At 39.8% G+C, this 57,671-nt stretch carries 48 protein-coding genes (2 of these 48 cut by a window edge); 6 read left to right on the forward strand and 42 right to left on the reverse strand.

Annotated elements, in window-relative coordinates:
- The 5 genes from IV512_RS15785 to IV512_RS15805 all read right to left on the reverse strand — a co-directional run.
- Positions 1-626, reverse strand: the beginning of a protein-coding gene (locus IV512_RS15785; RefSeq protein WP_209405077.1) for a gliding motility-associated C-terminal domain-containing protein. Its footprint begins 3,049 nt before the window's first position; only the first 626 of its 3,675 coding nucleotides appear in the window; the start codon lies at positions 624-626; its stop codon lies off the left edge, out of view.
- Between the two features lie 163 nt (positions 627-789).
- Entirely contained in the window at positions 790-1,677 is an 888-nt protein-coding gene (gene fabD, locus IV512_RS15790; RefSeq protein ID WP_209405079.1) for an ACP S-malonyltransferase, read from the reverse strand.
- 115 nt (positions 1,678-1,792) lie between these two features.
- Positions 1,793-2,299 (reverse strand): gamma carbonic anhydrase family protein, encoded by a 507-nt coding sequence (locus tag IV512_RS15795; RefSeq protein ID WP_245224875.1) that lies wholly within the window; start codon positions 2,297-2,299, stop codon positions 1,793-1,795.
- Positions 2,300-2,329: 30 nt separating this feature from the next.
- Complete coding sequence (locus tag IV512_RS15800) at positions 2,330-3,058, reverse strand: LytTR family DNA-binding domain-containing protein (protein ID WP_209405081.1); 729 nt, start codon at positions 3,056-3,058, stop codon at positions 2,330-2,332.
- Positions 3,059-3,079: 21 nt separating this feature from the next.
- Positions 3,080-4,924, reverse strand: a complete 1,845-nt coding sequence (locus IV512_RS15805) for a histidine kinase (protein ID WP_245224877.1) — start codon at positions 4,922-4,924, stop codon at positions 3,080-3,082.
- A 354-nt stretch (positions 4,925-5,278) separates the two neighbouring features.
- On the opposite strand from IV512_RS15805, the gene IV512_RS15810 reads away from it, so the two are divergent.
- Positions 5,279-6,463 carry a VWA domain-containing protein gene (locus IV512_RS15810; protein WP_209405085.1) on the forward strand — a complete coding sequence of 395 codons (1,185 nt, stop codon included), beginning with the start codon at positions 5,279-5,281 and terminating at the stop codon, positions 6,461-6,463.
- Between the two features lie 55 nt (positions 6,464-6,518).
- Here IV512_RS15810 and IV512_RS15815 read toward each other — a convergent pair whose 3' ends face one another.
- The gene (locus IV512_RS15815; RefSeq protein ID WP_209405087.1) at positions 6,519-7,532 is read right to left on the reverse strand and encodes a type IX secretion system membrane protein PorP/SprF; all 1,014 of its coding nucleotides are present in this window, start codon (positions 7,530-7,532) and stop codon (positions 6,519-6,521) included.
- Between the two features lie 214 nt (positions 7,533-7,746).
- On the opposite strand from IV512_RS15815, the gene IV512_RS15820 reads away from it, so the two are divergent.
- The 4 genes from IV512_RS15820 (at position 7,747) to IV512_RS15835 (ending at position 11,987) form a co-directional block, all read left to right on the forward strand.
- Entirely contained in the window at positions 7,747-8,652 is a 906-nt protein-coding gene (locus IV512_RS15820; protein ID WP_209405089.1) for a NifU family protein, read from the forward strand.
- 79 nt (positions 8,653-8,731) lie between these two features.
- Positions 8,732-8,932, forward strand: coding sequence for a dodecin family protein (locus tag IV512_RS15825; protein ID WP_100869633.1), 201 nt, complete (start codon positions 8,732-8,734; stop codon positions 8,930-8,932).
- 96 nt (positions 8,933-9,028) lie between these two features.
- Complete coding sequence (locus tag IV512_RS15830) at positions 9,029-11,065, forward strand: thioredoxin domain-containing protein (protein WP_209405091.1); 2,037 nt, start codon at positions 9,029-9,031, stop codon at positions 11,063-11,065.
- 82 nt (positions 11,066-11,147) lie between these two features.
- Entirely contained in the window at positions 11,148-11,987 is an 840-nt protein-coding gene (locus IV512_RS15835; protein ID WP_209405093.1) for a mechanosensitive ion channel family protein, read from the forward strand.
- 75 nt (positions 11,988-12,062) lie between these two features.
- Here the strand turns inward: IV512_RS15835 and tsaB are convergent, their stop codons facing one another.
- From tsaB to ruvB, 28 genes are all read right to left on the reverse strand, one after another.
- A complete protein-coding gene (tsaB, locus tag IV512_RS15840) occupies positions 12,063-12,740 on the reverse strand; it encodes a tRNA (adenosine(37)-N6)-threonylcarbamoyltransferase complex dimerization subunit type 1 TsaB (RefSeq protein ID WP_209405096.1) in 678 nt (225 codons plus the stop codon).
- Between the two features lie 85 nt (positions 12,741-12,825).
- The gene (locus IV512_RS15845) at positions 12,826-14,178 is read right to left on the reverse strand and encodes a TolC family protein (RefSeq protein WP_209405098.1); all 1,353 of its coding nucleotides are present in this window, start codon (positions 14,176-14,178) and stop codon (positions 12,826-12,828) included.
- Positions 14,179-14,209: 31 nt separating this feature from the next.
- Complete coding sequence (locus tag IV512_RS15850) at positions 14,210-15,349, reverse strand: efflux RND transporter periplasmic adaptor subunit (RefSeq protein WP_209405100.1); 1,140 nt, start codon at positions 15,347-15,349, stop codon at positions 14,210-14,212.
- A gap of 58 nt (positions 15,350-15,407) precedes the next feature.
- Positions 15,408-16,670: an ABC transporter permease gene (locus IV512_RS15855; protein ID WP_209405102.1), complete on the reverse strand. Its 1,263-nt coding sequence runs from the start codon at positions 16,668-16,670 to the stop codon at positions 15,408-15,410.
- A 1-nt stretch (position 16,671) separates the two neighbouring features.
- A complete protein-coding gene (locus IV512_RS15860) occupies positions 16,672-17,901 on the reverse strand; it encodes an ABC transporter permease (protein ID WP_209405104.1) in 1,230 nt (409 codons plus the stop codon).
- The gene (locus IV512_RS15865; protein WP_100869641.1) at positions 17,891-18,595 is read right to left on the reverse strand and encodes an ABC transporter ATP-binding protein; all 705 of its coding nucleotides are present in this window, start codon (positions 18,593-18,595) and stop codon (positions 17,891-17,893) included. The genes IV512_RS15860 and IV512_RS15865 overlap by 11 nt, the downstream gene beginning before the upstream one ends.
- Before the next feature lie 104 nt (positions 18,596-18,699).
- Entirely contained in the window at positions 18,700-19,815 is a 1,116-nt protein-coding gene (locus tag IV512_RS15870) for an efflux RND transporter periplasmic adaptor subunit (protein WP_209405106.1), read from the reverse strand.
- A 66-nt stretch (positions 19,816-19,881) separates the two neighbouring features.
- Positions 19,882-21,141, reverse strand: coding sequence for an ABC transporter permease (locus IV512_RS15875; RefSeq protein WP_209405108.1), 1,260 nt, complete (start codon positions 21,139-21,141; stop codon positions 19,882-19,884).
- A gap of 33 nt (positions 21,142-21,174) precedes the next feature.
- The gene (locus IV512_RS15880; protein ID WP_209405111.1) at positions 21,175-22,419 is read right to left on the reverse strand and encodes an ABC transporter permease; all 1,245 of its coding nucleotides are present in this window, start codon (positions 22,417-22,419) and stop codon (positions 21,175-21,177) included.
- A 100-nt stretch (positions 22,420-22,519) separates the two neighbouring features.
- Positions 22,520-22,753: a hypothetical protein gene (locus IV512_RS15885; RefSeq protein WP_209405113.1), complete on the reverse strand. Its 234-nt coding sequence runs from the start codon at positions 22,751-22,753 to the stop codon at positions 22,520-22,522.
- 19 nt (positions 22,754-22,772) lie between these two features.
- Positions 22,773-23,312, reverse strand: coding sequence for a DUF420 domain-containing protein (locus IV512_RS15890; protein WP_209405115.1), 540 nt, complete (start codon positions 23,310-23,312; stop codon positions 22,773-22,775).
- Positions 23,312-24,040: an SCO family protein gene (locus IV512_RS15895; RefSeq protein ID WP_209405117.1), complete on the reverse strand. Its 729-nt coding sequence runs from the start codon at positions 24,038-24,040 to the stop codon at positions 23,312-23,314. The genes IV512_RS15890 and IV512_RS15895 overlap by 1 nt, the downstream gene beginning before the upstream one ends.
- Before the next feature lie 39 nt (positions 24,041-24,079).
- Entirely contained in the window at positions 24,080-24,706 is a 627-nt protein-coding gene (locus IV512_RS15900; protein WP_209405119.1) for a hypothetical protein, read from the reverse strand.
- Positions 24,707-24,804: 98 nt separating this feature from the next.
- On the reverse strand, positions 24,805-25,188 hold the full coding sequence (locus tag IV512_RS15905; RefSeq protein ID WP_209405121.1) for a cytochrome C oxidase subunit IV family protein: 384 nt from the start codon (positions 25,186-25,188) through the stop codon (positions 24,805-24,807).
- A 38-nt stretch (positions 25,189-25,226) separates the two neighbouring features.
- Positions 25,227-26,216 carry a cytochrome c oxidase subunit 3 gene (locus IV512_RS15910; RefSeq protein WP_209405123.1) on the reverse strand — a complete coding sequence of 330 codons (990 nt, stop codon included), beginning with the start codon at positions 26,214-26,216 and terminating at the stop codon, positions 25,227-25,229.
- Between the two features lie 96 nt (positions 26,217-26,312).
- Positions 26,313-26,894, reverse strand: a complete 582-nt coding sequence (locus IV512_RS15915; RefSeq protein WP_209405125.1) for a heme-copper oxidase subunit III — start codon at positions 26,892-26,894, stop codon at positions 26,313-26,315.
- Positions 26,895-26,898: 4 nt separating this feature from the next.
- A complete protein-coding gene (cyoE, locus tag IV512_RS15920) occupies positions 26,899-27,798 on the reverse strand; it encodes a heme o synthase (RefSeq protein WP_209405127.1) in 900 nt (299 codons plus the stop codon).
- A 177-nt stretch (positions 27,799-27,975) separates the two neighbouring features.
- The gene (locus IV512_RS15925; RefSeq protein ID WP_209405129.1) at positions 27,976-28,680 is read right to left on the reverse strand and encodes an energy transducer TonB; all 705 of its coding nucleotides are present in this window, start codon (positions 28,678-28,680) and stop codon (positions 27,976-27,978) included.
- A gap of 53 nt (positions 28,681-28,733) precedes the next feature.
- Complete coding sequence (locus IV512_RS15930) at positions 28,734-29,156, reverse strand: VanZ family protein (RefSeq protein ID WP_245224879.1); 423 nt, start codon at positions 29,154-29,156, stop codon at positions 28,734-28,736.
- The gene (gene gcvH / locus IV512_RS15935; RefSeq protein WP_209405131.1) at positions 29,128-29,508 is read right to left on the reverse strand and encodes a glycine cleavage system protein GcvH; all 381 of its coding nucleotides are present in this window, start codon (positions 29,506-29,508) and stop codon (positions 29,128-29,130) included. The genes IV512_RS15930 and gcvH overlap by 29 nt, the downstream gene beginning before the upstream one ends.
- A gap of 87 nt (positions 29,509-29,595) precedes the next feature.
- On the reverse strand, positions 29,596-36,783 hold the full coding sequence (sprA, locus tag IV512_RS15940) for a cell surface protein SprA (RefSeq protein ID WP_209405133.1): 7,188 nt from the start codon (positions 36,781-36,783) through the stop codon (positions 29,596-29,598).
- Positions 36,784-36,788: 5 nt separating this feature from the next.
- Positions 36,789-37,370 carry a Holliday junction branch migration protein RuvA gene (gene ruvA, locus IV512_RS15945; protein ID WP_209405135.1) on the reverse strand — a complete coding sequence of 194 codons (582 nt, stop codon included), beginning with the start codon at positions 37,368-37,370 and terminating at the stop codon, positions 36,789-36,791.
- Positions 37,371-37,397: 27 nt separating this feature from the next.
- Positions 37,398-39,692, reverse strand: a complete 2,295-nt coding sequence (locus IV512_RS15950; RefSeq protein WP_209405137.1) for an NADP-dependent malic enzyme — start codon at positions 39,690-39,692, stop codon at positions 37,398-37,400.
- Positions 39,693-39,885: 193 nt separating this feature from the next.
- Entirely contained in the window at positions 39,886-41,337 is a 1,452-nt protein-coding gene (locus IV512_RS15955) for an MFS transporter (protein ID WP_209405139.1), read from the reverse strand.
- Positions 41,338-41,445: 108 nt separating this feature from the next.
- A complete protein-coding gene (gtfA, locus tag IV512_RS15960; protein WP_209405141.1) occupies positions 41,446-42,906 on the reverse strand; it encodes a sucrose phosphorylase in 1,461 nt (486 codons plus the stop codon).
- 262 nt (positions 42,907-43,168) lie between these two features.
- On the reverse strand, positions 43,169-44,089 hold the full coding sequence (gene queG, locus IV512_RS15965) for a tRNA epoxyqueuosine(34) reductase QueG (RefSeq protein WP_209405142.1): 921 nt from the start codon (positions 44,087-44,089) through the stop codon (positions 43,169-43,171).
- 21 nt (positions 44,090-44,110) lie between these two features.
- Positions 44,111-45,445: a cytochrome P450 gene (locus IV512_RS15970; protein ID WP_209405144.1), complete on the reverse strand. Its 1,335-nt coding sequence runs from the start codon at positions 45,443-45,445 to the stop codon at positions 44,111-44,113.
- Positions 45,446-45,477: 32 nt separating this feature from the next.
- Positions 45,478-46,500 carry a Holliday junction branch migration DNA helicase RuvB gene (gene ruvB / locus IV512_RS15975; RefSeq protein ID WP_209405146.1) on the reverse strand — a complete coding sequence of 341 codons (1,023 nt, stop codon included), beginning with the start codon at positions 46,498-46,500 and terminating at the stop codon, positions 45,478-45,480.
- 130 nt (positions 46,501-46,630) lie between these two features.
- On the opposite strand from ruvB, the gene IV512_RS15980 reads away from it, so the two are divergent.
- Positions 46,631-48,895 carry an acyl-CoA dehydrogenase gene (locus tag IV512_RS15980; protein WP_209405148.1) on the forward strand — a complete coding sequence of 755 codons (2,265 nt, stop codon included), beginning with the start codon at positions 46,631-46,633 and terminating at the stop codon, positions 48,893-48,895.
- A gap of 10 nt (positions 48,896-48,905) precedes the next feature.
- On the opposite strand, the gene IV512_RS15985 is transcribed toward IV512_RS15980, so the two are convergent.
- From IV512_RS15985 to IV512_RS16020, 8 genes are all read right to left on the reverse strand, one after another.
- Positions 48,906-49,727: a GIN domain-containing protein gene (locus IV512_RS15985; RefSeq protein WP_209405150.1), complete on the reverse strand. Its 822-nt coding sequence runs from the start codon at positions 49,725-49,727 to the stop codon at positions 48,906-48,908.
- Between the two features lie 144 nt (positions 49,728-49,871).
- A complete protein-coding gene (locus tag IV512_RS15990) occupies positions 49,872-51,704 on the reverse strand; it encodes a cbb3-type cytochrome c oxidase subunit I (RefSeq protein ID WP_209405152.1) in 1,833 nt (610 codons plus the stop codon).
- Between the two features lie 69 nt (positions 51,705-51,773).
- Positions 51,774-52,862 carry a cytochrome c oxidase subunit II gene (locus IV512_RS15995; protein WP_209405154.1) on the reverse strand — a complete coding sequence of 363 codons (1,089 nt, stop codon included), beginning with the start codon at positions 52,860-52,862 and terminating at the stop codon, positions 51,774-51,776.
- Between the two features lie 31 nt (positions 52,863-52,893).
- Positions 52,894-54,228, reverse strand: a complete 1,335-nt coding sequence (locus IV512_RS16000) for a quinol:cytochrome C oxidoreductase (RefSeq protein WP_209405156.1) — start codon at positions 54,226-54,228, stop codon at positions 52,894-52,896.
- 16 nt (positions 54,229-54,244) lie between these two features.
- Complete coding sequence (locus IV512_RS16005; RefSeq protein ID WP_209405158.1) at positions 54,245-54,808, reverse strand: cytochrome c; 564 nt, start codon at positions 54,806-54,808, stop codon at positions 54,245-54,247.
- Position 54,809: 1 nt separating this feature from the next.
- Positions 54,810-55,340 (reverse strand): DUF3341 domain-containing protein, encoded by a 531-nt coding sequence (locus tag IV512_RS16010; RefSeq protein ID WP_209405160.1) that lies wholly within the window; start codon positions 55,338-55,340, stop codon positions 54,810-54,812.
- Positions 55,341-55,342: 2 nt separating this feature from the next.
- The gene (gene nrfD, locus IV512_RS16015) at positions 55,343-57,091 is read right to left on the reverse strand and encodes an NrfD/PsrC family molybdoenzyme membrane anchor subunit (protein WP_209405162.1); all 1,749 of its coding nucleotides are present in this window, start codon (positions 57,089-57,091) and stop codon (positions 55,343-55,345) included.
- Between the two features lie 34 nt (positions 57,092-57,125).
- Positions 57,126-57,671: the final stretch of a TAT-variant-translocated molybdopterin oxidoreductase gene (locus tag IV512_RS16020; protein ID WP_209405164.1), read on the reverse strand. The gene runs 2,622 nt beyond the window's last position; the window shows 546 of its 3,168 coding nt (coding positions 2,623-3,168); its start codon lies beyond the right edge, outside the window — the gene reads right to left on this strand; it ends in the stop codon at positions 57,126-57,128.

The raw sequence follows: 57,671 nt of genomic DNA on the forward strand, positions 1-57,671 counted from the left end.
TTGAGATTATTGACCGCTCTAACCGTATAGTCTTGGTTTCTGGTTGCGGTACTTGTGTTCATAAAAGAATAAGGTACCGTAATGGGCGCTCCTGTACCGTTCGCCTTATCTAGTTTAAGTACAAATTGCCCAGAAACTTGATTTTCTTCGGCCGCATCGCCATTAACCATTTCTAAAGTAAATACGCCTTCATCATCATCAGCGATATTAAGGGTAACTGAATTTTGGGGCCCTATTATTGCTCCTCCCCCATTTGTTAGTGTTATTATTATGGTTTCGGCACCCTCAACCAATTGGTCTTGCGCAATATTGACATCAACAGTTTCTGATGCATTAACAAAACTAAGATTTACGCTTCCAGTAAGCTCTTGAAAGTCATCACCCGAAGTCGCTGTACCCGTAACGCTATAAGTAACTATGTTTGTAGAAAAATTATTTGGCGACCTAGAAATTGTAAAGCTAGCACCATTAGTGTTACCGTTAGTTTCTGCGGCATTGAGATCAGATGAAGTTATAGAAACCGTCTGGGCCATCAAAGAGGGGCCACAAAATAGCAGCGCTAAAAATAAAAATGCTTTTCCGATGGTTCTCAGGTCATCGTTAAAGCGAGGTTTTTTCTTTTTCATATTCATAAACTGTCCTTTGAATTCATTGAAATTCAATACACAGCAAAACAAGTAGGTTCTCGCAAAATGGGCCTCAATATTACTAAAAAAATAAACTACGACCGTAAATCTGGGGTTAAATCAAGGTTTGTATAGATTAAATACAATTTATACGTATAAAACCCTACTTTGGGATATCTGCTGAACGACTTTCTACGCCTTTTACAATTTTTCTTACCAAACCCTGCAAGACTTTACCTGGCCCGACTTCAATAAATTCTTTTGCGCCATCTTTAACCATATTCTCTACACTTTGTGTCCACTTAACGGGAGCGGTCAACTGAGAAATCAAATTTTTCTTTATTTCCGAGGAATCATTTACCGCGGTAGTCGTCACGTTTTGATACACGGCACATTGGGGTGTGCTAAATGTAGTATTCTCTATAGCGGCAGCCAGTTCTTCTCGTGCAGGCTCCATTAAAGGCGAATGAAACGCGCCCCCCACGGGAAGCACCAAAGCCCTTCTTGCGCCAGCTTCTTTCATTTTTTCACAGGCTGCTTCTATTGCCGGTACTTCACCTGAAATAACCAACTGACCAGGGCAATTGTAGTTGGCGGCAACTACGATACCCGCAGTTTCTTCACATATTTTTTCAACAACCTCATCAGCCAAACCTAAAACAGCGGCCATCGTACTGGGCTGGATCTCACATGCTTTCTGCATCGCCAGAGCCCGCTGCGAAACCAATTTTAGACCATCTTCAAAATTCAGGGTACCATTGGCCACCAGTGCAGAAAACTCACCAAGCGAATGACCCGCTACCATATCAGGCTTGAAATCGGCCCCCAATACCTTACTAAGAATCACAGAATGTAAAAAAATAGCCGGTTGGGTCACCTTAGTCTGCTTCAAGTCTTCCGCAGTACCCTCGAACATGATATCGGTAATCGAAAAGCCGAGAATGCCGTTCGCTTGTTCAAACAACTCTTTTGCAACAGGGTACTCGTTGTAAAGGTCTAGCCCCATACCAACGAATTGAGCACCTTGACCCGGAAATATATATGCGTTCATCTTCTTATTTTTTTAAAACGCGACAAAAATACAAAATAGTTTGCTGGTCGATGATGGTATTAAAACCAATACCGCATCGGCAGTTAACTATTCAGTACTTCCAAAGTACTAATTACTACTTGAACCAGCCGGAATAGAGAACATAGTTATCAGCGATACGGTCAATTTCACCTGAGCTCAATTCAGCACTTATGTCCTTAATTTTCTTGGCGGGCATACCGGCAAAAACACTTCCCGAAGTCACGTGCGTGCCTTTGGTAACTACCGCGCCCGCTGCGATAATACTGTTGCTCTCAACGATGCAATCATCCATAACAATGCTTCCCATACCAATGAGCACGTTATCTTTAATAGTACAGCCATGCACTATGGCATTGTGACCTATAGATACGTTATTACCGATATTGGTAGGTGATTTTTGATAGGTACAGTGTATAACCGCCCCATCTTGAACGTTCACCTTATCACCCATTTTAATGTAATGCACATCTCCTCTTAATACTGCATTGAACCATACACTACATTGGTCGCCCATTTCTACCTCACCAACTATGGTAGCATTTTCAGCTATAAAGCAATCTTCTCCTATTATAGGGCTTTTGCCATTTACAGATTTAATCATAATCTCAACTCTAATTTTATATGACCCTATTTAAAAGTAGGCCAAAAGTTCTTTCTTCTTTGACGCCGATACCAAAAGCTCTTTGCCATTACTCACCACAACGCTACCCCCTTTGCCCCTTCTATACTTTACCACTTCATTCACATTTACCAGATACGATTTATGAATTCGTGCAAACGTATAGGTAGAAAGGGCTTCTTCAAAATATTTCAAAGTTTTGCTGACTAAAATTTTCTTGTTCTCTAAATAAATCTCGGTATAATTATCATCTGCCTTACAATAAAGAATATCGGCTACATTCAATACTTGAAAGCCATCTTGCTGCGGTATCGTTATCTTACCGTTTACAGATTTGAACTTGGGCCGCAGCACGGTATCTTCAAGGTCATTTTCTTTCTCTTTAACCTCAACAACATATTCTACTGCCTTAATCAATTCATCGATATTGATGGGCTTCGTCAAATAATAAGCTGCGTGGTGATTGAGCGCATCTTTGGCATAGTGGTCATATGCGGTCACAAAGACCGTCTCAAAAGTGCGGTCAGGAACTTTATCCAAAAGGTCGAATGCATTGCCAAAAGGCATTTCAACATCTAAAAACACCAAATCTAGCTGGTGCTTCTCAATCAGTTCAAGGCCTTTTTGAATAGAATCGGCCTCACCCAACAACTCTACATTTGGACAATATTTAGTCAGATAATTACGTAAGATTTCCCGACTGTTGACCTCATCTTCTACTAGTATCGCTTTCAGTTTCATTGCTCTATTTTTAGCATTGACCTAGTCTTTTTTCAATGTAAAGACCACCTTGGTACCCGACCCATCAGTTTCTAAATCAGAAATCAGTACATCAAGCTTGTCTTTATACATATCATTCAATATGGCAATCCGTTTTTTAATGTTACCCATGCCTTTTGATTTTTGTTTTCGTTGATTTTGAGTTTTCAGCTCAGCCGATTTCTTACGCCCGATTCCGTTATCGGAAATAGTAATAACTACGGAGCTCGCATTTCTTTGTTCTATATCGATATGTAAAAATCCCTTTTCCTTTTTGTATCGAAGTCCGTGCCAAATGGCATTTTCAATATAGGGCTGTAATAACATAGGTGGAATTTGAAACGCCTCAACATTTGTTGCTTCGCTAATATTCACTTCAAAATCAAATTTTTCAGGAAACCTTGAATGCTCCAATTTTAGATACAAACGGAGTAGTTCAATTTCCTTTGTGAGCGGTATAAAGTCTTCCTCAGAATTTTCCAGCACCGACCTCATCAGCGTAGAAAACTCGCTAAGATATCTATTGGCGCTACGCTCATCACTCTTTGCTATATAATTATTGACCGAGTTCAGGGCGTTAAATATAAAGTGGGGATTCATTTGAGAACGTAGTGATTTTAGGGCCAACAAGTTATTGGCTAGCTTTTGCTGTTGATTGCTACGATAGAAAAAGAAAGTGGCCAAACCCAAGAATATCATTACCAAAATAAGGGAGTAGATGACCCACTTCTGTCTTTTATTGGTTTCTTGAACCAGTTCTTGCTCGGTACGTGCTAGGTCGTATTTGCTCTGCGAGAGTTCTCGTTCTTGCTCTAAACCTGATATACGGCTTTGCTTGGCCGATATTTCTCGATTGAACCGGGCAGCCCGTGCTATTTCTTGCTCTTTACGAATGTACAACGTATCGACAAGCGCCACGTAATCGCGGTAGGTTTCAAAAGCCTTTGTATACTCTCCTTTAAACTCGAACACCTCTGAAAGTTTACGGGTCGCATCTTTTTGAACCACCACATCATCATCGGAGCCGGCCTGTTCTATACTTTCTTTAAGATAGGGTATGGCCTCGTCGTATTTGTCTTGGGCGATATAGGCATTCGCGATTTTATAATTGATTCTTTGGGCCGTAATCGAATCGGACTTCGAAATATTTTGCTGACGGACAGCCCTTTTCTTCGGTAAACTGTTGAGCTCGCCCAAACTCTCTTTACGCAATTCTATTTCGGCCCCGTATTCACTTTTTTGATTGTAATAATCCGCTACTTTTTCTTTTTCTTGAAGTGCTCTTTCCGGCGGTAGACTTTTAGATAGTTGTAGCGAACTGTTGTAATAAGCATCGGCTTCAACAAGTTTATCACCTTCGGCATAGGCATCTGCAATTTTAGAGTTTAAATCTGCCAATTTGGGCGTAATTTGGTTCATTCGCGCCAACTTAGCCCCTTCTTCATAAAAGGCAACCGCCCTTTCATACTGCGTTAAACCTTTATAAGCATCGCCTAATGTCTCATAGAGGGTCACTTTCTGATACGGAATCAAGTTTTTTATTTTTAATAAGGGCGAGAGTACGGTCTCCGCTTCTGAAAACTGTTCGTTCTGAATATAAGTTTGCCCAAGCAACAATGTTGTTTTCGAGGTTTTGTTCGCCTCTAGCGCATCTTCGTAATTGGTAATCGCCAGATCGTACTGTTGGTGATATTGATATACTTCCCCAAGAACTGTAAGCGATTCAGCTAATCTTTCTTTATCGCCGGCTTTACCCAGCTCTGCAATAGATTGGGCAACAAAATCTATACTTCGTTCAATATTTTCCTTTTTATAATAATGAGCAGAATCTAGGTGAGACTGATGCATAGACGCTTGCTTGCTACGTGATTGTGCAAAGCCGACCGTGCCAGTGACCAAAAATAAAATCAATATGTAGCGGTGTACGAACATATGAACGATTGTAATGTAAACTTAGATGAATTATATGATCCAAAAAAATGCCTGTTTGACTACAGACCCCATAAAGACTACCATTCTTAGGCTTTCACTAAACCATATTGCCAGTTACCTTACTTAAAATACCGTTTTACTCATTCTCTATTTTTTCTTAGGGAAGTCGAAACTAGTTTTACCCCAGAATATTCATTAATAGAATTATTAATCGCTTCTTGAAGGATTCATTTCATCTTATATCCAACGGGAAAACTCAAAACAAAACATATGAAAACCAAAAGACTGATTTTTTCAGGATTGTTATTGGCCTTTACCGTATCGATCTACAGTTGTGAATTTAAAAAGGAAAGAAATAGCACTAAATCTTTATTGGCCGAGGTTTTACCCGAAAATGATAAAGAAATTGAACCTAAGAAAAATACGGTACAGATTGCTTTGTTGTTAGATACCAGTAATAGTATGGATGGTTTAATCAACCAAGCGAAGGCCCAACTCTGGGATGTAGTGAACAAGTTCACGCATGCCAAATGTGGTGACGATTCTCGGCCCGATTTACAAATTGCACTTTACCAATATGGTAACGACAACCTATCTTACCGTGAGGGATATGTTCAGCAAGTACTCGATTTTACCGGAGACCTTGATGAAATTTCAGAAAAACTTTTCTCTTTGACCACCAACGGAGGTGAAGAGTTTTGCGGTACCGTCATTCACAAATCATTACGACAATTGAATTGGGCCAAAAATCCTGATAATCTCAAGATGATTTTCATAGCCGGAAACGAACCTTTTACACAAGGGGAAACCCATTATAAAGATGCCGCGTCTAATGCAAAAGAGAAAGATGTTATCGTAAATACCATTTTTTGCGGCAACTACGAACAAGGTATTCATGGTAAATGGAAAGAAGGAGCGCTTCTCGCAGGCGGAGACTACATGGCCATAGACCATAATCGTGAAATCGTTCATATAAACACACCCTATGACGACGCCATTATCGATTATAATACCAAGCTTAACGACACTTACATTTCTTACGGAAGTCTAGGAAGCTTAAAAAAAGAAAAGCAGGCCGCTCAAGATGATAACGCTGCGGAACTTCAAGAAGCCGTAGTGGTAAAAAGAGCCGTAAGCAAAAGCTCACGTTTGTACAACAACAAAGATTGGGATTTGGTAGACGCCTCTAACGAGGAAGATTTCAGTGTTGGTTCGGTCGATAAAGAAGATTTACCCAAAGAGCTTAGAAATAAATCTCCCGAGGAAATTGAAACCTACATCTCAGAAAAAAAACAGGAACGTGCCAAAATTCAGGAGAAAATACAAGAACTCAATAAAAAAAGAGAAAAGTACATTGTCGAAAATCAAGATGAAAATAAATCTGGCGAACTGGAAAATGCTATGATCAACGCCATTAAAAAACAAGCAGAAGAAAAAAATTATCGCTGGGATTAATCGTATTTAAAGGCATAAACCACACGCTTTGGGCAGACTTTTGCCTAAAGCGTTTTTATTGTGCAGAAGGGCAATAGCAATCGTATTTTCGTTCTGTTTGGCCGAAGTCGTAACCAATCGTAATCTGATGAAAGCCACCGCTGTCAAAACGAATATCACCTGATTGGTACGAATAGTTATAGGAGACCATAAAATTCTTGATATTGGCACCTACGATGGGCGTGAACAGCTGTAAGCGCTGCTCGCCAAAACTATCATCGGTCACAAAAAGAGCCCCGTCAAGGCTTCTTCGATACGAAAGGCCTCCCCAAATTCTTCCGAAATCGACATCTTTATAAACTTTGGCGTTGAAATCAATTGTTTTTTCTGCAGTAAAATCGGTCATTTGAAAAAGTACGGAAGGTTCGTATTGCCATTCTTGTTTTCCAAATACGTATCCTGCGGAAATCAGATATCTTCTTAGGTTGTCGATAACCGGTATATTGTCGTTACCCTTTCCATAACGGTATAAATTACGATCACTTGCCAAAAGGTTATTGATGGCAAAATGTGCATAGAACTCCATAAGGTTATAAGAAAGTCCCAAATCCATATTAAAATAGCCTTCGCTCAATTTGGTTCCAGCTATCGCGTCATCGGGTTGCACTGAACGAAATTCCGATTCATCTAAACTGCTTTGTAAATAGGTCGGGCTCAAACCAAAAGAGACTTGATTCAAATATCGAGCATCGCCACCTAACTTTAAATGGTGGGCATAGGTTAGTTTCAACCCTGTTTGCGCGTGGTAACCGTTGGCATCATTAAAGAATATAGCACCAACTCCACTATTGCTCTCCCCTATTCTAAAATTCGCGTTTAACGTTTGTAGGTTAGGCGCATCTTCAACACTAAACCATTGCATTCTTGCGGTGGCCCTTATTTTACCACCTTCGCTGATACCGGCCATTGAGGGGTAGACCAAATAATAGTTATCCGCCAAGTAATCAAAATATACCGGTATACCCTCTTGTGCATTGGTTTGAAATCCGAACAGAAGGGAAACGAGCAACAATAATAAACGATGTTTCATTTACGTAAGGTATGGCTGGGTATAGAGAATCGACTAAATTTATGGTATAACGGATGAAATACCACAATATTATGTATCAGCGACATAGCCCTACGAGTTATCACAGTGAGACAAACGATGCCAAGCTAAAAAATTACAACAATAACGAATCAATACCCGCTATGAAATTGAACCTGATCTTTTAATATCGTATTTTTGTCACAAATAAATCGCAATGAAAGAATACAACATAACCGTAGTAAATACGAACAACCCTAAGATACTTAAATTTGAGACGAATCATCTCTTGACCAAGGGTAAGAACTACGAATTCAAAAATATTGACGATGCCAAAATATCACCCTTGGCCCAACAGTTATTCTACCTTCCTTTCATAAAGACGGTTTATATCTCAGGTAATTTCGTCGGACTAGAACGTTTTGATATTGTTGAATGGGATGATGTCAAAGGCGAGGTGGCCCAGCAGTTGGTAGAATACCTGAATGCCGGTGAACCTATCGTAAATGAAGAAGAGACCAAACAAAAAGAGGCTATAACTGTATATGCAGAGGTTACCCCTAACCCGGCGGTTATGAAATTTGTAGCCAATAAACGTATCGTACCAGGTACTTTTGAATTTAAAAATATTGACGAAGCCAAAGATTCTCCATTGGCCAAAGAACTTTTTCAATTTCCGTTTGTGAAAGAAATATTCTTTGACTTGAACTATGTTTCGGTAACTAAATATGATGTGGCCGAATGGGACGATATTACCATGAGCTTACGTGAACTGGTTCGTGATTATCTGGCCGACGGTAAAGAAGTAGTTTCAGAAAGCGCCACGGCACAGAGCCCTAACAGCAATGAAGCTGTATCGGCTACACCCAACCCTGATTTAGACGACACTTCTCAACAGATCGTTGATATTCTTGAAGAATATGTAAAACCTGCCGTTGCTAGTGATGGCGGAAATATTTTGTTTCAATCTTACGAAGAAGAAAGTAAGACTGTTAATGTTATCTTACAAGGCGCATGCAGTGGTTGTCCTTCATCCACATTTACACTGAAAAATGGAATAGAGACAATGCTTAAGAATATGATGGGTGACAAGGTGAACGAAGTTGTTGCCCTAAATGGCTAATGGATTCACATTTTAAGGGTTTCTGTTAATTTTCCGTTTCATATTGCGTATCTTGAGATAAATCTAAAAATAAGCAATTATGGCAGTTTTAAAAGTAATAGAGATATTGGCGAATTCTGATAAAAGTTGGGAAGATGCCGCAAATAATGCAGTAGCTGAAGCTTCAAAATCGGTTAAGAATATTAAGTCGGTTTATGTTAATGAACAGAGTGCTACCGTCAAAGATGGAAAAATGGACAACTTTCGAGTCAATGTAAAAATCACATTTGAAGTTAGATAATCTCATTTCTTCAACAACTTTACAAATGGCGTCCTTTTTTGAAAAAGAGGACGCCATTTTATTTCAATCCTTTTTTCTTCTCAAAGTATAATTCAAATGAAGAACGATTTCACCAACGACTTGATACACGAAACAAGCCCTTATCTCTTACAACATGCCCACAATCCCGTAAAATGGCAAGCATGGAGCGATAAAGCGTTACAAAAAGCTCAAGACGAAAACAAACTGCTTTTAATAAGCATTGGTTATGCTGCATGCCACTGGTGCCATGTGATGGAGCATGAATGCTTCGAAGATATTGAGGTGGCAAAGGTCATGAACAATAACTTTGTAAACATCAAAGTTGACCGAGAAGAACGCCCAGATATAGACCACATTTATATGGATGCCCTGCAAATGATGACCGGTAGCGGAGGTTGGCCCTTAAATATTGTTGCATTGCCCGACGGGCGGCCTTTCTGGGGCGCCACCTATGTACAAAAAGAAAACTGGAAAAAGGTTTTGTTACAACTGTCAACCTTACATCAAGAAGAACCTGAAAAAATTCTGGAATACGCTCAAAAAATGGAGGAGGGCATTAAGGCTATCAATCTCGTTGAAAACAATGATACCGACACTGTTTTAGATCTTACTGACATCGGCAATATTGTTCAAACGCTATCGCAATATTTCGATACCGATATGGGAGGCTATAATCGTGCTCCAAAATTCATGATGCCGGTAAACCTCAACTTTTTACTGCACTACGGTACCGCAAATGACAAGCTCTCGATTCTTGAATATGTCAACACCACACTGACCAAAATGGCCTGGGGAGGTATATTCGACCATGTAGGTGGCGGCTTTTCAAGATACTCGGTTGACAGCAAATGGCACGTACCTCATTTTGAAAAAATGCTTTACGATAATGGGCAATTAATGAGTCTCTATGCGAATGCCTATGCCGTGACCAAAAACCCACTATATAGAAGAGTGATAGAGCGAACGGCCGATTTTATTGAGAAGGAATTAATGAACGATAAATTCGGATTTTATTCTTCCCTCGATGCCGATAGCCTCAACACAGACGGAAAATTAGAAGAAGGTGCTTTTTATGTTTGGAAAGAAAATGAATTAAAAAGTCTTTTAGGAGAAAATTACGATATCTTCAAAGACTATTTTAACATAAATGAATATGGTTATTGGGAATATGAGAACTATGTATTGATCAGAAAAGCATCCGAAGAACAAATTGCGGCAATGCATTCCATCAGCATCGAAGATTTGAATGCAACAATTAAAGATTCTTTAGAAAAATTAAAAAACAACCGAGAGTCACGAAACAAACCGCGTTTAGACGATAAAATTCTCACCTCTTGGAACGGGCTGATGTTGAAAGGTTTTGCAGATGCATATCGTTATCTCAAAGAAAAGCGCTATTTAAACCTTGCCCTTAAAAATGCGGACTTTATAACCAATAATTTAATGCAAGATGATGGCGGACTCTTTCACAACCATAAAAATGGAAAGAGTAACCTGAACGGCTATTTAGAAGATTACGCATCGGTCATTGAGGCATTTATAGCACTTTATGAAGTAACCTTCGACGAGAAGTGGTTATTGTATTCGAAAGCCCTTTCAGAATACTGTCTGGCTAATTTTTACGATAAAAAAAGCGGCATGTTCTTTTTCACATCGACCAAAGACAGTTTTGTGATTCGAAGAACGGTTGAAACGGCCGATAATGTAGTACCGGCTTCCAATTCTATAATGGCTAAAAACCTGTTTAAATTATCAAGATATTTTTCAGTTGGCGAATATGAAGAAATTGCCAAGCAACAATTGAAAAATCTTCAAGACCAGATTATGAGAAATGGACAAAGTTTTGCCAATTGGATGCAGTTGGCGCTATACTTCAACGCACCTTTTTATGAAGTAGCCATAACCGGAAAAGACTTTAAAGAAAAAGCTAATGAAATTATGCCTCACTATCTGCCCAATACCATACTGGCCGGTTCTCAAAAAAATTCAGAATTACCTATTCTCCAAAATCGGTTTATTGAAGAAGAAACCTTGATACACCTGTGCGAAAAAGGCAGCTGTAAGCTCCCCATGACCCAAACGAATGAAGTTTTGACCCAATTGAACAACTAATGCATGCATTAACAATAGTTTAATTCACTTTCTTTGATGGCGCCTCGTATTTTTAATAAGTTGCGGCCTTAAAATAATTGAAATGACAGAGTTTACAAATATTGAAGAACATATTGAAAAAGCGATTGATTTTGCTTGGTTAATATTACCGAATTTGGTGATGGCCATAATTATTTTAATTGTCGGATTGTACATTATCCGATTCTTGAATAAAATGGTTCGAAAGTTTTTTCAACGTAAAGACTATGACCTTGCCTTAGAAAGCTTTCTTCAAAGTTTTATAAGCATAGCCCTGAAAATCATTTTGTTCGTATTAGTAATCACGCAGCTCGGTGTACAGTCGTCTTCATTAATTGCGATGATTGGTGCGGCGGGTCTGGCCATTGGTCTTGCTTTACAGGGTTCTCTCTCCAATTTTGCGGGTGGAGTACTGATTCTACTTTTCAAGCCTTTTAAGGCAGGTGATTGGATTTCAGCTCAGGGCGTAGACGGCTCCGTGAAAGAGATTACAATTTTCTACACTAAATTGAATACGTTCGGTAATCAAATAGCGGTAATACCCAACGGGCAACTCTCTAACAACAATGTAATAAATTACAATGCCATGCCTACTAGAAGAGACAATATCAAAGTAGGTATTGGTTATAGCTCGAATATTAAAGTCGCTAAAGACATCATGCTTCAAATTTGTGCCGACAACGAAAATATTCTTAAAGAACCAGCCCCTGAGGTATATGTCGATGGACTAGGAGATAGCTCGGTTAACTTGAGCTTGCGTTTCTGGGCCGAGAACGCTGTTTTCTGGGGCGCTCATTTTCATGTTATAGAAGAGACTAAAAAACGATTTGACGAAGCGGGAATTGAAATACCATTTCCTCAAAGAGTCGTACACGGTATTCCGCAAGAGACTCAAAAAAATTAATAAGTCAAGTTAACAAAGAGAAGAGGTTAGCTGTATTACAGTTAACCTCTTCTCTTTATTTATACCTCTAAAACCCTATTTCTTTTTCTTTTGCTGAAGGATAAAATCTTTTAGGTAATAGGGCTCAAAATAAGCGACATCTTCAAAATCTTTGGATAAGTATTTTTGATATGATAATTTACCCATTTCTTTGGAAGAAGGTACTACAGAACTTGCAAATTCAATGTTGGAACTGTTGAGCACTTCCCTACATTTTTCGGCACCCGAACCTGCAAGGATAACTCTACTATTTTCCCAATAGGTCTGAAAAGAATTTTCGTTGATAATTTCAGCATCGGTCGCTCTTATTTGATTGTGATTTTTATTGAAGATGGCCGAATAGACTTCCATACGACGTGCATCTAGTAACGGAATTATAAAATCAAGACTATTGTCATTTACCTGATGGGCCATACTTTCTAAAGTAGCTATTGATATTAGGGGCACATCCAATGAAAAGCATAAACCTTTTGCCGCGGAAACACCTATACGAAGTCCGGTGTAGGATCCAGGGCCTTTGCTCACCGCAACGGCTTCTAATTGAGACAATTCTAGCTGCGCATCCTTCAGAACATCTTCAATAAACACATGTAGTTGTTCAGAATGGGAATAATTAGGGGTGTCGTGCTCCTTAATCGCTAGAACAACCCCATCTTTTGCAACACTTACCGAGCAATTGGTAGTTGCAGTTTCTAAGTTTAATATTATCGCCATATGGCTGCAAATATAAACCTAAATCAACAAAAAAGCCCGTTCAGACCACTGCCGGAACGGGGCTAATTATATGTAGTAAATAAAGTTAATTCAGTTGCATTGGCAACCCGAAATAGAACTCTAATACTTTTAACCTAAAAATATAATCATATTTGGTTCGTACCACCTCTGCAGCAGCATTATCTACCCTAGATTGCGCTTGACTGAAATCAAATGCGTTCATCAAACCAACTTCATAACGTTCTTTCGAATAATCATAAGCCAGTTGTCTTGCCTCTAAGGTTTTTTGAGCCGCTTCATATGCTTTAGAAAAACTTTTGACATCAACATAAGCTTGGTTGATATTGGTTTCCAAGTCCAGCTTATCTTGCTCTAACTGTAGTTTTGCTTTTTCTACATTGATTTGTGAACGCTTAATATTATTTCTTACGCTAAACCCATTAAAAATGGGTATATTCAGTTGAGCTCCATAAGAAATACCATCATTGATCCAAAGCTGATTGGTCAAACTTTCTGCCGGAACAAAGGTACCTGTAGTGCTATCAAAACCGTCTTGGTCGGAATAGCGCGTGTTGTAATTAAAAAAAGCCGAAAGGGTGGGATATAGTGCGCCTTTTGAGATCTTCAAATCCTCCATGGCCAAATCTATATTCGATTGTGAAAATTTGATATCATTACGAAACGTAAGTGCTTTGGCAAAAATCTCTTTCGCCGACTGATTTGGAATATCGGAAGGCGGTACTTCGTAATCAACATCGGCTACATCGAAATTTTCATAATCGGTAATTTGAAGCAATTGTGCCAAGCTTATACGTGAGATGAGAACCAGATTTTCGGTATTGACGATTTGCTGCTCTAAACCAGCAGCCGTAGCTTCTATTTCCAACAAATCACCTTGAGGAAGAACACCGGCATCTACCAATTCGTTGGTACGTTTTAAGTCTTGCTCTGTAACTGCATATTGTGCTTTAAAAACCTTAAGCGTTTCTTTGTTCGACAAAATTTGCAAATATGCATTGGCGACGCGGAGGCGAATGTCATCTTTCAAATCATCTAATCTGTATTGATTCGCGATTTCGTTCAACTTGGCCCTGTTAAGTTGGTTTAGATTTCTAAGTCCATCGAAAAGTGTTAATGATGAAGTTACACCTCCGTTAGCAGTTAAAATTGTAGTCGTAACCGGCTGGTTCGTCGTCGGATCAAAAGAAAGACCCGTATTGCCGGAAGTACTTATCGAACTATTAACATTTGGCAACAACCCGCCCAAGGCATCGGAATGATCTATTTGTGCATTTTGAAGATCCAGTTCAAATTGCTCGACAGTCAAGTTATTCTCTACTGCATATTCGACACATTCTTGCAATGTCCATTTTTTATTTTGGGCAAAGAGATTTCCAACTCCAAAGAGGAGGAGTAAAACTATTAGTTTAAAGTTCATTTTTTGATTTTTTGATTATGATTGATGATTTTTATTCTTCACTTTCCTCTGACTCCTCGTCTTCTTCACCTCTTTTGATCGGTTCCGTTTTGTTCCATATTTTGACTTCGTCAGATTCACTGAGGCCTGAGACAATTTCTACATTGACGCCATCTGAAATGCCTATTTCAATATCCCTGCGCTCAAACTGCTGATCACCGGTAGAAACCTCAACATAGGGCTTGTCCGTTTTTTTATCGAATTGTAGCAAGGCTTCCGGTATAACTAAAATATCATCTTTCTTTTCTAAGACTAGGGAAGCATTGGCACTATAACCTGCTCGAATAAAAATGTCATCTTTCACCTCAACATCGCCTTCAATCTTAAATTGAACGGCACCGGTCTCCTCAATGCCCTTAGGTGCGATAAAACGCAGTTTTGCATCTAACTCTTTGCCCTCAACCGCTCCTAAACTAATTTTAAGGGGCGTACCTACTTCTAGCTTCGCTACTTCACCTTCATCTACTTTCCCCTCGAAAATCATTTTACTGAGATCGGCAATTGTCGCGATGGTCGTACCATCATTAAAGTTGTTACTTTGAATTACTTGGTAACCCTCTTCGACGGGTATTTCAAGAATAGTACCCTCTACAGTCGCCCTAATGTTGGTATTCGCGCTTGAAGACCCGCCAGCTGACCCCATGCGTATAATCTGGTAATCTGCTTTAGCGTTTTCCAATTCTTGAGTCGCCTGATCATATTGTAATTGAAGTGTATTAAAGTCTTGGCTCGAAATCACGCCTTTATCAAAAAGAGATTTATTGCGGTCATATTCGATTTTAATATTGTTTAAAGCCAATTCGGCATTTCTTACCCGCCCACGAGATTGGTTGAGCGACTGCTCATTTGGTACCACCTTAATAGTGGCAATTAAATCTCCGGACTTAACTTTCTGCCCTTCCTCAAGAAAAATCTTTTGGATTATACCTGAAATTTGTGGTTTGATCTCAATCTCATCTTCAGGAATTACCTTACCCGTAGCTACTGTTTTTTTCTCAATATTGCTTATAAAAGGGTTCTGGGTTTCGTATGTGATTGCTTCTTTACTATTCGATTTAATGAAGAATACGGCGGCCCAAAGAGCACCCAATACTAGCAATCCGATTAAAACATACTTTACGATCTTGTTCATTTCTAAGTTGTGTTTGTCTATTGGTATAGTTGTTTCTGTTTTTGTTACCTAAATCAGGTTATTCTTCCCTAAGGGCATCGATAGGTTTTATACTTACTGCCCTTTGAGCGGGTATAAGGCCTATCAAAGTTCCTAACACGACCATTATGGCAAGTGCACCCAAAACATAGGGTATAGGCACTGTAGGGTTCGTATAGGGGAAATCGATATCTTGGGTAAAGCTATTGATCATTGAAAGTGTAAGAGCACCTAGAATGATGCCCATAACACCTGCTATAACGGTCAAGAATACTGATTCTAAGATAATCTGATTTCGCACTTCTGCAGGGGTCGCGCCCAATGCACGACGTACCCCAAGCTCTTTTGTTCTTTCTTTTACGGAAATTAAGAGGATATTACCGATACCGATAACCCCCGCCAAAATGGTAGCAATTCCGACGATTAGGGAAAGAAATGTAATGCCATTGGCAAAACCCACGATTTTATTGAACTGCTCACCCAGATTAAAAGAACCAAATGCCCGATCATCATCGGGATGAACCTGATGGATATTCTTTAGAAGGTTAATGATGTTTTTTTCTACCTCTACCACATCGACATCGTCATAAGCGGCAATCGAAAACCAACCTACCTCTTCACCTGTGTTATACAGCTTTTTAAATGTTGTAAAGGGAATAAAAATATCGCCGTCACCACCAAAACCCCCACTTTGGTCAAATTTATGTATGCCTACGACCTGAAAAAAAACATCATCGATTTTAATGTAGCCGCCTATTGTTTCTTCGTCTTTATCAAAAAGCTCTTTTTCCGTGCGCTCTCCTATAACTGCCACTTTTCGAGCTTGCGAAATATCTTCGTCATTAATAAACCTGCCCCCATCATATATTTTTTTCGGTGCAATTTTGGTAAACGTAGGGTAATCACCGAACAAGGGGTAACTACCCACTTTATTGTTCCGACCAATCGATGGTGGCGTTGATCCAAAGAACCCTCTTACATTTCTAGGTGCTATGAATTCTACTTCCGGAATACGATTCTCGATCATAGAGGCATCCCCTATTTTCAATTGCATTGGTCTGCCCGTCTTGAAACCCTCGTATGGCATACTCGTATTCTGGGCCCAAACGAACATACTGTTCTTGGCAATACGTTCGAACATGCTCTCGAAGCCATTGTCCATACCCTTGGCAGCCCCTGAAAGGGCTATATAAATAAATATACCCCATAAAACCCCGACCACGGTGATAATTGTTCGAACCTTATTCTTACTGATCGATCCAAAAATCTCTTGCCATGTATTTCTATCGAATATAAATCGCATATTATTCGTCTCTTAATGCCACTATCGGCTTTATATTGGCTGCCCGTCTTGCCGGAACATAACCTGCAATAGCACCAAAAATAATAAGTACTATGGTGGCAAAAATTGCCATGGGTAAATCTATATAGGGGTTAGTAATAAAGAAATCTTCTAGTTTTTCGCCCATTGAACCTAAAATTGCAATACCAATGAGCATACCCACAAAACCGGAAATTGTAGTAATAAAAACTGATTCTAATAAAATTGTACTGATTACGGTTTTCGGGGTAGCACCCAATGCCTTTCTTATACCCAACTCTTTGGTGCGCTCTTTCACCACGAAGACCATAATATTACTGATACCAATAATACCGGCTATTATGGTACCGAAAGCTACGAAAGCAACTATAATTTGTAACACTCTGGCAAACTGCTGGTTCTGCTTCAATTGGTCTGCCACATTTCGAATAAAAATACCGTTCTGATCTTGCGGATTAATATATTTTTTCTCTCGAATGAACTTATCCAGGCTCTTCTCAAAAGCCATTGCACCGGCATACCCAATCGACGGCTTAAAGCCTATGACCATTGCATCTACCTTATCAGTATTTTTTTCAATAAGCTGCTGGGTGGTATAGGGTATAAAAATATTACGCTCTTCCCGATCACCCCCATCATCTTGAAAAACACCTATGACCTTATAAGAACTTCCCCCTACATCTATATATTTACCTATGGAGTTTTTAGCACCGAACAAATCTTGCTCTACCAATCTACCGATAACCGCATTCTTGGTCTTGTTCTCTATATCCATGACATTGAGATAACGACCTTTCATCATAATGGTCATTTGGCTAAACTGATGAGAAGGACCCACGGCCCAGGTAGAATAACTATTTGACTCATTTTTATAGGCAACTGTGTCTTGTCTAATTATTCGTGGACTTATGTATTCAAGAAATAAAGGGAAATTCTTTTCGATATCTTGTATATCAGAATTATCGAACTCAATAGTTCTATTGGCCTTATAGCCTTTATACGGCATTGTGGTTCGCCCGGTAAACACCATAAAAACATTGGTCGCATCATCGGAAAAGAAGTCATCAAATGTGTTGATGAGACCATTACCGAAACCGAAAAGAACTACAAAAATGAGTATACCCAACGCTACGGTGAATCCCGATAAGAAAGTACGGAGCTTATTCTTTTGAATAGTCTCGAAAATCTCTTTCCAATTATCTCTACTGAACATATTGTGCGGCCCTAACCTGTTCTACTTTTTTATCTTCGACAATAACCCCATCTTTTAAATGCACAATACGTTTGCACATTTGCGCGATATCTTCTTCATGGGTAACCACTAGAATGGTATTGCCTTGATCATTGATGTTCTGAATCAAATCCATAACCTCATAAGAAGTCTTACTGTCTAGGGCTCCGGTAGGCTCATCTGCCAAAAGCACCTTAGGTTCCGCCGCCATGGCCCGTGCTATGGCTACACGTTGCTTCTGCCCTCCGGACAATTCATTGGGTAGATGTTCGGCCCACTCTTTTAGCCCCACTTGGGTCAAATACTTAAGAGCTTTCTCTTCTCTTTGCTTTCTAGGTACTTTTTGGTAGTATAAGGGAAGTGCCACATTTTCCATGGCACTCTTGTAATTGATAAGGTTGAAAGACTGAAAAATGAAGCCTAAAAATTTATTTCGGTATTTCGCCGCCTTTGTTTCGTTAAGGTTTTTGATAGGCACCCCGTCCAAAGTATAATCACCAGTGTCGGCTTCATCTAGCATTCCTAAAATATTCAACAAAGTAGACTTCCCGGAACCCGAAGAACCCATGATAGCCACAAGTTCACCTTCTTTGATACTAAAATTCAATCCTTTGAGAACATGAAGCGAATTAGCTCCCATCTTATAAGATTTGTGAAGCTCTTTGATTTCAATCATCTGAAGTTTTGTTAGTTGTTATTTGATTTGAAAGCCAATTCATCAATTTGACCTTCAAGTTGTTGAATTGTTACATGATAATATCTAAATATTGTGTTAAATAATTATCCTCCCATATTTTCGTCTTTGACAATTGCGTTCCAAACCTTGATTTTATCTTGAGCTTCTATTCCAGATTTAACCTCGACGTAAATACCATCGCTGATTCCCAACTCGATATCTTTTCGCTCAAATTGCTGTCCGGCATTTTCAATTTCAACATAAGGCTTCTTGGTTTCACCATCATACTGCACAAGAGCTTCTTTGATAGCCAGCACACTGTCGGCCTTTGCCAAAATCACGGAAGCATTGGCACTTAGCCCGGCACGAATAAAAACAGAGTCCTGTTTCTCCAAAGTTCCTTTAATCTCAAATTGAATGGCACCGTTCTCTTCATTTCCCTTTGGGGCTATATAATCCAATACCGCATCAAATATTTTGCCCTCTAAGGCGCCGACCGTAATTTCAAGCGGCAGGTTTTCTTTAATTTTGCCAACTTCACTTTCGTCTACCTTTCCCTCAAAAATCATTTTGTCTACGTCTGCAATAGCTGCTATGGTAGTACCCTCGTTAAAGTTGTTACTTTCGATAACTTGGTTGCCCACCTCAACAGGCACTTCTAGCACCATACCGCTGACCGTAGCCCTAATTTGAGTATTGGCCGCATTGCCATAACCTCGGGCGGTACCCGTTTTAACAATTTCATATCTTTTATTGGCAGCTGCATAGGCCTGTTTACCTTGATCATATGAAACCTGAGCACGTTCTAAATCAACTTTGGAAATCACCCCTTTACCAAATAGGGACTTTTGACGATCTAAGTTTCTCAGCTGATCATCTAAATTAATTTTAGCTTCATCAATGGAATTTCTGGCGTCGTTCAATGCCGATAGATTAGGCACCACCTTAATTTGACACAACAAATCGCCCGATTTAACAAAATCGCCACCCTCAACAAAAACCTCTTCAATTACCCCTGAAATATTGGGCTTGATAAGTACTTCTTCTAAAGGAAGAATACTACCCGTTGCCATGGTCTTTTTGACTATCGTTTTCTTAGAAGCCTGCTCGGTTTCATAGGTGATAGGGTCTTCCGCATTCTTCTTGTACAAATAGTACATAGCCCCACCAAAAGTGACCACAATGAGTATTAGTATTATTCTGGTTACAGTCTTTTTCATGTTGATTGATGTTTAGTACTTATAATTCTATTTTGTTTTCTAAGTTGTTGTAATTATGGTTAGCCCTCACTCGGTTCGCAAAGCATCTATCGGCCTTACTTTTATAGCACTTTGAGCGGGAATAAAACCAGCGAAAAGACCTGAAATTATTAATATGGCCAATGCCCCTATGACCACACCAAGCCCAACACTAGGATTGGCGAACATATCTACCGGGCCGTTCATGTCTAATAAGGTATTGATACCATAGATAAAAAGAGCTCCCAAGGTAATACCTGCCATACCCGAAATAATCGTCAGAAAAATGGATTCCATTAAAATCTGAAGTTTTATAGACCAAGGATCTTCTCCTAAAGCCCGTCGGATACCGATTTCTTTGGTACGTTCCTTTACTACGATAAGCATAATGTTACTTACACCTATCACCCCGGAAAGCAATACCAAAATCCCCACGAAATAGGCAACGAACCGAAGTGCCCCGAACAAACTTTGTACCCTTTGAAATTGCTCGTAAAGGTCGAAATGACCAACCGCCCTTTGATCATCAGGGTGCACTTTGTGATTTTCTTTGACCACACCCATAATATTATTTTTGATACTCGTAATAGAGGTGCCGTCGTTAGCAGTTATTGCCATCCACCCTACATCGGTACCACGATTAAAAGCCTGAGAGAAAGAAGTAAAAGGCACAAAAATTTGTTTCTGGCCTTCTTCCCCATCGCCGTCGTTACTTTTCTTCTTATAAACCCCAACGACCAAAAAATTCACGCCTTGAATCTTAATGTAAGTGCCCAATGCGTCTTCACCTTTATCGTAAAGACCATTCTTGACACCTTCCCCAATTATGGCAATCTTTCTTTTTTCATTAATGTCGCTGTAATTGATAAACCGCCCGTCGATAATACTCATTGGGTCTTGCTTGATAATCTCAGGATAATCACCGTAGACATTATAAGCCCCTGTACGCAACCCTCGAACCACATTATTGGCTCCCCCAAAACCGCCTAATTGATTTCTGGGTGATATAAAACGAAGATTGGGCACCTTATCTCGAATAGCCTGCACATCTTCGGTCTTAAAAAGAAAACTTCGCCCTTTTGGTAGGCCCTTATAAGCTTTTGTAGTAGCTCTTGACCACATGAACATGGTGTTCGTTGCGATATCACCAAAATCTTGCATTATACCGTTTTCAAGACCTTTTCCCGCAGACAACAGAATAATGAGAATAAAAATACCCCAGAAGACCCCAAAAGCAGTAAGAACAGTTCTGAACCAATTACCGGTCAAAACCTCTAAAATTTCTTTCCATCTATCTTTATTGAACATATTCTTTGAAATTAAGAGTCTACTCTTTTCAACTTATTCATCTCTAAGTGCATCAATGGTATGAATATTGGCAGCCCTCCATGCCGGAAAAAAACCGGCAATTGCGCCCGCAAGAATTAGAACAAAAACCGTTGATACTGCGACAGGAAAGTTGACCGAGGGGTTCATTACATAATCTACCTCGATATGTGGGCCCGCAATTTCTAATAGTGCCATACTAAGAATGAGACCCGTGAATCCCGAAATTGCGGTAATAAATATCGATTCATGAAGAATCATACCTACTATCGACCATGGTTTGGCCCCTAACGCCTTTCTGATTCCGATTTCTTTGGTGCGTTCGCGTACCACTATCAACATGATGTTACTAACACCCACAACACCTGCAATTATGGTACAGATACCCACGAACCAAAAGAACAGCTTAATATTGTCGGTAAGGCTATAAAACCGCTTTGCCTCTTCAAGGGCACTCCAGACAAAGATGGCATTAGTATCATCAGGTGCGACTGTATGGGCTTGCTGTAGATATGAAAGTAGATTGCTCTTGAACCTTATGGAGTTGGCTACGGCTTCATCAAAGTTTTCTGCCATGGGTAAGGTGTACGCCAAATTATTGACACGATCACCTCCATTAAAAACTCGCTGTGCCGTGCTCTTCGGAATAAAAATTCGCTCTTCTTCACGATCTTCGGTTTCACCGAACAAACCGATAATTTTAAAGGGGATACCAGAAATCTCGATAAATTCGCCCATAGGAGTTTCCACTTCGTGAAATACATCTTTCGCTATTTTATTGCCGATAACGGCAACTTTGGCAGTATTAACTTCATCTTGATAACTGATAAACCTGCCTTCGGACATTTTAGCGTTCTCAATTTGCTGAAATTGATAGGAAACCCCCTGAACCCCATAAACCAAAGCTTCATTACCATAATTAACCGCAACGTTACGAACAAAAATTCTGGGAGATTTTAGTTCGATATCATCTTTTAAAAGTTCAGCAGAAAATTCATAGTCAGAATTTCGGAGCTCTATATTTCTACCAGGGTTCAGCCCTTTGTACTCTTTAGTAGTCGTACCCGGCCAAACCCATACGCTCGTGGCCGCATCTTGTGCAAACTCGTTGGCGATTCCATTTCTGAAACCTTGACCAAAACCCAATAAAATAACGAGTATGAAAATTCCCGAAGCAACGGAGAGTCCCGTGAGAAACGTCCGTAGCTTATTTTTACGGATTGTATCAAAGATTTCTTGCCACCTTTCGATGTCGAACATGTGATTGATTTATTGATTGATGAACACGACTAGGGGAAATCGTGCATCTATAAGACTGTTCAGAAATCGTATTGTTACAGATAAACTACTAAAAGAAATGTTAAATTTTTCTTGAGGCCTTGGGCCTCATCTTTTTATAAATAAAGTAGAAAAGACCTGCAACCAATATATAAGGTATCGCCATCAGGTATACAATACCATTATTTACACCTTCGGCAACATCGGTATTGCCATTGCTTTCTAGAACCGCTCTACACATAGCACACTGCGCCTCTATGAATTGCGGCGATGTAAGTAGAAGTGCGAATATGAAAATATTAAAAGAGCGTTTCATTATTTAAACTATTTTAAACTTAAACTGGGTAATAGGGAGCTATCAACAAGTAGACCACAACCCCGGTAATTGCAACATAAAGCCATAAAGGAAAGGTTATCGAAGCCCACTTTCTGTGTCTTTCAAAATTTTCTAAATAAGCAAAGGAATAGGTCTTTAAAACCAAAGGGATAATGGCTACCGACAGAAGAATATGGGTAATCAGAATGAAATAATAAATATATTTGATCATACCCTCACCGCCAAAAGTAGTGGACTCCGAAGTCATATGATAAGCAATGTACATCACCAAAAAAAGCAACGATAGCCCGATACAAATATTCATCAGAAATTGGTGCAATTTTTTTTTGCCTTTCAGTATCGCCCATACTGCACAACAGAGTATCAAGGCAGTCAAACCATTAATCGAGGCGTAAATGGGCGGCAGAAAACCCAAACGCTCAACATCTGGAATCTTTACACCAAACAATAGTGCAACAACAACTGGCACTACGATAGACACTACTGTAATCAGTTTGTTAAACTTTTTCTCCTTTACTGAAACACTATGACTATCCATTATTCTTCTAACAACTTTTTTATATCCTCTTTTAGAATAGAAATCTGTTCTTTTTCGCCATGGTCATTCTCACCTTGGTTTTCAGTAATCGCCCCACGATAATAAATTATAGGGTTACCGAAATCATCTACCCGAGACCTCAAATACCCATTCTTATCTACCAATGCAAAAAGACCGGAATGCTCAAAGCCTCCAGGCGCATCTGACTTTTCAGCCGCAAAAATATTAAAGCCTTCATTAGCCAATCGATAGATTTTTTTGCGATCACCAGTCATAAAATGCCAATCTAAATGGGTAACTCCGTTCTTCTCGGCATAGGCCTTTAAAACAGAAGGTGTATCTACATTCGGGGTAATCGAAAAAGAAGCAATACCAAAATTGTTTTCAGCTTGAAATTCATTCTGCAAGGCAACTAAGTTTTCAGTCATTAACGGACAGATAGAGGGGCAGCTGGTAAAGAAAAAATCTACAACAAATACCTTCCCCCGGTAATCACCATCGCTAATCACCAAACTGTCTTGATTATAGAACTCAAAAGAAGGAACCCGACGCTTTTTACCATCAGACAATACATAGGCCAACTCGCCCGAATTATCCTTTACGTTCATGCGGTCGTTCTCCACAATAGTTCCGGTATTTACCCTATCAACTATTCTCGGAATGAAAATAATACCGAAAATCAATATAATCAGAGAAACCCAAACGTATGTATATTTATTCTTTTTCACAGAATTAATTCTTCTTGTTCTTTAAACTAATGGTGATAGTTATCGGGTTGCATTATTTTTCTTTAATGCCAACCGATATTCAGCCAATATAATTTTAACGTCATCTACCATCTTATTATTTAAATCGGCCACTGAACTTGTATTATAACCGTATTTTACGGTCTCATCTACATCATCTGTTCTTCCCCTTAAATTCAAATCTTTATCAATAATAAAAACATTGGGAGAGCTTAAATCTTCAGCAAGGGCCATACCTGTATTCAAGGAAGAAAAATAAGTTGAAATTTCATTCTTGGTCATTTGAACGAAATGCCACTTTGATACATCACTGAATTTACCTAACTCTTTCTTCAGTTCTTTTATTTTCTCCTCATTATTCTCACCGACTACCATTACAAACTGAAAATCTTTGAACTCAAAAAACCGTTTATAGATTTTCTCATTAAGATTAGAGGCATTTCCTTTTTTTGTGAGGAGGTCATTACCCAAGAAACCCAAAATAGTAATCTTATCTTTAAGAATAACGGGTTTATCAGTTTGGTTTACCTCCTCAATATTTTCGGTAAGAATAGGCAGTTTACCAAAATTATTGACTCCTGAGGCAAAGAAAAGGTAAGCCACTATAGGAAATATGAAAAGTATAACAAGAACAATGGTCTTTTTCATCAAATGATTAGATATTACCAGAAATCAGCGGGTACAAAAATAAAAAAGACGGTCGTGAAACCGTCTTAGTAAGCTGTTAATTTATACTAAATCAAGACTTAGAAATTCCACTTGATAAAGCCGTCCTTATAAACGTTATATACGTAGTCTGCTTCGAACAAAAGAATAAATACCAAATAGGCTACCAAGAAAATCGGTGTCCAGACAATGGCCCTTCTCAATGCCGTTTTCTCATCACGTAGGTGCATAAAATCCCAAGCGATGTAATATGCTTTTACCAATGTTAGAATAATAAATATCCAATTCAGCAACTTCATCCCTAAAAAGTAAGAATGAGTTAAGGCATGGGGTTTATAGATACCCAATACCACCTCTACTGCCGTTACTATGGACAAAAAAATAAGTACACCCCAAATTTTTTGGGTATTGCTCTTAAATTTCAAGAGCCCTCTAAAGATTTCAAGTTTCTGATCGTGTGCCATTATTTCAATATTTCTTTATAATCGTTAGACTTGACTAATTAAACCAGATAGAAGAATGTGAATACAAATACCCATACCAAATCTACAAAGTGCCAGTAAAGGCCAACCTTCTCAACCATTTCGTAATGGCCTCTTCGCTCATAAGTTCCTAATATAACATTGAAAAATATGATTACATTGATAACCACCCCTGAGAATACGTGAAAACCGTGAAACCCGGTTATAAAGAAAAAGAAATCTGCAAATAACCGACTACCATATTCATTTCTGACAAGATTTGCTCCTTGAACAACGATTTTTCCATCTTTAATTTTTTCTAAGGATTGCTCTCTGGTCAACAAAGTTTTCTCACCTGACTTCTCACCTTCCTGTAAAATTGCCTCAGTTCGTATAAGAATACTTGGGTTGGCTAAAAAACCTTCACGAACCTCATCTAAAGAAAAGCTCGGCCTAGAACCTTCATCATAAAACCATACCCCATTTTTGCGTTCATGCTCGGTTCTCTCACTCGGAATTATCTTTGAAAAATCGGCCAATGCAGCACGTTCACCGGTTTCAGCATCTACGAATTGAAGTATTCTACCTCCTTTGGTCTCGATAGCACCATAATCACCTTTAATGAAAGTAGCCCACTCCCAAGCTTGTGAACCAACAAAGATAGCACCGCCGATAATAGTTAAGAACATATACCAGATTACAGCGTTCTGCTTCATTTTATGGCCAGCATCTACCGCCAAAACCATAGTCACAGAAGACATAATCAAGATGAAGGTCATGAAAGCCACGTAAATCATGGGGTAATTTCCATGAAAAAACGGTACGTGTGTGAACACCTCGTCCGCAATAGGCCAGGTCTCAATAAATTTAAATCTAGAAAAGCCATATGCGGCCAAAAAACCAGAAAAAGTCAAGGCATCGGAAACAATGAAAAACCACATCATCATTTTGCCATAACTTGCCCCTAGAGGTTGATTACCACCTCCCCAGACGTTTTCTTCACCCGTACCAGTTGTTACCGTAGAATCCATTTATTATAAAGTATGGTTAAAATTTGCACAAATTTATAGTTTTCTCCCCTGAAACGAAAGCCGATTGTTAAGGAAAACCAACATTATTTTAATTTATTATCCAACGAAATACATAAAGCCCATTAAATAAACCCATAAGAGGTCTAAAAAATGCCAAAATGTAGCTCCCAAGGTTAACCCTAAGTGCTCTTGAGCAGAATACTTACCCTTTAACTGACTATATAATACGACCGATAAAGAGATTATGCCCGCAACAACGTGAACTATGTGAACCGTTGCGATCAAGAATATATATGACAACTTGATATTACTTGTAGGGCCCGTAAAGTAATAACCCTCAGCAACCATTTGAGAAAACCCATTAAACTGCATTACTATAAAAACAATGCCTAGGCCAAGAGTCACCAATAGCCAATTGGTGGTCATCTTTGTGTTGTTCTCTTGAATTGACCTTTTGGCGAATAAATAAGTAAAGCTACTAATGATTATGACCGCTGTACTTATAAAAAATGAACTTGGTAGTTGAAGCTCAGCGATCCAATCTTCACGCGAACTACTTACGATGTAAGCACTTGTCCACCCTGCGAAGCCCATAATCAAGCTCACAATACCAAACCAAAGCATCATTTTCTTAGCTCGGTCGTTTTTTTCCTTTAGCGTACCTTGAGTTAAATCCATTAATCTAAATAAACTTATCTATTACAAAAACAATTTGCATCAGGGTAATATAGCTAACACTTGCCAACATTAGTTTTCTTGCGGTTACATTGTCTCGTTTCTCATATAGTTTGAAAGCGAAAACCAGCATCACCATACCCATTAAAAATATTATCACGGCCGCAGGTATCGATAAAACTAACCTACCCGTTATGCCAAAAGCAGGAACAACCGAAATAACCAACATCCAAATGGTGTACATAATTATTTGTAGTGCCGTACCCTTGTCTTTTTTACCTGTAGGCAACATTTTAAAACCGCCTTTTTTATAATCATCGTCCAACATCCACCCTAAAGCCCAAAAATGGGGGAATTGCCAAAAAAACTGAATCATGAACAATGTACCTGGCTCTATACCAAACTCATTCGTAGCGGCCACCCACCCCAACATAAAAGGTATAGCCCCAGGCAAAGCACCTACAAACACTGCTAAAGGAGTTTTGGTTTTTAACGGGGTATACAAGCTGGTGTACAAAAATATTGAGATGGCCCCGAACATAGCTGTTTTCGGGTTCAACATATATAGGGTGACTATGCCTAAAATGGTCAGTAAAACAGCAATAGTCAGGGCTTGATTAACCGACATTCGACCAGCAGGTATCGGCCTATTCTTCGTTCGATTCATCAAAGCATCGAGATCCCGCTCAATAATTTGGTTATAGGCATTCGAGGCACCTACCATGCAGTAACCGCCAAAAGCCAAGAGAAAGAGAGAGAAAACATCAACCTGATAAGCCCCCAACAGATACCCGGCCACAGACGAGAATACCACACTGATTGCCAATCGTGCCTTGGTAATTTCCTTAAAATCGGCTATTACCAATGTCAATGTGGGATTAGAAGCCGTATTTACAGCAGTTTTCATTTTTCTTTTTTCGGACAGCAAAGATACGCTGCAACACCTTTTTTTGCAACGAATTGACCATCTTTAATATACCGACGTTAAGCACCATGATTATGTGGAAAGAAAAAATCCCATCTACACTGTCGCGTAAATGGGATTATATATTTTGAAACACCTTTATAGAGGTGCAATATGTTTCTATTGAAGCTTAAAGGTAATCGGAATACTAAATGGAACCCTTACCGGTCTACCTCTTTGCTTACCTGGAGTCATTTTGGGAAGCTTACCAATAATACGAGCAGCCTCTTTTTCTAAATTCTTATCAGGGCCACGCATTCTAACGTTACCGATGCTACCGTCTTTTTGAATGGTAAACATAACACTTACCCTACCTTGAACTCCCATTTCTTGGGCAATTTCAGGATAACGGAAGTTTTTACCAATATGTTTTTGCATCATTTGTTGAAAACAAGCTCTCTTATCCGACTCATTCTCACAACCAGGAAAAATAGGCACATCTTCAATAACCGCAAAAGGAACGTCTACATCTTCTACCTCTTCTTCCACCTCAACGTCTTCTACTTCAATAATCTCTTCTTCTTGACTAGTCTCGGTAGATTCGATAACGGTTTCTTCTACTTCCTCTTCATCTTCAACAACCTCAATAATCTCGGGTGCAGCCGGTGGCGGTGGTGGTGGTGGAGTCTTAATCTGTTCTGTCATCGGAACTTCTTCGTCCAAATCATCATCAACATTCATAGAAATATCGTAATCATTGGTCTCATCGTACGTTTTCCACTCTAATGCACCATACACCAAAGCCATGGTCAGTGCCAGTCCTATAACAAAATAAAGGCTACTGTTACGGCCTACATCTGCTTTCGGATTCTTTTTCGGTTCCATAATATTTGATTTTAATGTTCGCTAATTTACTTAATAATTCCTTTAAAAAGCAATTAAATTTTCCATTTTAACCGCTCTACTTTAGAAAACAGAAGCTTTAACCCGAGCATACCCCCCAATGCACCTAAACTATTGGCCAACGCATCAAATATATCACCCTGTCTATCAGTAGTTAATGTCATTTGTAATACCTCAATAATTATACCAAACCCTATCGCGCCGAATGCAGATATCACAAGAGCCTTATTAAAAGGATATTTACCTTGGCTCAGCTCTCTTATGAAGAAAGCCGCTAAAATCGAAGCCACAAAATAAAAAGTAAAGTGCACTACTTTGTCTAAATGTGGAATATCTATGCCTGGGGTCTCGGTATCTTTAAATGAAGATAAGCTGGAAAAAGTAACAAATACCATCCAGCTTATAAATGCTAAAGTGTATTTTCTTTTTTTAAGCACCAATGAGCTCTTTGTAATCATCGGCCGACATTAGGCCTTCTACTTCAGTAGAATCACTCATTTTAATCTTGATCATCCAACCATCTCCATAAGGATCAGAATTTACGCTTTCAGGCGCATCTTCTAAACCTTCATTAAATTCAATGATTTCACCACTCAAGGGAAGAAATAAATCAGAAACCGTTTTCACCGCCTCAACAGTGCCAAAAACCTCTTCTTGATCTAGAGTTTCATCAAGTGTCTCCACTTCTACATATACGATATCGCCCAACTCACTCTGTGCAAAATCTGTAATACCGACAGTTGCGATATCACCTTCTATCTTAACCCACTCGTGGTCTTTCGTATATTTTAATTCTGATGGAATGTTCATAATATCCTTTTTGATTGCCGCAAATGTAAAGGATTCCCCAGCGGTTTTCAAAAAAATATGCTGAACGGGCACATTCTAAGCTTTCGATTAATTTCCGAAGTTATACCTTAAGGTAAAGCCACTATTTATAGTAGTTTGTGGAAATGCTGTCGAAACTGCAAATTTTGAAAAAGAGTGATCGTAGAAAAATAGTGCATTCAAGTTTTTCGTCAGCGCATAATCTGCCGTAAACTTAATCGATAATAGGTTTTGACCCGAAGTAATTTGATTATTGTCGATATCAAGATTTCTAATTATAGTGATGTTATCGCGTAAGGTCAAATCTGCCTTCAGATTCAAGTCACCTTTCAATCGGGTTTTATTGCCGCCGATATTGGTAACGAACTTTACATCTTTAAAGCGATAACCAAGGCCAAGAGTATACTCATCACCATTCGTCTCTGTCATCAAGTTGTTATCAAAGCTCAGTGCAAGAATACGACTGCTACGCATTTCAGCCAACACACTGACCGAATTTTTCATCTCAAAATCGAGACGTACCAAGGGGTTGAACTCATCGTTAAGCACCACATTGTTCAATAACAGGTCTGGCATTAAATCTTGAGTTTCTGGATCGACCGCATTAGGGCCCAATTGAACTTTTTCTAAGTTGGTCTGAAATGAATTGATACTATATGCCGCTCTATACCCATGGCTCACCGAAAAACGTTGGAATTTTTTCTTGAACCACTTGTTGCGCATTAATCCCGTGTACTTAATGTTCCAATTTGGAATAGGAATCTTTCTAAAAGCATCTAAATTAACACGTTCGGCATCTTGACCGGTATAGGCCGCAAAGAAAGCCGGAAGCAATACATCTTGTTGTGTCTTACCGTAACGATCCGGGAAATTATCATCATCAATTACGCCTTCTGACTTATTGCCGCGGTCGGCTTCTAATCTGTTTGCGATAATAATACGGTTCTCTTTAAACTCTTGAAAGGTCTCAGAGTCGAACTCATCACTTTTGCCGAAAACCGTTCCGATCATAGAGGTAGATATACTGAAATTACCGTATTCATTGCCCAACGGATTTATATCTTGTGACCACAAGTCTACATCGTAATTTTCTTGATAACTATTGGAATACTGACGATCCGCAGATAAATCTATTGTTAGGTCTTTAAGAGGTTGTGCAGTCGCCGTTATACTCAGCTGTTTATTCACATTCTCTATATACTGCTCGTTAAATTCGTTAAAACCGATTAACCAGCCTTTACGAGCGGCATCAAAACGTACATCGGCCTGACTACCGAAAACAAAACCTAAAGAAGGTTTAAGTGACCCGACAAAGCCGACCGATTGGGTATAACCAGGCAATACCTTACCGCTACTTTCATTGTAGTTCACGTTAAGTCTTTTGACCATGGTCAATACGTCTACCGCCGTATTGAATAGACCGCTGGTCTTACCTTTCATTTTTTCGCTTCCTTTCACAGGGTTACCCGCCTTATCTTTTCGAACGGGCGCGGTACTTGCATTTGATTTTCCGCTGCGCTTTTTAAGCCCTATCATATCATAGAACTTCTGCATGTTCAAGTTCGCCGTTAAATTGTGGGTACTTGCGTTTTGCACCGTATTCACCGAAACTACATTTGTTGAATTCTGCTGTTCAGCAATAGCAAGGTTCAAAGCATCGCCCCCACGCTGCCAGTCGAAGTTACTCGTATAACTGTATTGAGAGTTGATGAAATCAAGTACCGGTATTTTGCTGAATGGTATTTCGTAATTAATTTCTAACTGTTGTGCATGTCGATTCGGCTCACCTAGATCCCAAAAACCATCCCAAAGTCCTAAAGTCTGATCAATTTCAGAATTAGGATTTGATGGATTTTCCAGGTAATTACGTACAATATGGTTGTTACTAGCCGACATATTCACTCGTAATGATTTGGTCAAGCTATAATTAACGGCATACTGCCAATTGAACAAATAGTTACGCTGGCGAAGGGTTGGCAGTTCTAATTTATCAACACCCTCTTCTACAACATCTCTAAAGCGCTGCTGATTGAACTGTCGGTCGAAATTAGAATTTACCGATACGCTGGTAGGCAAAAGATTCAAGTTCAATTCTTTTAACCATTGCAAATATCTACCTGTAAAAAGGGAATCATTTTTTGCGAACGGAGCCACTTCAAGAGGCTCGAAGTTGTGATTATAAACCATGCCGGCCAACACACTCTTATCTTCGAGAGCGGCGATTTCAAAATCTCTATGATTGGTTTCGTTATAGGAATAGTTAAAGGTAAAATTCTCGATATCGTAGAAATTAGCCTCAGCTTCCTCCCCCCTATCTTTTCTGACGCCGATTAAATTCAGACTGGTTCTTTTGGTATAATCTTCGGCCTGTGCCTGAATATCGTCTGCTGTTTCGGCTGTTTCGGCAGCATCAATTCTATCTTGCAACTTCAGGTCATCGTAAACAGGATCGAACTCAGGAGTTATCAATGCTTCGGAAATACCGTAGTTGAAAGGAATTTGAATTCCCCAACTTGGTGGAAGCAACTGACCTACATTTACGTTCGTGACCAAATCATAAGTAATAGCATCTTCTCTAGCTCTTTCATTTGGCATTTGATCAATAGAACCAAAACCAGAAGTACTAGTGCTTCCAGTAGCGGAAACATTCGCGAAATCAGCAATATTGGCATCAACTGCCGCTATAGCTGCCCACCCCCCTTCATTATCGAGGCCGGCTAAACGAAGCTCGTTGAACCAAACTTCACCACGTGCAGGAAGAGCACTCACGTTCTTGACCCCGACCATCATACTACGTATACTACCTAAAGACGGGTTACCTTTAATTCCGATCCTAAGTGTTCCCGGGGTTCTTGGAGCAAACTCATCGACGGCAACCACTTCTCCACTAATCACTTCAAAGTAGCGTATTTCACTGAGGTCGCTTCCGGTTATCCAAACAGACTTGACTTTGTTCAAATCATCTAAGATAACTTCCATTTCATTATTCTCTGGCCAGACCCCTTCTTCAGAATTTACGTTAAAAGAAGTAAACTCTAAAGGAAGCTCTAATTGATAAAAATTCTCGGTAAAATCGGTACCAACACGCAAGAAACCTACCAGAGGATTTTCAACATCATAGGTATCACTTTCCAATATCTTTTCGGCATGCATGAACATTTTAAGCTTTTCATACTGCCTTACATCTATATTCAGGTTTTTGAAAACACCACGAGAATCTTGAGATTCTAAATTCTCTATCACCAACGACAGCGATTGTTCATTCTGCTGTATAATCGTATTATTATTGTTCAATTGCTCGCGACGAACACCTGGCGGCAAAACATACGGTATCGGGGTTCGATTTTCATTTTCTTGAATATTTACCGCATTAACATCCATAGTAGTGGCATCATCGGCTGTATTTGGGTCGTCTTCATCAAGAGACTTGATATAAGTACGCCAATCGCCACGAACTAAATCCAATGTTGCAAAACGCAACAAAACATCACTATTGAAGTTCGTCATGTAAAGTCGCATACTGCTTATCGAACGAAAATCGGTAATACCACCAACGGCATCGGTAAAGTCGTTCAATGGAATCTTATATTGAATCCATCGGGTTCTTACCGTACTACCATCGGGAATACGATTACCTGATAAAACCAATGAATCTCTAATATCGGTTACATACAAGTCATTAATAGTAGTATTTGGTTTAATAGGAATTCGGTATTCGTAATAACTATTTACCGTATTCATGGTCAGGTCACGATCTATATCTTCAACATCGGGCAGGGTCGTAGAACCTCTATTGTCATTGGTCACCTGTACGGGAGAGTTTCCTTCAGGGTTGTTGAAATTCAAATATCGATTTAGAATGCCACCGTCGCGTTGCAAGAAATACTCATAGTTGTCCAGGGCAGGGTCAGCACCGTTCATATCCCCGTAAATTTCGCTTTCTCCTGCATCATTTAGTCCATCAAAACCTAAGTCTTGCTGTTGCCTAGCTCCCTCGTCGACATCAAAGGCATAAACCAATGCTTGGGTTGCAGGCACAGGCCCCCAAATCGGGTTTTCGGGCTTTACACTTCCTTCACCGTTTACAGGTAGTCCGTTCTCATATTGCTTGAGGCCATCGGCCAATATATCTTCTGAAATATTACCCAAATTGATTACTAGCTCACCTGTACTATTCGCCGTACCCTCTAAATAGGGGTCCATCACCCAAAATTGGACGAATTCAACATTTGACTGTTCAAAATTAGTACTGCTAAGTGACCGCATGATACCGCCCCACTTTTGATCAGCCGCCGTGTTGTCAAAATCTTCATTGGCATTATACGGACCTTTCATTTCAGGATAGTACGCCAAATCTAAAGTCGTCTGCTGCCGCGTTTGACCTTGGGCGATTTCCACTTTCGGGAAAACCTCATCTACGAATATTCGTCTGGTAGTGTTAGATGAAATATCGCTATCATTTAAACCGGCGGGTCTTTGATTGGTATAGAAAACCGGGTCAATAGTGTACCAAGCCAATTTTGCCCTGCCGAAACCGGTTTCGAGACCTTTTTGTGTAGGATTATCTAAAAATTCTACAGGGGTACTTGCCATCGCCCAACCCAATGAAGATCTTACATCGATTAGCGACTGTGCCCCTTCAAAATCATCTAGATATGTAGTTGTTTCCCCCTGAAAATCGGCATTTTTTGGAGAATTCGGTTTTAACCATGCAACCTCTCCGCGTAAAGAAATATTAGAAGGTACATCGGTATCGATATTTGGAAGCTTATTCACCAATCGTGTCAAAAATGGCACTTCGGTCGAAAAATTACCATTAACTCCGAATATCGTATTGTTCACAGGCTCGATACCAAAATTAGATTTTTGGGTCAATGGCCGTTCGTTCAAATTTAATAGCGTGGCACCAAGCACAAAATTTTCGTTAAACTGGTGTTCAACGTTCACCCCTGTGAACCGTCTTGTTTGCTGACCGAAAACGGCATTATTCTCAACCGAGATATTGATGGGTGTATTGGAAGCCTCTAAACTGGGATCTAGTATCTGAACGGTACCGGCCTGATAATTTACCGTATAATCGATACCCTCTTGTAACTGGCGACCGCCGGCCGTAACACGTACCGAGCCTCTAGGCACATTAAATGCCCCGATCGGTATACCATTGCTTCCCTCAGACTTATACCTACCTTTTAATAAAAATTTGTTCTTTTCTGGGTCTTGAAGCGCAGCTGATTTGGTGAGCTCATACATATCCCTAAAAACATACTTTTCTTGATTGGGGTTGTCGCTATTCTCGTTTCCGTAGTCACCACCTCCCAATTGCTCATAAAGGTATTCGCCAAAAGGTTCGACTTTAGTGAATATAATTTGCCCGTTTTGTGTATCTACCGTTGTTCCTGGAATGAAATCAAAGAAACCATCTCCACCCGGCTGAACATCATTATATGCGTTAAGTCGGTCAAAATTGAATACATTCAAAAGAATACGATCTTGCAAACCATCGGGCCAAGTAGCATCATCGACCGGTGTTATGTAGTTTCTTGGTGTCGGATTACTATAGAGAATGTTCATCTTGAAATCATCTTGACTCAAGCGGAAAGCTCCCGTCGCATAAATATTCTTCATCATCAAATCCCAAATAGGATCGGAGACATTGGTAATGTTACTTTTTAAAAGCTTAAGAATAAGTGTGTTGTTATTAATAATAGGATTGTTGACCGCTCCGGAAACCGTAGTGGCATCAAGACCCCCGTTAGCGAACTCACCTACCTGATACACGTTACCATTATAGGTATATTGAAACGCTACCGCCAATACCTCATCGTTACTCAAGCGCTGATTCAATGAAATATAACCTAACTGCGTATTGAAGGTATAATCTCGACTTTGCTCCAATTTTCGTGCATTTTCTAAAAATGCATAATCAAAGCCTTGATTGGGCTGATAACCGGAGACACTAAAACCCTGCTCAACAGTAGCTACATCTCTAATATTTGAATTAAGGGCTCCGTTGTTTGTAACCAACAGGCCTGGATCATAATCATTGGCATTGTTTCGAGGTAAAGTATTGGGTTGCCCACCTGTGTTCATATTAAAAAAGCCACCGGGAGCGTTGTTATAAATTCTCGTTCTTTTATTATCGGGGTCGCTCGAAAGGGGATCGTACTCCCCTAAATCTTGAATACCCACGATATTTCTCACATTTAAGGTCTGCTGGCTTCTATTGGTCACCCATACTTCAAGCCTTGTGATCTGCACTTGACTTTTAATATATGGGTAATTATTTAGTGCCTCATCGTAATTATCTCTAAAATATTGAGCCAAGAAAAAGTGACGGTCTTCATCATAGTCAAGGGCCGTAACCGAAAATTCATCGACCGTACCCCCACCTTGGGCCACTACTGTGTTGTTCTGTGATTGTTGCTGTGAGAATACTGCGGTTAAAGTAGTCTTACCGAATTGCAACTGTGTTTTCACCCCAAAAAGACTCTGTGAACCCTGAATTAACGAACTGTTCAAGGGCATAGAAATATTACCTACCTCAATGGATTGTATGATATCATCTTCGGTCGGGGTATAATCAAGTTTTACGATATTCTGAAAATCAAAAGTAGCTTCGGTATCATAGTTGGCAGTAACCTGAAGCCGCTCTCCTATCTTACCCAGCATACTTAAACTAATACGCTGATCAAAATCGAAAGATGTGTTCGTTCTGTTTCTTGGTGATAAAGAGGGGTTATCATTTTTCTGCCAAATAACTCCCAAATCCATAGCAACCGAACCTTGAGGAATTACCTCAATCGTATTACCCCCGAAAACGGACTGGAAAAAATTATTGTTAACATAGAAGTTCGGCAGTAGATTTTTACGGGCCTCTTCACTACCCTCCTTCTTACCCGAAAAAGCATCTGACTTATCTTTAAAATATTCTTTTATGCCTTCTTGCTGAACCAATTCATAATATTGTTCAGGGGTTAAAATTATCGGATAACCAATATCAAAATCGCCTACCTTTTCAGAGTAGACGTACATTTTTAAATTAGGGTCGTAAATGTACTTGGAAACTATACTTTCTGGGTTCTCCATACGAAGCCGCCCCAGCGAGAAACCGGTTTTGACCGAGTCTACCTGTTGCTCATCGACTACCTCACCTTCTGTTTCTTGAGCGAACACCATGCTCGTAGAAACAAAGAAAACTGAGTATAGGAGAATAAGCTTAAATGATGATTTAAGAATTAGTTCGGCCCCTGTTTTCAAACTTGTTACAAATTTTTAAGCGCAAGTTTTATAATGTTCTCTACGCTAAGAGAAGAGTCTTGGGCAAGCACTTTATCCACTGCCTTTTCGGCAGGTCTTCTAGCAAAACCAAGAACCTCTAAAGCAGATAACGCTTCTTCTTTATTTGTATTGTTTGTAGATGTGGAAACTTCGCCAATATCATAAACTTTAAGAATTTTATCCCTAAGGTCAAGAATTACCCGCTGTGCGGTTTTAGCTCCGATTCCTTTAATAGATTGAATTGTAGGCACATCGCCATTTGCAATGGCGTCTCTAATTTGAACAGGCTCTAAAGAAGATAACATAGTTCGCGCAATGCTAGAACCAATACCTGAAACCGAGATTAACAAACGAAAAATTTCGCGCTCTGAACGTTGTACGAAACCGAACAAGGTATGTGAATCTTCCTTTACCTGTAGATGAGTATACAAACTTATATGCTCACCATCAGGTAAATTAGAAAAAGTATGTAAAGAGACATTCACGAAATAGCCCACCCCAGCACATTCGACAACAACGTATGTCGGGGTTTTTTCGACAAGCCTACCTTTAAGGTGATGTATCATTTGGTCGGGACTATTTTACGAATCTATTTATTTACCTGATTTTGCTTTTCTACGCTTCTCGCGCTCTTGAGCATCGATTACAGCAATTGCGGTCATATTCACCATTTCATCGACACTTGCACCTAGCTGTAGAATATGAACAGACCTTCGCAAACCGACCATAATCGGGCCAATAGAATCTGCCTTATTAAGTTCTTTAAGTAACTTATAGGTAATATTCGCTGATTCTAAATTAGGAAAAATCAAAGTGTTCACCTTTCTACCGGCCAACTTTGAAAACGGAAACTGGCTCTGAAGCAATTCTTTATTAAGGGCAAAATCAGTTTGAATTTCACCATCGACCACCAATTGAGGGTTTGTCTCATGGAGAATTTCAACCGCTTTTCGAACTTTTTTCGCGTTAGGATGCGTAGAAGAACCATAGTTCGCATAAGAAAGCAATGCTAAAACCGGGTCGAAACCAAATGTTGAAGCGACGTTCGCCGTATTCTGTGCTATCTCGGCCAATTCTTCAGCGGATGGATCAATATTTATTGAGGTATCAGCCAAAAATAGAGGGCCCATATCGGTAATCATGATATTGACCGTAGCTACTTTTTTAACGTTCGAAGCTCTACCGATAACTTCAAATATTGGCTTTACTACTGTTGGATAGGCACGTGAATACCCAGAAATCATTCCGTCGGCATCACCTTCCAAAACCATCATAGCACCGAAATAATTACGCTCGCGCATTTTTATTTTCGCACTGTACAAAGTTGTACCACTACGCTTTCTGCTCTCCCAAAATTTGGTCGCATATCGTATGTGTTTTTCATCAAATTCGTCGGATGAAGGGTCTATTATCGCAATATCAGCATCAAATTCAAGTTCTTTCTTAAGTTCAAGAATAATTTCCTTTTTACCTAAAAGTATAGGTTCTGCAATACCCTCTTCATGAACTATTTGGGCAGCTTTTAATACGTCTAAATGGTCTGCTTCCGCAAAAACAATACGTTTGGCGTTCAACTTAGCGCGATTGTGCAATAAGCGAACCACCTTGTTGTCATTACCTGAACGCTGAAGCAATTCTTCTTTATACTTATCCCAATCTTCAATAGGTTGTTGGGCGATACCACTTTCCATTGCAGCTTTTGCTACCGCTGGTGGAATTTCAGATATCAACCTTTGGTCAAAAGGTTTAGGAATTATATACTCATTATTAAATGTTAACCGGGTTTCACCGTAGGCAATGTTCACCTGTTCTGGCACGGGTTGCTTGGCCAGATCTGCCAAAGCCTTAACAGCGGCCATTTTCATGGCCTCGTTTATTCCGGTCGCCCTTACGTCAAGAGCCCCTCTGAATATAAAAGGAAAACCTAACACATTGTTCACTTGATTAGGATGATCGGAGCGGCCCGTTGCCATGATAATATCCTTTCTCGTCTTACAGGCCAAATCATAATCGATTTCAGGATTCGGATTGGCCATGGCGAATACTATAGGGTTATCGGCCATAGAGACCAACATTTCAGGTGTTACTACATCGGCAATCGAAAGACCAATAAAGACATCGCTGTCTTTCATAGCATCTTCGAGGGTTCTCAAATCTTTATCGGTAGCAAACTCGAGTTTAGCCGGAGATAGATTTTCGGCATCTTTACGAATAACCCCTTTGCTATCAAGCATAACTATATTCTCTGCTTTAGCACCAAAAGCTTTGTACAATTTGGTACAAGAAACAGCGGCAGCGCCAGCACCACTGATTACAATTTGAACCTCATCAATTTTCTTTTCGGCAAGTTCCAAGGCATTCAAAAGTGCAGCAGCCGAAATAATGGCTGTACCGTGCTGATCATCATGCATCACAGGTATATCAAGCTCTTCTTTAAGTCTCTTTTCAATTTCGAAAGCTTCTGGAGCCTTGATATCCTCTAAATTGATGCCGCCAAAAGTCGGAGCTATCATTTTGACCGTTTGAACAAATTCATCGACATTTTCGGTATCTACCTCAATATCAATTCCATCGATATCAGCAAAAATCTTGAACAACAGTCCCTTCCCTTCCATTACGGGCTTTGAAGCTTCAGGGCCAATATTACCAAGCCCCAAAACTGCGGTACCGTTTGAAATAACGGCCACTAAATTACCTTTAGAAGTATACTTATAGGCATTCGCTTTGTCTTTAGCAATTTCAAGACAAGGCTCTGCAACCCCAGGTGAGTAGGCCAAGGCCAAATCTCTCTGGGTGGCATACGGTTTGGTCGGCACAATCTTAATTTTACCGGGTTGGGGTTTTGCATGATAGACCAAAGCCTCTCGTCGTTGTTTTTGCTTACTCATAGTGTTCTACTTTGAAAATCAAATTTAAGAGTATTCTTCGGATATGTATAAAAAAGATTCACTCTTTGGGTTGCCCAAACATCTTTAGATTTAAACTTCAAATTAACATACCTAAAAAATCAACGGTTAGAAATCAGATACAAAAAAGCGGGTACATTAAATGCATCCCGCTTACAACAAACAACTTAAAAAATTAAATCACAATATTTTCCTCTTTCTTAGGCAACTTCAATCGCATCGCCAAAATAGCGGCTATTATAAAGAAAACGCCTCCAAAAAGTATGGCGTTCACAGCATTATTACCTAATAAATTTTTAATTATCGGTCCAAAGGTTATGGTCTGAATCAACATTGGAATAACTATCATCATATTTACGATACCCATATAAACTCCTCGTCTTTCTTCCGGAATCACCTTTGAGACCATAGCATAAGGTATGCCCATCATCGAGGCCCAACCGATCCCAAATAGCACCATGGGTAAAAGCAAGGCATATTGATTATGTATGTACGGCATACTCAACATTGCCACCCCGGTAAGTACCAAACTTAGCACGTAAACCATTTTAGAACTGTATTTTCTTGCTATGGGCACCAATGCCAAGGCAACTACCATGGTAACCAAGTTGTACGTACCGTTCATCAACCCAGTTTGGGCCAAAGCCTGCTCAGAAATGCTCTGTATATTTTGGGCGAACGCCATGTCGCCAGTGCCGATTACACCACCAGAATTACATGCGGCCATAATCGATTCGAACTTTTCGTTATCAGCGTTACTGATGCCGAACATACTCGACCTCAACATAGGTGTAATGAATTGCCAATATACGAACAGAGCATACCATTGAAACAAATAAACGCCCGCAAGCCGCCACATAAGATTCGGCATTTCGCCGATTGCTTGAAAAATTTCTACGAACGGTGCCCCAGCCTTTTGCAAGAAGCTTTTATTTGAATGCCTAGATATATGACCCAACTCTTCTTTAGATGGCGGAATCTCAGGTGTTTTCCAGACCGACCATAAAATTGAACCCAAGGAAGCTACGGCTCCCAGGAAAAAAGAATAGTACACCCAAGTGGGTATGGCAGAAACTACTTCTGTAGCCGTAGAACATAGACTGCCAGCCTCGCTGGGCACACTGAACCAGTCTTGAAATAGAAAAAGAGAAAAGTTAGCCAAGGTAATACCGGCACCTACGAAAAGACTTTGCATTTGAAAACCATAAGTCAATTGATTGTCCGGTAATTTATCACCTACAAAAGCACGATAAGGCTCCATGGCCGTATTGTTCGCCGCATCTAAAATCCAAAGTAAGCCAACGGCAAACCACAGATGAGAACTAAACGGAAATGCGAACAGACACAAACTAGCGGTTATAGCACCAATTAAGAAAAACGGTTTTCGTCTTCCCCACCTAGGAGACCAAGTCTTATCGGAAATGGCACCAATTATAGGCTGTATCAGCAAACCGGTAACCGGGCCTGCCAAATTTAGCAAAGGTAGCTCTTCATGATGCGCACCAAGAAATGAAAATATCGGGTTAATCGCTGTTTGCTGCAGCCCAAAACTGAACTGAATACCGAAGAAACCGACATTCATATTCCAGATCTGCCAAAAACTCAGCTCGGGTTTCCGTATTTTCATCATTTTCAAATTTTGGAGTGGTTATTTCTCAAACAAGATAACATATTCAGCCATTAAGCTATATCAAAGAGCTGAAAAATCAATTGAATCTCTTAAAATTTTAGATTTTTAGAACAGGATCAATTGTTGGGATCCGCCTTGACCTGAAAAAGTTATTCTCATTTGATTCGACGACAAATCAATGAAAAGCTCTGTCCATTCTTTACCATTCATCCATTTTAAGTGAAGTACACTAGCGTCGGTATCAACCACTTCGAAAGCCCCATTAAATGCCGAATGGGTATTTCTAAGAACCATCATCTCTCTAAAACTAGAGAAGAATGAACTTTTCACATCATCAGCTATTTCATCTTTGGTAAAATAATGTCTATTGATATCTCTTCCGACATTTGTTTTTTCAAGAAGTTTCATATCGTTTTCGCCTGCGAAGAGACCCACATAATACACCTGCGGCACCCCTGGCACAAAAAACTGAATGGCCCTTGCCATTAAATAAAGTCTTTCATTCTTTCCTAAAGCTTCAAAATAAGTACAGTTTACTTGATACAAATCAAGGTTCGATGCTGAACCACCAGTAGCCCTTCTGCTTGTGCCACCACTGTTTTCATGTATTTGCTCTACTATATTACTTAATACGTCATTTTCTATAAGCCCCGGATTACCATCTTCTGAAGCTACATCTACTATACCGATTCCGTCGTGGGTATCAAGTACAGTCACCACATTTCTTGGAGAAACAGTCAACCATTTTTTGAGGTTGACCGCATTTTGATTAAATAAAGTATCGAGTACGAGCACGGGCAAGGCAAAATCATAAACATAATCTACCCGTTTTGCAATCTCAATTTGAGTTCTATAGTAAGAGTGAATTTCTACCAATACCGAAATATCCATTTTTCTGGCCTTTTCAGTAATCTTAGAAATGAATTCAAAGGTTTCATCGATCATAAAACAAGAAGTACCTGCTTTTTTAACCGCATAACCTGCGGCATCTAAGCGAATCATCGATACACCTGCCTCTTTAAAGGTATCTAAAATCGAGTCAAGATATTTTTCCCCTTTTGAAGATGCTACATCTATATCAATTTGGTTTGAAGTGAAAGTAGTCCAAACATTTTTTTCGGTTCCGTCATTCAGTTTGAATTTTGTGAATGGCAGACCTGGTCTCGGCCTATATATTTTGCTTATTTCTTCTTCGGATGCCCCATTGGGAAAAACTTTGTCGTCTGTAAGAATAAGTTCGCTGAACTCAGAATCATCTCCTTTTTTCAAATAATCTTGAAACTGAACAGATTTGGCCGAAATGTGATTGACAATAAGATCGGCCATAATATCGGTTTCTTCACTCAATTGCCTAAGATTATTCCAATTACCGATTCGTGGGTCTATCTGCGTATGATCAATGGGGTCAAAACCAGCATCTTCTCCGTCAATCGGGTTGAAAAATGGGAGTATGTGCACCCCTCCGAAAAGTCCTTTAAATTTAGTCTGAAATAATTCATTCAATTCTGAAATATTCTTGCAACCTAAACGATCCACGTAGGTAATTAACTGCACTTTATTTTGCATAAACTAAGGGCGTAAAACTTGAGTTGAAATTATACGACAAAGACCTTTGACCATCAAAATCCTTTGTCTTTCACCAGATTGAAGGGCAAGTTAGAAAACTCAAAACCTATTGAATCCTTAAAAAAGAATAAGATATCAACCGAAAACGTTAGAGGCGAAAAAAAAATTGAAATATCGACTATTGTTTAACGAATACTACCAAAAACAATGCATTTAGCAAATTACAGGATGATTGAAACTCTTTATCAAAAAATATTGGTACTTATTTTAAAAAATCGATATTTCGCTGCAGTCCCGAAAATTTAGTACGCTTTACCGCCGATTTTTTAAAGACCTTTCGAAATACATCTTCGGTCATTTCTTCCCAGTCATTTTTAGTCATTTCCAGAAGATCTGGGTGCGGATTGAACAAAGGTTCTTGATGTGGTTTTGAGAACCGATTCCAAGGGCAAACATCTTGACAAACATCACACCCAAAAGCCCAATCATCGAATTCGCCCCGATACTCCCCCGGAATTTCATTTTTTAGCTCTATCGTAAAATAAGAGATACACTTGCTACCGTCTACTACATAAGGTTCAACAATAGCATTGGTGGGGCAAGCGTCTATACAGGCCGTGCATGTTCCGCAATGATCGGTTACCGCGTGGTCATATTCTAAGTCTAAGTCTACGATGAGCTCGGCAATAAAATAAAATGAACCTACTTGCTGGGTCAACAGGTTACTATTTTTACCGATCCACCCCAATCCACTTTTTGCGGCCCAAGCCTTATCTAAAATGGGTGCGGAGTCTACAAAGGCACGGCCGTTCACTTCACCTATTTCATTTGAAATAAATTCTTGTAATTGCCTTAACTTAGATTTAATGACATGATGGTAATCTTGCCCATAGGCATATTTAGAAATCTTATAGGTATTTTCTTTTTGGGTTTCTTCAGGATAGTAATTAAGTAATAATGAAATCACCGATTGGGCGCCATCGACCAACAATCTAGGGTCAAGCCGCTTATCAAAATGATTTTCCATATACCCCATCTCACCATGCCTATTTTTCTCGAGCCATGATTCTAAGCGTGGTGCTTCATCCTCTAGAAAGTCAGCTTTAGAAATACCGCAAGATAGGAAGCCGATACGCTTGGCCTCTTCCTTTATCAGCGCACTATATTCTACTTTTTTATTCAAAAAAATGGTTTAACGGTTAACCTATCTCAGTTCAAATCTAAGAGGAACCTCTTTAGGTTTCAACGAAATTAAAGGATTAATCTCTACGTTATCAATTTCAGTCGTCACCCTATACTTCTTGAATATTGAAGCAACCACCATAATCATTTCGAACATAGCGAAATTATTACCGACACACATTCTCGGGCCCGCCCCAAAGGGGTAATAGCAATTCGAATAGTCCTTTCTATTCGACACCCCAAAACGCATAGGTTGAAACTCTTCAGAATTCTTCCAAAAATCTTTATGGCGATGTAGTTCATACACACTCATGAGCCAGACCGTACCCTTCTCAAACTCGTGCCCGCCTATAGCATCATTCGCCAGACTTACCCTGTCAATTACATAAACAGGTGGGTAGAGCCGCATTGCTTCCTCGATACATTGCTTAGTAAAGTTCAAGTTATTTAAGACCGACATCAAATCGCCATCAAAATCAAAATGTTTTACCTCTTCAAACAACTGGTTTTGAATCTTCGGATTCTTGGCCAAAAGAAACAGACTAAAACTCAATGCATTTGCGGTAGTTTCATGCCCCGCAGTGAATAGAATCATTACCTCGTCAATGAGTTGCTTACGAGACATACCCGAACCATCTTCGTATTTTGCTCTTAACAGCATATCTAGCAAGTCGTCTTTCTCTTCAGATGAATCTATACGGTCTTGAATAATACTGTTTAACAACTCCCTAGCATCTTCAGATAGGTTCAAATGCTTTTTAACTTGACCAGATAGCTGAAACCACCATTTTTTAAAGGGCTGCCTCATTTCTTTTATGAGCATTCTCTGGTTGGTCTCGGTTATGTGCTGCAATTTGACCATTCGATTTCTTAAATCATCTGCACTAAACAAAGCTTGTGCAACTACTTGAAAAGCAATATCTCCCATTAACGGAAAAATATCAAAGCTGCTTTCAGGCTCAATGCGATTTAACTCATCGGTAATACTTTTGTACATTATGCCCAAAAGACCTTGTAACTTCGTTTTATGAAAAGCGGGCTGGACCATTCGGCGGTGTGTTCGCCAAAAATCACCATTAGTAGTCAGTAGTCCCTGCCCAATATACTTGGCCAAATCTTTCGTTTGAAGCGACGATTTATAATAATTTTTATGGTTCTTTTGAAGAATATGCTTTATCGTTTCGGCATCCCTTGTAAAAACAACCTTATTACCAATTCCGATATTTACTAAAAAAGTGTCTCCGTGTTTTTCAAAATTTTCTTGGTGGAAGGGTAACGGGTTTTGTAGAATTCGTTTTCGATTCTTGAAGACCTCAAATTTTGAAACCGTAACCAAAGGTCTTTTCTTTCCTTCCATTAACTAACATAATCAAATTTTGAAATTTTAGGTTAGAACAACCCCTGCTGATTACCGGGTTGGGTCTTACCCAAATGCTTATACGCAAGCTCGGTCACCTCACGACCCCGTGGCGTGCGCATAATAAAACCTTGCTGAATCAAAAATGGTTCATAAACTTCTTCGATAGTCTCCGCACTTTCTGAAACTGCCGTTGCCAAAGTGGTTATCCCCACAGGGCCACCCTTAAATTTATCAATAATTGTCGTCAGTATCTTATTATCCATTTCATCTAGACCATGCGCATCAACATTCAAGGCCTGTAAACTAAATTTTGAGATTTCAATATCGATGTTACCGTTACCTTTTATCTGGGCAAAATCACGAACACGACGCAATAGCGCATTACAGATACGAGGCGTTCCGCGACTACGACCCGCAATCTCAATGGAAGCCTCATTACTAATCGGAACGTTTAGAATATCAGAGCTTCGTTGAACGATGGTGGAAAGCAACTCGGTGTCATAATATTGTAACCGGCTTGAAATACCGAACCTAGCCCTCATGGGTGCCGTCAGTAAACCGGAACGTGTGGTCGCGCCAATTAACGTGAACGGATTAAGATTAATTTGAACCGACCTCGCGTTCGGCCCGGTCTCGATCATAATATCTATTTTGTAATCTTCCATCGCCGAGTAGAGATACTCTTCGACTATAGGGCTCAATCTATGTATTTCATCAATAAACAATACATCGCGTTCATCAAGATTGGTCAACAGGCCGGCCAAGTCTCCTGGCTTATCTAAAACAGGACCCGAGGTAACTTTGATGCCTACACCTAGCTCATTCGCCAAAATATGCGCCAATGTAGTTTTGCCTAGACCTGGCGGGCCATGAAAAAGCGTATGATCTAAGGCCTCTCCTCTTTGATTGGCAGCCTGAACAAATATTTTAAGATTTTCAAGCACTTGTTGTTGCCCTGTAAAATCATCAAATGATATAGGCCGCAATGCCTTTTCGATATCAATTTCCTCTGAGGAAAAATTATCTCCTGTGGGGTCTAAATTCTCGTTCATACAAGAACAAAGATAGGGGAAAGCGAGCACAGTTTATTCGACCTACTATATGAATTCAAAGTGTGGACTTCTACCGACCACCTAAAAATTCTAATACTTGAAATTTGTCAAAAAATCGTAATTTCATTTTATGCAAAAAAATACATACTCCGCTCAACTATTACAATATATTCCCTTTTTCTATGTCATTTGGTCTGACAACTTGGTGACCGAATCTGAAATAAATGTGGTTCAAAACACTTTAAAAGCAGATACCACCCTATCGCCCGATCAAAGAAAAGAACTTCTCAATTGGCTAAACCCGGAGAACCCCCCGACTGAAAGTCAAATGAAAAACTGGAAACAATTGATATCGAGCTCCCAAGTTAAATTAGTTGAAAGCCTCAACTTTCCCCTAGCGACTTTTAGTCAACAGGTGGTTTGCCATTACTACGATGAATGTCCGTTTAACGAGAGCCTAAAACATATTGAGATTAACTTGGGCATACAACCCAACCATTACAACCATCTTTTTGATGTGGAAGTTGACCATGAAAGCACTTCTAACTATTACAATGCCAATGAAATCGATACTATTTTAAAAGGCAAACACGCCAAACTAATCAATGAATTTAGAAGCACTCTTGACGACCCTATTTTTGAATGGGACATTCATAGAACAAAAGAAGATTTCAGGGAGGTTGTTTTAAATCAGGTGAAATTTTTGGCAGATAAAGGCTATGGCGCTTTAGCCTACCCTGAAGCCTATGGAGGGGCAAACGACATGCAAGGCTATGCCCATATGTTTGAAAATATGATGTATGTTGATGGTAGCCTTACCATAAAATTCGGTGTGCAGTTCGGACTTTTTGGCGGCAGTATTCAAAAACTGGGAACCAAAAAACATCATGATCAGTTTTTGTCAGAAACCGGCAGAACTGAACTCCTAGGGTGCTTTGCCATGACCGAAACCGGTCACGGGTCTAATGTTCGAGGCATCAAGACTACAGCCACCTACGCCCCCTCTACGGACACTATAATTATTCACACCCCCGGAAAAAATGATAATAAGGAATATATCGGTAATGCCCTTCATTCGAAAATGGCTTCTGTTTTTGCCCAACTTATTGTCAACGGAAAGAATGAAGGTGTACACGCGATTCTTGTTCCTCTAAGAAACGAAAAGCACGAACTACTACCAGGAATTCAGGTTGAAGATAACGGTTATAAACTCGGACTTAATGGAGTTGATAACGGAAAAATATGGTTCAATCAAGTTTCGGTTCCCAGAGTGAACCTATTAAACAAGTACGGAGAAATAAAAGCGGATGGCTCTTACCATTCCGAAATTAAAAACCCGAACAAAAGATTTTTCACCATGCTGGGGACACTAGTGGGTGGCCGTATTTGTGTAGCTAGAGCCGGACTAGGAGGTGCAAAATTCGCATTGACCGTGGCAATAAAACATGCTCTAAAAAGAAGGCAATTTAATGACAGCATTAAAGTTCAGGAAGATTTATTAATGGATTACCCCTCACATCAATTACGATTGACACCATTGGTGGCCAGTGCCTATGTCTACCATTTTGCATTGGACAATATGATGGAAACATATTGTGATGAAAGCCAGCCCGATAAACGAATAGTTGAAACTCAAGTAGCTGGTCTGAAGTCGCTGATTACATGGTACGCCAACGATACGATTCAAGAATGCCGAGAAGCTTGCGGTGGCAAAGGCTACCTTTTAGAGAACAGAATAGCAGACCTGAAAGGCGATGTTGATATTTTCACCACATTTGAAGGCGACAACACTGTACTCTTGTTGCTAGCTGCAAAAGGCGTGCTATCCGATTTTAAAGCAGAGTTCAATAGCGCAGGATTCACTTCAGTACTTAAAATATTGGGGATGCAGCTTAACAATACGCTCACGACCATCAATCCTGTCTATTCGAATAAGGTCGACAAAGAACATCTTTACAATCCTAAATTTCACAAGCATGCCTTCAATTACCGTACAAGAAGATTGACCTACACTTTAGCGATGCGCATACGTGATTATATCAAACAGGGCATGCCTTCTTATCAGGCCTTTTTAAAGGTACAGACCCATTTATTGGCCTTGGGCAAGGCTTATAGCGTTGAGCTCGCATACAACACCTTCTCTGACTTTGTAGAGCATATGTCGGAAGACAAGAATAGGGCACTGTTCGAAAAACTAGGAACACTTTATGCCCTTTCTGAAATAAGAAAAGATGCGGAATGGTTTCTCGAACAAGGATATTTAGGGGGCACAAAATCAAAGGCGATAAGACAAAGAGTGGAACGTTTGTGTACCGAACTGCGCCCGCATATCAATGTTCTAGTTGACGGTTTTGGCATTTCTGATCATTGTATGAGCGCCCCTATCGCCAATTGACCGATTAGCATTATTTCTCCTTATGAAGTTCAGGTGTACCCTCAAATTGATGTATGGTAATTTGGGGGTTTCCGTATATATGAGTTTCCGAAGAACCTGTTGAGCTCAATTCAAGAGTCTCTAGAGCATATACGTCTCCCTTTGAAGAATCTTCAGCAGTCAGATAAACCTTGTGGGTCTCTAACTTTTGACCTTTAAAACTCGAGCCCTCAAAAAGGTTGGCATGAAGCTCATCAGCCGTACCTTCCATCTTGACCGAGGCGTTTTTGTACATTTTGACATTGTTAACCGTTCCAACAGTATAGATGCGCACATCTATTCTATCCTTTAAAACAAAATTGAGTTCACCTCCGCTTAAATTAAAATCTCCAGAACTATTGCCTTCCATATTTACACTGATTAAATCAGCGTCGGCATTCAGCTGTAGTTTGGCCGAATCATAGGTGTTTACATGAAGCTCATCCGTGTTTATAACTCCATCCATATTAACACGCCCATCATAAAGTGTAATTGCATTTAAATAATTATAGTGTACGGTGATGTCAAGTTTCTTCTTACTCGTAATATTATAGAATGAACTTATGACTAAAATACTATCTTGAACACTGAATTTGAGAACATCGATAAGATTATCATCGGCAGTAATCGAAAAACCCTCTTCAGCACTATTTTGCAAGTTGATTTCCAAATCATCCTTCAATTCAATTGCATTAAAGGCCGGGAGACTCTCTTGATAGTCTACTACACTTTTGTTTCCTTTGATTTTCGGCTTTCGTTGAGCCGTTACTTGACAGCAACAAGCGAACACTATCAATAGTACTATATATCTCATAAATTAATTCTTTAGTATCTAAACAGGGTTACCCCGGCCATTCAAGAGTTAAACCATAACTCTTACTAGGTGACCCATAACTAATATATCAAAAAAAATGCCCAACTATAAAAGCCGGGCATTTTTATTTGAGTTAGTTTATTTTTAATGTTGTAATTCTACCTCGTCTTTTTGAAGAGGAACCGATTGAGGCACGAAGTCTTGTCCCGGAATTATATACTCTCCGTTCTCATCGACCTTACTATAATCATAAGCCCATCTATGTACTTCCGGTATGGGACCATCCCAGTTACCGTGAATGTGTTTGTTTTCAGTAGTCCATTCCAAGGTGTTGGATTTCCAAGGATTCTTAGGACCAACCTTACCGTAAAAGACACTGTGAATAAAGTTGTAAACGAATAGCAATTGTGCCGCTCCCGCAATTAAAGCAAATACGGTCATCAATACCTGAACATCTGCCAGTTCGTCGAACATTGGAAAAGCGGTGTTCTCATAATATCTTCTTGGCACACCGGCCATACCCACAAAGTGCATCGGAAAGAACACTCCGTAAGCGCATACTGCGGTAACCCAAAAATGAACATAACCTAAATTCTTGTTCATCAATTTGCCTTCGAACATTTTAGGGAACCAGTGATATACACCGGCGAACATACCGTACAATGCCGAAATACCCATCACCAAGTGAAAGTGAGCCACAACAAAATAGGTGTCATGAACATTAATATCTAAAGTACTGTCACCAAGAATAATACCTGTCAAACCACCCGTGATAAAGGTAGAAACAAGTCCGATAGAGAAAAGCATCGCAGGGTTGAGCTGTAAATTACCTTTCCATAAAGTGGTGATATAATTAAAAGCTTTTACCGCAGATGGAATAGCGATCAATAAAGTCGTAAAAGTAAACACCGAACCTAAAAATGGGTTCATACCTGAGATAAACATGTGGTGACCCCAAACAATGGTTGACAAGAATGCAATTGCCAATATGGATGCAATCATTGCGCGATAACCAAAAATCGGTTTTCTAGCGTTGGTAGACATTATCTCTGAGGTAATACCTAATGCCGGAAGAAGTACTATATAAACCTCTGGGTGACCTAAGAACCAAAACAAGTGCTCAAACAAAACAGGTGACCCCCCTTGATGATGTAATACTTCACCTTGGATGAAAATATCGGACAAGAAGAAGGATGTACCAAAACTTCTATCCATAATCAATAATAATGCAGCCGAAAGCAATACCGGGAAAGATATAATACCAATGATGGCAGTAACGAAGAATGCCCAAATAGTAAGTGGCAATCTTGTCATCGACATACCTTTAGTTCGTAAGTTAATCACCGTAACCACGTAATTAAGCGAACCTAAAAGTGAGGAAGCAATAAATATCGCCATGGAAACCAACCAGAGCGTCATACCCATTCCAGAGCCCGATTGTGCCATAGGAAGGGCACTTAACGGAGGATAGATCGTCCAACCAGCTGCGGCAGGTCCTGCTTCAACAAACAATGACCCCAACATAATCACACAGGAAACAAAGAACATCCAGAAAGAAAGCATGTTCATAAAACCTGATGCCATATCACGTGCACCTATCTGAAGGGGTATCAATAAATTACTAAAAGTACCACTCAACCCTTGAGTAAGTACAAAGAATACCATAAGAGTACCGTGAATGGTTACCAATGCCAAATAGATATCGGCATCCATAACACCTTCTGGTGCCCACTTACCTAACACAGCTTCAAAAACCGAAAAAGATTCTCCCGGCCAGGCCAATTTCATACGGAACAACAATGACATGGCAATACCTATAAAGCCCATAACCAATACACCAGTAATAAAATACTGCTTGGCTATCATTTTATGATCCTGACTAAATATGTACTTGGTTACAAAAGTTTCTTTGTGATGATGGTGCCCATGGTCATCATGTGCATGGTCATCTACGTGTTCATGTGCTGTAACAGACATAATTCTCTTATTGTTTAATTTTTTTAATAGCTTTCTTTAGCTGTAGGTCAGCTTAAATATACTTAATACTTACTGTATCGTGTTCATTGCGGTTTCACTCGCGTCTTGCTTAAGCACACTTTCGGCAAAAGTTTTTTGCCCTTCAAGCCATGCTTCATACTCCTCTTCAGTCTCTACCACAATTTTCATTTGCATATTGTAATGAGACTTACCGCATATTTTGTTACAAAGTAAAATATAGTCAAACTCCCATGGGTCGGCATTATCTTCTCCGTTAGCCGCCCTTTCCGCACGAATTTCATTAGTGCGCTTTACCTTATCACGAACATCGGAATTTTGACGCATTTCCTCTGTTGTATAAATAGGTGTGAAAGAGAACTCTGTAATCATACCTGGTACGCAGTTCATTTGCGCTCTGAAGTGAGGCATGTAAGCGGAATGCAATACGTCTTGAGAACGCATTTTAAAATTCACTTTTCTACCGACGGGTAAATGTAATTCTTTAACAATAATATCATCAGCTGCATAGGTATCGGACTCGTCTAAACCCAGAACATTGGCTTTATTGATATCGATCATTCTAACATTGGCATCACCAAGTACATTATCGGCTCCACCGTATCTGGCCGTCCAGGCAAATTGTTGAGCGTAAAGCTCGACCATAATCGGGTCATCTTCATCGTTGACATCCATAATCGTGGTCCAAGTATAAAGACCCCAAAGGATCAAACCTGCTAATACAACTACGGGAATAATAGTCCAAATGAACTCTAAACGGTCGTTATCAGCGTAAAACAAGGCTTTCTGACCTTTACGACCGTGGTACTTGTAACCAAAATAATGTAATAAAGCCTGAGTAAGCGTCTGAACTATAAAAATAATTACGAAAGACACCAACATAAGGTAATCGTATTCTTCACCGTGGGCGGAAGCCGCTTCTGGCAACAAGAACTTTGAGTATTTCCAAAAACTGAAAATGGTAATACCGTAAATAAATATCAAGAAGGCGAACAAGAGATAACCGTTCGTCTTGTTATCTGAATCGTTTGCAATCTGGGAAGTTTCGGCTTTCAATTGAGACAATTCAAAAATCTTGGTCATTTGCCAGATTGCAATTGCCACCAAAATCAAAACCGCTAAAATCAATACTGTAGTCATCGTACGCTACTGTTATACGTTAAAATTACTTCTAATAATGAAAGTGCCTGCTTTCTTCGATAAACGGATTTCGCTTAGGCTGTAACGGTGCTGTAGCCAAGGCCTTGAACACCCAAAAAATAAACAAACCTGCAAAGAAAAGTACCGCTCCGATCTCAGGAATACCTATAGACCATTGGTCACCGACCGTAGATGGCATAATCATATTGAAAATATCTAAATAGTGGCCCACAAGAATAACGATACCCGCCAATACCACGAACCAATTGATACGCTTATAATCACTATTCATCAATAACAATACAGGAAACAAGAAGTTCATCGCAACCATACCGAAGAAAGGCAATCTATAATCAGCTATTCGTGTTACGTAATAGGTAACTTCTTCAGGTATATTCGAATACCATATCAACATGAACTGAGAGAACCAAAGGTAGGTCCAGAAAATACTGATACCGAACATGAATTTCGCCAAATCATGAATATGGCTATCATTTATATCAGGTAACAAGCCCTTAGACTTCAAGTAAATAGTTACCATTGCAATAACGGTTATACCTGAAACGAACATACTTGCGAAAACGTACCATCCAAATAATGTACTGAACCAGTGTGGATCTACGCTCATAATCCAATCCCAAGACATCATAGACTCGGTGACTAAATAGAAAACCAAGAAACCGGCAGACCATCTGAAGTTCAACTTAAAATTGGTGTCATCTTGCGCCTCGTCTTGTTGCAATGATAATTTTCTAGAGTATTCACGGTAGAATATCCATCCTCCTAAAAACAATGCTGCCCTGATCAAGAAAAATGTTGGATTAAGATACCCCACTTTACCTTGAATCAATTCATCATGAGCTACAACATCGGCATCCATCCAGATAAACAGATGATTCATATGCATTACTGAAAGTACCAAGATTACGAATACTATAATACCACCAGGAACCAGGTACGCAGTAATCCCTTCCATAACCCTGAAGAGTAATGGAGACCATCCTGCTTGAGCGGCTCTTTGAATAGCGTAGAACGCCAACACCCCCAACGCAATCATAAAGAAAAAGAAAGCACCTACGTATAAAGCGGCCCAAGGCTTATTCTGTAATTGGTGCAATAAATGTTCATCGTGCGATGAATCATGTTCTTCACCATGCGCATCTGCGGCGGCACCATGACCAGCGGCTTCACCATGACCTGCTTCGGCCCCGTGACCTCCGCCATGGCCATCATCATGACTAGCGACAATAGCCTTAGCTTCTTCAACTGTACTGGGCGCACTGATAAAACCAATAGCGATACCCAAAACACCGAGCGCCATTAAAATGAACGAACCTATTTTTAATCTGTTTGAAAACGTATACATATCGTCTCTCTAGGTATTATTTCGTTAATTCTCCTTTCAATTGCATTACATACTCAGAAACCTGCCACATTTCTTCGGTATTCATTTGCGACGCATATGAACCCATTGAATTAAGACCGTACTGAATTGTATGCATGGTAGTACCCACCGTCACATTTCTAGCAACATCATCATAACTAGGCACCCCTAAAATTTTCTCTCTCTTTACTAAAGTACCTTGACCGTCACCTTTATCACCGTGACAAATTGCACAATAGATTGTATATAACTGACCTCCTTGGGCCAAGTTATCTTCACTGTTCAACGGATCGAGAGGACTAGTGTTCAATCGCGCCAGTTCTTTACCTTCGATAGTGTTCTCAAAAGGATAAGGCATCCAACCTCTTGGAATTGTGTTGTCGGCAGGCAACATCGCTTCTTGACTATTTGGAAGAAATTCTACTTTACCATACGCTTCATACCCCACCGGCTCGTACATGTTTGGCATATACTGATAGTTTGGCTCATCTTTATCTCCCCAGCAAGACACCAACAAGAACAAACTTGCGAAAGCAACTGCTATTTTACTAAAACTGTTCATATTAATGACTGTTTTTTTCCATTACGTTTATCTCTACCGCACCAGAATCCATCAACAACTCCGTTAACTCTTTCTCATCACCGTGAACCTCAATTTCCATTAAAAAATGATCATCAGTAGTTCTTACATCAGGATTCTCCGCTTCTTTAAATGGCCATAAGCGACTTCTCATATAGAAGGTAATAACCATCAAGTGAGCTGCAAAGAATACCGTTAGTTCGAACATAATCGGAACGAATGCAGGCATATTCTCTAAATAACTGAAACTTGGTTTACCCCCAATATCTTGAGGCCAATCTTCGATCATAATGTAGTTCATCATAGTAATGGCTACCGTAAGACCTACACAGCCGTACATAAAAGCCGTTATAGCAAGTCTTGTAGGAGCAAGTCCCATAGCCTTGTCCAAACCGTGAACCGGAAAAGGACAATAGACCTCTTCGATGTGATGCTTCGCTGCTTTTACCTTTTTTACCGCATGCATCAGCACATCATCATCGTTGTAATATGCATGTATCATTTTAGATGCCATAGCTATTTCTTATTGTTTAACAATATTGCCTGACCGGCCCAATCATCACGTTGCGCCCTACCTGGGAACGACCCCGTGATGGAATCTAATAAATCGTATTCTCTTTCGGTCATTCTACCAACTTGGGCAAACGTAAATATACCAATCTCATTAAGGGTAGATTCCATTTGCGGGCCTATACCTTTAATCTTTTTTAGATCATCAGCTGTTTCAGTTGTAGAATCGAACGTACCGATTGAACTCAACAAGTCGTTCACTCCGGTTTTATCACCTACCGCAGGTACCACCTCGCCCATAAGAACATCATCGGTAATGGGTTCAGATTTTAAACCTGTAGTTTGCATTCTTTCAATCTTGTACAAAGGCTTACCGGCATCTCGTAGTTTCTTATATCGATCACCAGATGATTTCAAGATTGATTTTACCTCTGCCTGAGCAATAACCGGGAAGGTTCTTGCATACAAGAGAAATAATACAAAGAAGAATCCTATTGTGCCCACGAATATCCCAATATCAACAAATGTTGGCGAAAACATCGTCCAAGAAGATGGAAGATAATCTCTATGCAACGACGTCACGATAATCACGAAACGCTCGAACCACATACCTATATTCACTACAATAGAGATAAAGAATGAAAATAGGATACTCGTTCTAAGTTTTTTGAACCACATGAACTGAGGCGAGAACACATTACAAGTCATCATCGACCAGTACGCCCACCAATAAGGTCCTGTAGCTCTGTTCAAGAATGCATACTGTTCATATTCTACCCCAGAATACCAGGCTACGAACAATTCAGTGATATAAGCACAACCTACGATGGAACCTGTAATCATAATTACAATGTTCATCAGCTCTATATGCTGTACAGTGATATAGGCTTCTAAATGACATACTTTACGCATGATAATCAAAAGCGTGTTCACCATTGCAAAACCAGAGAATATCGCACCAGCAACAAAGTACGGTGGAAATATAGTGGTATGCCATCCAGGTATTACCGAAGTAGCAAAGTCAAATGATACTATCGTATGTACAGAAAGTACAAGTGGTGTAGCCAAACCGGCCAAAACCAAAGACACTTCTTCAAAACGCTGCCAATCTTTGGCACGCCCACTCCACCCAAAACTTAATAGACTGTATATTTTTTTCTGAAAAGGAAGTACGGCACGGTCACGTATCATCGCGAAGTCAGGAAGAAGACCTGTCCACCAGAATACAAGCGAAACCGACAAATAAGTAGAAATCGCAAATACATCCCAAAGCAACGGTGAGTTAAAGTTCACCCATAAAGAACCGAATTGGTTTGGAATTGGCAACACCCAATATGCCAACCATGGGCGGCCCATGTGAATAATCGGAAACAGACCCGCTTGAACCACCGAGAAAATGGTCATCGCCTCAGCAGAACGGTTAATCGCCATTCTCCATTTTTGACGAAACAATAGTAGTACCGCCGATATCAAAGTACCGGCATGACCGATACCTACCCACCAAACAAAGTTGGTAATATCCCAAGCCCAGTTTACGGTCTTGTTCAAACCCCAAGTACCGATACCGGTAGAAATAGTATAGATAATGCAACCTATACCCCATAAGAATGCCACTAAGGCTATAGAAAAAACAATCCACCAGTGCTTATTGGCCCTTCCTTCAACAGGAGCGGCAATATCCACGCTTACATCATGGTAGCCTTTATCCCCGATCACTAAGGGTTTACGTATAGGTGCTTCGTAATGCGACGCCATATAATTCTGTTATAGTTGTTTACTTAAATACAGGTTATGCTTCGTTTGTATTTCTCACTTTTACATGGTAGAACACATTTGGTTGTGTGCCTACATGCTCTAATAAGTGATACATACGGTCACTTTCGGCCAACTCTGAAACTTGACTTTCTTTATCGTTAACATCTCCGAAAACAATGGCACCACTGCTACAAGCCGCAGAACATGCCGTTTGAAATTCTCCGTCTTCGATTACCCTACCATCACGTTTAGCATCAAGAATCGTTTTCTGTGTCATTTGAATACACATCGAACACTTCTCGATTACACCACGAGAACGAACATTTACATCTGGGTTCAATACCATTTTACCCAAATCATTGTTCATATGGAAATCGAACTCATCGTTGTTGTTATATAAGAACCAGTTGAAACGACGTACTTTGTACGGGCAGTTATTTGCACAATAACGTGTACCTACACAACGGTTATACGCCATATGGTTTTGACCTTGACGGCTATGTGAAGTAGCTGCAACCGGACAAACTGTTTCACAGGGTGCATGATTACAATGCTGGCACATTACTGGCTGAAAAGCCAC

The organism is Pseudozobellia sp. WGM2 (assembly GCF_017810075.1).
Classification (GTDB): Bacteria; Bacteroidota; Bacteroidia; order Flavobacteriales; family Flavobacteriaceae; genus JADNYK01.

Bases quoted from the DNA above. Each gene is read 5' to 3' on its own strand.
- IV512_RS15800 (WP_209405081.1), bottom strand. From the start codon at position 3,058: ATGAAACTGAAAGCGATACTAGTAGAAGATGAGGTCAACAGTCGGGAA.
- IV512_RS15820 (WP_209405089.1), top strand. From the start codon at position 7,747: ATGAAAGAATACAACATAACCGTAGTAAATACGAACAACCCTAAGATA.
- IV512_RS15815 (WP_209405087.1), bottom strand. From the start codon at position 7,532: ATGAAACATCGTTTATTATTGTTGCTCGTTTCCCTTCTGTTCGGATTT.
- IV512_RS16000 (WP_209405156.1), bottom strand. From the start codon at position 54,228: ATGTATACGTTTTCAAACAGATTAAAAATAGGTTCGTTCATTTTAATG.
- IV512_RS15830 (WP_209405091.1), top strand. From the start codon at position 9,029: ATGAAGAACGATTTCACCAACGACTTGATACACGAAACAAGCCCTTAT.
- IV512_RS15835 (WP_209405093.1), top strand. From the start codon at position 11,148: ATGACAGAGTTTACAAATATTGAAGAACATATTGAAAAAGCGATTGAT.
- IV512_RS15995 (WP_209405154.1), bottom strand. From the start codon at position 52,862: ATGACTACAGTATTGATTTTAGCGGTTTTGATTTTGGTGGCAATTGCA.
- IV512_RS15950 (WP_209405137.1), bottom strand. From the start codon at position 39,692: ATGAGTAAGCAAAAACAACGACGAGAGGCTTTGGTCTATCATGCAAAA.
- IV512_RS15910 (WP_209405123.1), bottom strand. From the start codon at position 26,216: ATGGATTCTACGGTAACAACTGGTACGGGTGAAGAAAACGTCTGGGGA.
- IV512_RS15810 (WP_209405085.1), top strand. From the start codon at position 5,279: ATGAAAACCAAAAGACTGATTTTTTCAGGATTGTTATTGGCCTTTACC.
- IV512_RS15985 (WP_209405150.1), bottom strand. From the start codon at position 49,727: ATGAGATATATAGTACTATTGATAGTGTTCGCTTGTTGCTGTCAAGTA.
- IV512_RS15865 (WP_100869641.1), bottom strand. From the start codon at position 18,595: ATGATTGAAATCAAAGAGCTTCACAAATCTTATAAGATGGGAGCTAAT.
- IV512_RS15925 (WP_209405129.1), bottom strand. From the start codon at position 28,680: ATGGAACCGAAAAAGAATCCGAAAGCAGATGTAGGCCGTAACAGTAGC.
- IV512_RS15875 (WP_209405108.1), bottom strand. From the start codon at position 21,141: ATGTTCAATAAAGATAGATGGAAAGAAATTTTAGAGGTTTTGACCGGT.
- IV512_RS16010 (WP_209405160.1), bottom strand. From the start codon at position 55,340: ATGGCATCTAAAATGATACATGCATATTACAACGATGATGATGTGCTG.
- IV512_RS15890 (WP_209405115.1), bottom strand. From the start codon at position 23,312: ATGGATAGTCATAGTGTTTCAGTAAAGGAGAAAAAGTTTAACAAACTG.
- IV512_RS15915 (WP_209405125.1), bottom strand. From the start codon at position 26,894: ATGGATTTAACTCAAGGTACGCTAAAGGAAAAAAACGACCGAGCTAAG.
- IV512_RS15855 (WP_209405102.1), bottom strand. From the start codon at position 16,670: ATGCGATTTATATTCGATAGAAATACATGGCAAGAGATTTTTGGATCG.
- gtfA (WP_209405141.1), bottom strand. From the start codon at position 42,906: ATGCAAAATAAAGTGCAGTTAATTACCTACGTGGATCGTTTAGGTTGC.
- IV512_RS15825 (WP_100869633.1), top strand. From the start codon at position 8,732: ATGGCAGTTTTAAAAGTAATAGAGATATTGGCGAATTCTGATAAAAGT.
- IV512_RS15900 (WP_209405119.1), bottom strand. From the start codon at position 24,706: ATGAAAAAGACCATTGTTCTTGTTATACTTTTCATATTTCCTATAGTG.
- ruvB (WP_209405146.1), bottom strand. From the start codon at position 46,500: ATGAACGAGAATTTAGACCCCACAGGAGATAATTTTTCCTCAGAGGAA.
- IV512_RS15955 (WP_209405139.1), bottom strand. From the start codon at position 41,337: ATGAAAATACGGAAACCCGAGCTGAGTTTTTGGCAGATCTGGAATATG.
- IV512_RS15905 (WP_209405121.1), bottom strand. From the start codon at position 25,188: ATGGCACACGATCAGAAACTTGAAATCTTTAGAGGGCTCTTGAAATTT.
- IV512_RS15795 (WP_245224875.1), bottom strand. From the start codon at position 2,299: ATGATTAAATCTGTAAATGGCAAAAGCCCTATAATAGGAGAAGATTGC.
- IV512_RS15930 (WP_245224879.1), bottom strand. From the start codon at position 29,156: ATGATTACAAAGAGCTCATTGGTGCTTAAAAAAAGAAAATACACTTTA.
- IV512_RS15885 (WP_209405113.1), bottom strand. From the start codon at position 22,753: ATGAAACGCTCTTTTAATATTTTCATATTCGCACTTCTACTTACATCG.
- IV512_RS15970 (WP_209405144.1), bottom strand. From the start codon at position 45,445: ATGGAAGGAAAGAAAAGACCTTTGGTTACGGTTTCAAAATTTGAGGTC.
- fabD (WP_209405079.1), bottom strand. From the start codon at position 1,677: ATGAACGCATATATATTTCCGGGTCAAGGTGCTCAATTCGTTGGTATG.
- cyoE (WP_209405127.1), bottom strand. From the start codon at position 27,798: ATGAAAACTGCTGTAAATACGGCTTCTAATCCCACATTGACATTGGTA.
- IV512_RS15870 (WP_209405106.1), bottom strand. From the start codon at position 19,815: ATGAAAAAGACTGTAACCAGAATAATACTAATACTCATTGTGGTCACT.
- IV512_RS16005 (WP_209405158.1), bottom strand. From the start codon at position 54,808: ATGAACAGTTTTAGTAAAATAGCAGTTGCTTTCGCAAGTTTGTTCTTG.
- IV512_RS15860 (WP_209405104.1), bottom strand. From the start codon at position 17,901: ATGTTCAGTAGAGATAATTGGAAAGAGATTTTCGAGACTATTCAAAAG.
- IV512_RS15980 (WP_209405148.1), top strand. From the start codon at position 46,631: ATGCAAAAAAATACATACTCCGCTCAACTATTACAATATATTCCCTTT.
- IV512_RS15845 (WP_209405098.1), bottom strand. From the start codon at position 14,178: ATGAACTTTAAACTAATAGTTTTACTCCTCCTCTTTGGAGTTGGAAAT.
- gcvH (WP_209405131.1), bottom strand. From the start codon at position 29,508: ATGAACATTCCATCAGAATTAAAATATACGAAAGACCACGAGTGGGTT.
- IV512_RS15850 (WP_209405100.1), bottom strand. From the start codon at position 15,349: ATGAACAAGATCGTAAAGTATGTTTTAATCGGATTGCTAGTATTGGGT.
- IV512_RS15880 (WP_209405111.1), bottom strand. From the start codon at position 22,419: ATGTTCGACATCGAAAGGTGGCAAGAAATCTTTGATACAATCCGTAAA.
- tsaB (WP_209405096.1), bottom strand. From the start codon at position 12,740: ATGGCGATAATATTAAACTTAGAAACTGCAACTACCAATTGCTCGGTA.
- IV512_RS15805 (WP_245224877.1), bottom strand. From the start codon at position 4,924: ATGCATCAGTCTCACCTAGATTCTGCTCATTATTATAAAAAGGAAAAT.
- IV512_RS15990 (WP_209405152.1), bottom strand. From the start codon at position 51,704: ATGTCTGTTACAGCACATGAACACGTAGATGACCATGCACATGATGAC.
- ruvA (WP_209405135.1), bottom strand. From the start codon at position 37,370: ATGATACATCACCTTAAAGGTAGGCTTGTCGAAAAAACCCCGACATAC.
- nrfD (WP_209405162.1), bottom strand. From the start codon at position 57,091: ATGGCGTCGCATTACGAAGCACCTATACGTAAACCCTTAGTGATCGGG.